58 protein-coding genes, 3 tRNA genes and 1 pseudogene are annotated in these 45,579 nt (G+C 55.8%); 48 read left to right on the plus strand and 14 right to left on the minus strand.

Annotated elements, in window-relative coordinates:
• The 37 genes and pseudogenes from tuf to VNL73_08060 form a co-directional block, all read left to right on the plus strand.
• Positions 1-142: elongation factor Tu (gene tuf, locus VNL73_07880; GenBank protein ID HXF49327.1), on the plus strand; the 142-nt coding region annotated here is incomplete at its 5' end.
• A 75-nt stretch (positions 143-217) separates the two neighbouring features.
• Complete coding sequence (rpsJ, locus tag VNL73_07885) at positions 218-535, plus strand: 30S ribosomal protein S10 (protein ID HXF49328.1); 318 nt, start codon at positions 218-220, stop codon at positions 533-535.
• On the plus strand, positions 532-1,188 hold the full coding sequence (gene rplC, locus VNL73_07890) for a 50S ribosomal protein L3 (GenBank protein HXF49329.1): 657 nt from the start codon (positions 532-534) through the stop codon (positions 1,186-1,188). The genes rpsJ and rplC overlap by 4 nt, the downstream gene beginning before the upstream one ends.
• A gap of 3 nt (positions 1,189-1,191) precedes the next feature.
• Positions 1,192-1,815, plus strand: a complete 624-nt coding sequence (gene rplD / locus VNL73_07895) for a 50S ribosomal protein L4 (protein ID HXF49330.1) — start codon at positions 1,192-1,194, stop codon at positions 1,813-1,815.
• Positions 1,812-2,108 carry a 50S ribosomal protein L23 gene (gene rplW, locus VNL73_07900; protein ID HXF49331.1) on the plus strand — a complete coding sequence of 99 codons (297 nt, stop codon included), beginning with the start codon at positions 1,812-1,814 and terminating at the stop codon, positions 2,106-2,108. The genes rplD and rplW overlap by 4 nt, the downstream gene beginning before the upstream one ends.
• Positions 2,109-2,132: 24 nt before the next feature.
• Positions 2,133-2,960: a 50S ribosomal protein L2 gene (gene rplB, locus VNL73_07905; GenBank protein ID HXF49332.1), complete on the plus strand. Its 828-nt coding sequence runs from the start codon at positions 2,133-2,135 to the stop codon at positions 2,958-2,960.
• Between the two features lie 3 nt (positions 2,961-2,963).
• Positions 2,964-3,230 (plus strand): annotated as a pseudogene (gene rpsS, locus VNL73_07910) (30S ribosomal protein S19).
• A 128-nt stretch (positions 3,231-3,358) separates the two neighbouring features.
• Positions 3,359-3,865 (plus strand): 50S ribosomal protein L22, encoded by a 507-nt coding sequence (rplV, locus tag VNL73_07915; protein HXF49333.1) that lies wholly within the window; start codon positions 3,359-3,361, stop codon positions 3,863-3,865.
• The gene (rpsC, locus tag VNL73_07920; GenBank protein HXF49334.1) at positions 3,865-4,743 is read left to right on the plus strand and encodes a 30S ribosomal protein S3; all 879 of its coding nucleotides are present in this window, start codon (positions 3,865-3,867) and stop codon (positions 4,741-4,743) included. The genes rplV and rpsC overlap by 1 nt, the downstream gene beginning before the upstream one ends.
• Positions 4,743-5,168, plus strand: a complete 426-nt coding sequence (gene rplP / locus VNL73_07925; GenBank protein ID HXF49335.1) for a 50S ribosomal protein L16 — start codon at positions 4,743-4,745, stop codon at positions 5,166-5,168. Before rpsC ends, rplP begins: the two co-directional genes overlap by 1 nt.
• Positions 5,169-5,420, plus strand: a complete 252-nt coding sequence (gene rpmC / locus VNL73_07930; GenBank protein ID HXF49336.1) for a 50S ribosomal protein L29 — start codon at positions 5,169-5,171, stop codon at positions 5,418-5,420.
• A 2-nt stretch (positions 5,421-5,422) separates the two neighbouring features.
• The gene (gene rpsQ / locus VNL73_07935) at positions 5,423-5,695 is read left to right on the plus strand and encodes a 30S ribosomal protein S17 (GenBank protein HXF49337.1); all 273 of its coding nucleotides are present in this window, start codon (positions 5,423-5,425) and stop codon (positions 5,693-5,695) included.
• Complete coding sequence (gene rplN, locus VNL73_07940; protein HXF49338.1) at positions 5,692-6,060, plus strand: 50S ribosomal protein L14; 369 nt, start codon at positions 5,692-5,694, stop codon at positions 6,058-6,060. Before rpsQ ends, rplN begins: the two co-directional genes overlap by 4 nt.
• On the plus strand, positions 6,060-6,383 hold the full coding sequence (rplX, locus tag VNL73_07945; GenBank protein HXF49339.1) for a 50S ribosomal protein L24: 324 nt from the start codon (positions 6,060-6,062) through the stop codon (positions 6,381-6,383). Before rplN ends, rplX begins: the two co-directional genes overlap by 1 nt.
• A 54-nt stretch (positions 6,384-6,437) precedes the next feature.
• Positions 6,438-7,184 carry a 50S ribosomal protein L5 gene (rplE, locus tag VNL73_07950; protein HXF49340.1) on the plus strand — a complete coding sequence of 249 codons (747 nt, stop codon included), beginning with the start codon at positions 6,438-6,440 and terminating at the stop codon, positions 7,182-7,184.
• Positions 7,185-7,208: 24 nt separating this feature from the next.
• Positions 7,209-7,394 (plus strand): type Z 30S ribosomal protein S14, encoded by a 186-nt coding sequence (locus tag VNL73_07955; protein HXF49341.1) that lies wholly within the window; start codon positions 7,209-7,211, stop codon positions 7,392-7,394.
• A gap of 4 nt (positions 7,395-7,398) precedes the next feature.
• Positions 7,399-7,791: a 30S ribosomal protein S8 gene (rpsH, locus tag VNL73_07960; protein ID HXF49342.1), complete on the plus strand. Its 393-nt coding sequence runs from the start codon at positions 7,399-7,401 to the stop codon at positions 7,789-7,791.
• A gap of 1 nt (position 7,792) precedes the next feature.
• A complete protein-coding gene (gene rplF, locus VNL73_07965; protein ID HXF49343.1) occupies positions 7,793-8,329 on the plus strand; it encodes a 50S ribosomal protein L6 in 537 nt (178 codons plus the stop codon).
• Positions 8,330-8,338: 9 nt separating this feature from the next.
• The gene (rplR, locus tag VNL73_07970; protein HXF49344.1) at positions 8,339-8,716 is read left to right on the plus strand and encodes a 50S ribosomal protein L18; all 378 of its coding nucleotides are present in this window, start codon (positions 8,339-8,341) and stop codon (positions 8,714-8,716) included.
• Positions 8,713-9,231, plus strand: coding sequence for a 30S ribosomal protein S5 (gene rpsE, locus VNL73_07975; protein ID HXF49345.1), 519 nt, complete (start codon positions 8,713-8,715; stop codon positions 9,229-9,231). The genes rplR and rpsE overlap by 4 nt, the downstream gene beginning before the upstream one ends.
• Positions 9,224-9,406 (plus strand): 50S ribosomal protein L30, encoded by a 183-nt coding sequence (rpmD, locus tag VNL73_07980; GenBank protein ID HXF49346.1) that lies wholly within the window; start codon positions 9,224-9,226, stop codon positions 9,404-9,406. Before rpsE ends, rpmD begins: the two co-directional genes overlap by 8 nt.
• A gap of 2 nt (positions 9,407-9,408) precedes the next feature.
• Entirely contained in the window at positions 9,409-9,855 is a 447-nt protein-coding gene (gene rplO, locus VNL73_07985) for a 50S ribosomal protein L15 (GenBank protein HXF49347.1), read from the plus strand.
• The gene (secY, locus tag VNL73_07990) at positions 9,848-11,167 is read left to right on the plus strand and encodes a preprotein translocase subunit SecY (protein ID HXF49348.1); all 1,320 of its coding nucleotides are present in this window, start codon (positions 9,848-9,850) and stop codon (positions 11,165-11,167) included. Before rplO ends, secY begins: the two co-directional genes overlap by 8 nt.
• Positions 11,167-11,832 carry an adenylate kinase gene (locus VNL73_07995; GenBank protein HXF49349.1) on the plus strand — a complete coding sequence of 222 codons (666 nt, stop codon included), beginning with the start codon at positions 11,167-11,169 and terminating at the stop codon, positions 11,830-11,832. Before secY ends, VNL73_07995 begins: the two co-directional genes overlap by 1 nt.
• Entirely contained in the window at positions 11,825-12,571 is a 747-nt protein-coding gene (map, locus tag VNL73_08000; protein ID HXF49350.1) for a type I methionyl aminopeptidase, read from the plus strand. Before VNL73_07995 ends, map begins: the two co-directional genes overlap by 8 nt.
• Before the next feature lies 1 nt (position 12,572).
• Entirely contained in the window at positions 12,573-12,791 is a 219-nt protein-coding gene (gene infA / locus VNL73_08005; GenBank protein HXF49351.1) for a translation initiation factor IF-1, read from the plus strand.
• A gap of 7 nt (positions 12,792-12,798) precedes the next feature.
• Positions 12,799-12,912 carry a 50S ribosomal protein L36 gene (gene rpmJ, locus VNL73_08010; protein ID HXF49352.1) on the plus strand — a complete coding sequence of 38 codons (114 nt, stop codon included), beginning with the start codon at positions 12,799-12,801 and terminating at the stop codon, positions 12,910-12,912.
• Complete coding sequence (gene rpsM / locus VNL73_08015; GenBank protein HXF49353.1) at positions 12,913-13,299, plus strand: 30S ribosomal protein S13; 387 nt, start codon at positions 12,913-12,915, stop codon at positions 13,297-13,299. It abuts the gene before it with no gap.
• Between the two features lie 68 nt (positions 13,300-13,367).
• Positions 13,368-13,760: a 30S ribosomal protein S11 gene (gene rpsK, locus VNL73_08020; GenBank protein ID HXF49354.1), complete on the plus strand. Its 393-nt coding sequence runs from the start codon at positions 13,368-13,370 to the stop codon at positions 13,758-13,760.
• 24 nt (positions 13,761-13,784) lie between these two features.
• Positions 13,785-14,423: a 30S ribosomal protein S4 gene (gene rpsD / locus VNL73_08025; protein HXF49355.1), complete on the plus strand. Its 639-nt coding sequence runs from the start codon at positions 13,785-13,787 to the stop codon at positions 14,421-14,423.
• Positions 14,424-14,443: 20 nt separating this feature from the next.
• Positions 14,444-15,421 carry a DNA-directed RNA polymerase subunit alpha gene (locus VNL73_08030; GenBank protein ID HXF49356.1) on the plus strand — a complete coding sequence of 326 codons (978 nt, stop codon included), beginning with the start codon at positions 14,444-14,446 and terminating at the stop codon, positions 15,419-15,421.
• Complete coding sequence (gene rplQ / locus VNL73_08035; GenBank protein ID HXF49357.1) at positions 15,418-15,939, plus strand: 50S ribosomal protein L17; 522 nt, start codon at positions 15,418-15,420, stop codon at positions 15,937-15,939. Before VNL73_08030 ends, rplQ begins: the two co-directional genes overlap by 4 nt.
• Positions 15,940-15,958: 19 nt before the next feature.
• Entirely contained in the window at positions 15,959-16,384 is a 426-nt protein-coding gene (locus VNL73_08040; protein ID HXF49358.1) for a hypothetical protein, read from the plus strand.
• Entirely contained in the window at positions 16,384-17,556 is a 1,173-nt protein-coding gene (locus VNL73_08045; GenBank protein HXF49359.1) for a phosphopentomutase, read from the plus strand. Before VNL73_08040 ends, VNL73_08045 begins: the two co-directional genes overlap by 1 nt.
• Positions 17,531-17,932: a cytidine deaminase gene (cdd, locus tag VNL73_08050; GenBank protein ID HXF49360.1), complete on the plus strand. Its 402-nt coding sequence runs from the start codon at positions 17,531-17,533 to the stop codon at positions 17,930-17,932. The genes VNL73_08045 and cdd overlap by 26 nt, the downstream gene beginning before the upstream one ends.
• Positions 17,933-18,757 (plus strand): deoxyribose-phosphate aldolase, encoded by an 825-nt coding sequence (gene deoC, locus VNL73_08055; GenBank protein ID HXF49361.1) that lies wholly within the window; start codon positions 17,933-17,935, stop codon positions 18,755-18,757. It begins immediately after the preceding gene.
• Positions 18,757-20,058, plus strand: a complete 1,302-nt coding sequence (locus VNL73_08060; GenBank protein HXF49362.1) for a thymidine phosphorylase — start codon at positions 18,757-18,759, stop codon at positions 20,056-20,058. The genes deoC and VNL73_08060 overlap by 1 nt, the downstream gene beginning before the upstream one ends.
• 4 nt (positions 20,059-20,062) lie before the next feature.
• On the opposite strand, the gene VNL73_08065 is transcribed toward VNL73_08060, so the two are convergent.
• A complete protein-coding gene (locus VNL73_08065) occupies positions 20,063-21,001 on the minus strand; it encodes a hypothetical protein (GenBank protein HXF49363.1) in 939 nt (312 codons plus the stop codon).
• Positions 21,002-21,239: 238 nt separating this feature from the next.
• On the opposite strand from VNL73_08065, the gene VNL73_08070 reads away from it, so the two are divergent.
• The 4 genes from VNL73_08070 to VNL73_08085 are packed head-to-tail and all read left to right on the plus strand — an operon-like array spanning position 21,240 to position 27,561.
• Positions 21,240-22,517, plus strand: a complete 1,278-nt coding sequence (locus tag VNL73_08070) for a TolC family protein (GenBank protein ID HXF49364.1) — start codon at positions 21,240-21,242, stop codon at positions 22,515-22,517.
• Between the two features lie 15 nt (positions 22,518-22,532).
• A complete protein-coding gene (locus tag VNL73_08075; GenBank protein ID HXF49365.1) occupies positions 22,533-22,982 on the plus strand; it encodes a heavy metal-binding domain-containing protein in 450 nt (149 codons plus the stop codon).
• A 9-nt stretch (positions 22,983-22,991) separates the two neighbouring features.
• A complete protein-coding gene (locus tag VNL73_08080) occupies positions 22,992-24,377 on the plus strand; it encodes an efflux RND transporter periplasmic adaptor subunit (protein ID HXF49366.1) in 1,386 nt (461 codons plus the stop codon).
• Between the two features lie 37 nt (positions 24,378-24,414).
• Entirely contained in the window at positions 24,415-27,561 is a 3,147-nt protein-coding gene (locus tag VNL73_08085; protein HXF49367.1) for a CusA/CzcA family heavy metal efflux RND transporter, read from the plus strand.
• A 68-nt stretch (positions 27,562-27,629) separates the two neighbouring features.
• Here VNL73_08085 and VNL73_08090 read toward each other — a convergent pair.
• Positions 27,630-27,701 (minus strand) — tRNA-Arg (locus VNL73_08090).
• A gap of 95 nt (positions 27,702-27,796) precedes the next feature.
• Between VNL73_08090 and VNL73_08095 the strand changes: the two genes are divergently transcribed.
• The 5 genes from VNL73_08095 (at position 27,797) to VNL73_08115 (ending at position 31,816) form a co-directional block, all read left to right on the plus strand.
• Positions 27,797-27,887 (plus strand) — tRNA-Ser (locus tag VNL73_08095).
• A gap of 48 nt (positions 27,888-27,935) precedes the next feature.
• The gene (locus tag VNL73_08100) at positions 27,936-28,208 is read left to right on the plus strand and encodes a GIY-YIG nuclease family protein (GenBank protein ID HXF49368.1); all 273 of its coding nucleotides are present in this window, start codon (positions 27,936-27,938) and stop codon (positions 28,206-28,208) included.
• 85 nt (positions 28,209-28,293) lie between these two features.
• Positions 28,294-29,160 (plus strand): hypothetical protein, encoded by an 867-nt coding sequence (locus VNL73_08105; protein HXF49369.1) that lies wholly within the window; start codon positions 28,294-28,296, stop codon positions 29,158-29,160.
• 162 nt (positions 29,161-29,322) lie between these two features.
• On the plus strand, positions 29,323-31,566 hold the full coding sequence (locus VNL73_08110; GenBank protein HXF49370.1) for a protein kinase: 2,244 nt from the start codon (positions 29,323-29,325) through the stop codon (positions 31,564-31,566).
• A 19-nt stretch (positions 31,567-31,585) separates the two neighbouring features.
• Positions 31,586-31,816: a CDGSH iron-sulfur domain-containing protein gene (locus VNL73_08115; GenBank protein ID HXF49371.1), complete on the plus strand. Its 231-nt coding sequence runs from the start codon at positions 31,586-31,588 to the stop codon at positions 31,814-31,816.
• Positions 31,817-31,880: 64 nt separating this feature from the next.
• Here VNL73_08115 and VNL73_08120 read toward each other — a convergent pair whose 3' ends face one another.
• Positions 31,881-32,654: a hypothetical protein gene (locus tag VNL73_08120; protein HXF49372.1), complete on the minus strand. Its 774-nt coding sequence runs from the start codon at positions 32,652-32,654 to the stop codon at positions 31,881-31,883.
• Positions 32,655-32,673: 19 nt separating this feature from the next.
• Positions 32,674-33,936, minus strand: coding sequence for a hypothetical protein (locus VNL73_08125; protein HXF49373.1), 1,263 nt, complete (start codon positions 33,934-33,936; stop codon positions 32,674-32,676).
• 202 nt (positions 33,937-34,138) lie between these two features.
• Between VNL73_08125 and typA the strand changes: the two genes are divergently transcribed.
• Positions 34,139-35,971: a translational GTPase TypA gene (gene typA, locus VNL73_08130; GenBank protein HXF49374.1), complete on the plus strand. Its 1,833-nt coding sequence runs from the start codon at positions 34,139-34,141 to the stop codon at positions 35,969-35,971.
• Here typA and VNL73_08135 read toward each other — a convergent pair.
• Positions 35,968-36,426, minus strand: coding sequence for a hypothetical protein (locus VNL73_08135; protein HXF49375.1), 459 nt, complete (start codon positions 36,424-36,426; stop codon positions 35,968-35,970). The two genes, typA and VNL73_08135, sit on opposite strands and share 4 nt — an antisense overlap.
• Positions 36,427-36,613: 187 nt before the next feature.
• Here VNL73_08135 and VNL73_08140 point away from each other — a divergent pair, with 187 nt between their 5' ends.
• A complete protein-coding gene (locus VNL73_08140) occupies positions 36,614-37,663 on the plus strand; it encodes a hypothetical protein (protein HXF49376.1) in 1,050 nt (349 codons plus the stop codon).
• Between the two features lie 75 nt (positions 37,664-37,738).
• Here the strand turns inward: VNL73_08140 and VNL73_08145 are convergent, their stop codons facing one another.
• The 9 genes from VNL73_08145 to aspS all read right to left on the minus strand — a co-directional run bounded on the left by VNL73_08145 (position 37,739) and on the right by aspS (position 45,008).
• Positions 37,739-38,416: a hypothetical protein gene (locus VNL73_08145; GenBank protein HXF49377.1), complete on the minus strand. Its 678-nt coding sequence runs from the start codon at positions 38,414-38,416 to the stop codon at positions 37,739-37,741.
• 48 nt (positions 38,417-38,464) lie between these two features.
• Positions 38,465-38,902, minus strand: a complete 438-nt coding sequence (locus tag VNL73_08150; GenBank protein ID HXF49378.1) for a hypothetical protein — start codon at positions 38,900-38,902, stop codon at positions 38,465-38,467.
• A complete protein-coding gene (locus tag VNL73_08155; protein HXF49379.1) occupies positions 38,899-39,183 on the minus strand; it encodes a helix-hairpin-helix domain-containing protein in 285 nt (94 codons plus the stop codon). Before VNL73_08155 ends, VNL73_08150 begins: the two co-directional genes overlap by 4 nt.
• A gap of 4 nt (positions 39,184-39,187) precedes the next feature.
• The gene (locus tag VNL73_08160; GenBank protein HXF49380.1) at positions 39,188-40,066 is read right to left on the minus strand and encodes a CPBP family intramembrane glutamic endopeptidase; all 879 of its coding nucleotides are present in this window, start codon (positions 40,064-40,066) and stop codon (positions 39,188-39,190) included.
• 238 nt (positions 40,067-40,304) lie between these two features.
• Positions 40,305-40,397 (minus strand) — tRNA-Ser (locus tag VNL73_08165).
• Positions 40,398-40,458: 61 nt separating this feature from the next.
• Positions 40,459-41,733 (minus strand): hemolysin family protein, encoded by a 1,275-nt coding sequence (locus VNL73_08170; GenBank protein ID HXF49381.1) that lies wholly within the window; start codon positions 41,731-41,733, stop codon positions 40,459-40,461.
• Entirely contained in the window at positions 41,727-42,203 is a 477-nt protein-coding gene (gene ybeY, locus VNL73_08175) for an rRNA maturation RNase YbeY (GenBank protein ID HXF49382.1), read from the minus strand. Before ybeY ends, VNL73_08170 begins: the two co-directional genes overlap by 7 nt.
• Positions 42,175-43,137: a PhoH family protein gene (locus tag VNL73_08180; GenBank protein ID HXF49383.1), complete on the minus strand. Its 963-nt coding sequence runs from the start codon at positions 43,135-43,137 to the stop codon at positions 42,175-42,177. Before VNL73_08180 ends, ybeY begins: the two co-directional genes overlap by 29 nt.
• The gene (gene aspS, locus VNL73_08185) at positions 43,137-45,008 is read right to left on the minus strand and encodes an aspartate--tRNA ligase (protein HXF49384.1); all 1,872 of its coding nucleotides are present in this window, start codon (positions 45,006-45,008) and stop codon (positions 43,137-43,139) included. Before aspS ends, VNL73_08180 begins: the two co-directional genes overlap by 1 nt.
• Positions 45,009-45,579 lie beyond the last annotated feature (571 nt).

The following is a 45,579-nucleotide window of genomic DNA, read 5'->3' on the forward strand; positions in this document are numbered from 1 at the left end:
TGAGATGGTGATGCCGGGGGACAACATCCAGATGGAGGTGGAGCTGATCCAGCCGATTGCGATGGAGAAGGAGCTGCGGTTTGCCATCCGGGAGGGGGGCCGCACGGTGGGAGCCGGCGTGGTGGCCCAGGTGATTGAATAGGACATAGAGGTTCTTTCCTAAAAAGTCAAACGCAAAAGAGAATAGAAGAAACAGGAGAAAAGACAGGATATTGGTATGGCGTTGCCGCAAGGACAAAAAATACGGATACGGCTGAAAGGGTTCGACCATCACGCTGTGGACAAGTCTGCCAAGGAGATCGCCCGGACGGCCTTGCGCACGGGGGCGCGGCTGGTGGGGCCCTTTCCCCTCCCAACCAAGCGGACGCTCTACACCGTTTTGCGCTCCCCGCACGTGGACAAAAAGTCCCGCGAGCAGTTTGAAACCCGCCTTCACAAACGCTTAATCGACATCTTCGACTCCACCGCCCAGACGGTGGATGCTTTGATCAAGCTGGAGCTGCCGGCCGGCGTGGACGTGGAAATCAAAGTATGAAGCAGTTTTTGGGGAAAAAGGTCGGGATGACCCGGATTTTCACCGAGGAGGGGACGGCGGTGCCGGTCACCGTAATCGAAGCCGGCCCCTGCAAAGTTACGCAGGTCAAAACCAAAGAAAAGGACGGCTACCGCGCGCTGCAGGTGGCCTTCGGGGAAAAACGGAAAAATTTGATCAAGAAACCGCTTTCGGGACACTTGAAAAAATCGGGGATGGAGACAACCCGCTGGCTTTCGGAATTGAAGCTGGAAGACGGGGAGAATTTTGAAGTGGGGCAGACCTTGGATGTTTCGATTCTGCATCCCGGCGACATCATCAAAGTCAGCGGCACCGCCAAGGGGCTCGGGTTCCAGGGAGCCGTGCGGCGGCACCATTTCGGCGGCGGGCCGAAAACGCACGGGCAGTCGGATCGCACCCGTGCGCCCGGTTCGGTGGGGGCTTCCTCCTTTCCCTCGCGCACTTTTCGCGGGCAGCGGATGGCGGGGCGGATGGGGGGACAGACCGTAACGGTTAAAAATTTGAAAGTGGTGGATGTGGACAAGGAACATAACGCCCTTCTCGTCAAGGGGGCCGTTCCGGGAAAGCCGAACAGTCTGGTGAAAATTGAAATCGTGGAGCCGGCCTCGGCCCGCTTCAAAAAGAAAGCGGAATAGCCCATGGCGGAAGCAAGAGTATACAGCAAAGAAGGGACGGAGGTCTCGAAGCTTGCCTTGAAAGAGGAGCTTTTCGGCCAGAAGCCGAACGAGGCGGTTCTGCACCAGGCGGTGGTCACCTATCTTGCGAACCAAAGGCAGGGAACTTCGATGGTGAAAAGCCGGGCGGAGATGTCCGGCGGCGGCATCAAGCCCTGGCGGCAAAAGGGAACCGGGCGGGCGCGGGCGGGTTCCAACACCTCCCCCGTTTGGGTCGGCGGCGGCCGGGCCTTCGGGCCGGAGCCCAAGGACTGGCGGATGGCGCTCCCCAAAAAAATGCGCCGGGCGGCCTTGAAATCGGCCCTCTCCGCCAAGGCGGCGGAAGAGAAATTTTTGGTGGTGCAGGATTTCGATTTGGAGGCGCCTAAAACCAAAAAAATCGCCGAGCTTTTCGCCAAGTTGGGGGTTGCCCAAAGCAAGGTTTTGTTTTTGTGGGAAGGGAAGAGCAATCTGGAGAAATCAAGCCGGAACATCCCCAACGTGGTGACCAAACGGGCGCTTATGGTCAGCCCCTACGACTTGGTCTGGGCGGACTGGGTGGTGGCGACGGAGGCCGGCTATAAGAGCATCGCGGAGAATTTTGCATGAGAGACCCCAAGGAAGTCCTCGTTTCCCGGCTCATTTCCGAAAAAGGGGTCTTGATGAAGGAGCGGGACAACAAGTACCTGTTCCGGGTGGCGCTGGATGCCAACAAGCATGAAGTGAAGCGGGCCGTGGAACAGCTTTTCAAAGTCCACGTCACGGAAGTCGCCACGATGGTGATGCGGGGGAAGACCAAGCGGTTCGGCTTCCGACGCGAGGAGGGAAGAAGGCCGAACTGGAAAAAGGCGGTCGTCACCCTGAAGAAGGATGAAAAAATCGAGGCGTTCGAAAGTTTGTGATGATTAGCCGGAGCATGAGATAAAATGGGTGTAAAGAGCTATAAGCCGACCACGCCGGGGATCCGGTTCAAGACGGCCTACACCTTTGAGGAATTGACCAAGGGGCGGCCGGAAAAATCGCTTCTGGAGTCTTTGCGCAAATCGGGCGGCCGGAACAACAGCGGCCGGGTGACTTCTCGCTACTTGGGGGGCGGACACCGTCAGGCGTACCGGAAAGTGGATTTTCTCCGCCGGGATAAAGCCGGCATTCCGGCGCGGGTATCGGCCATCGAGTATGACCCGAACCGCACCTGCCGGATTGCGCTTTTGCATTACGCCGACGGGGAGAAGCGTTATATTTTGGCCCCCGATGGATTGAATGTAGGCGGAACGGTGGCCTCCGGCGACGGCGCGGATATCGCCACCGGCAACGCGCTGCCCCTTTCCCGTCTCCCGCTCGGCACGGTCGTCCACAACGTGGAACTGAAAGCCGGCAAAGGGGGACAGCTGGCGCGGGCGGCGGGAGCGATGGTGCAATTGGTCGCCAAGGAGGGGGATTTCGCCCACCTGCGGCTTCCTTCCGGTGAAATCCGGCTCGTCCGGCTGGACAATTACGCCACCGTGGGGCAGGTCGGCGTTCTGGATCACGAAAACATTTCGCTCGGCAAAGCGGGGAGGAGCCGCTGGCTGGGGCGGCGACCCCACGTGCGCGGCGTGGCCAGAAACCCGGTCGACCACCCGATGGGCGGCGGGGAGGGAAAATCCTCCGGCGGGCGGCATCCCTGCAGTCCATGGGGGCAGCTCGCCAAAGGATACAAAACGAGGAAAAAGAAAAACCCCTCGGACAAATACATTTTGAGAAGGCGCAAGTAAAAAATGACCCGTTCGCTTAAAAAGGGCCCCTTTGTGGAGCCGAAGCTTTTTGAAAAGGTGAAAAAGCTGGCGGAGACCAATGTCAAGACCGTCATCAAAACCTGGGCGCGGCGCTCCACCATCCCGCCGGAGTTCGTCGGTTTCACCTTCGCCGTGCACAACGGCAACAAGTTCATCCCGGTGTACATCACCGAGAACATGGTCGGCCACAAACTGGGGGAATTCGCCCCCACGCGGACCTTCCGCGGACATTCCGGCAAGCTTTCCAAAGCGGCGGCGGAAGCGGCCGCGACGGCCGCGGCGCCGGCCCCGGGAGGAAAAGGCGGACCGCGGGGCGGCCCGGGCGCACCGGCTCCCGCCGCACCGGCCGGCGGTGAAACCAAGAAGGGTGGCGCGTAGTGGAAGCGGTTTCGCGCGCCCGGTTTGTACGGATGTCGGCCCGCAAAGTCCGCCGTGTGGCGGAATTGGTGCGGGGGAAAAACGTGAACGAGGCGATTGAGATTTTGAATTTCGTCCCCAAGGCGGCGGCGGTCCCCTTGCAGAAAACGATCAAGTCGGCCGCCTCCAATGTCCTGGCGGAAGAGGGAACCGCGAAGATTCACCCGGAGGATTTGCGCATCAAGACCTTGTTTGTGGACGGCGGCCCCATCTGGAAGCGCTTCCGGGCGGTTGGCATGGGGCGGGCGTACCGCATCCGCAAGCGAACCTGCCATATCACGGTCGTGGTTGAAGGGGAGCCGAAAGCCGAAGCGTTGAAGTCCGCGGTGACAAAAACCAAGGCGGCGCCGGCCAAAGAAGAACCCAAAAAAGCGCCGAAAGCAAAAGCGGCTGAAAAACCGGCGGTTGAGGAAAAAAGAAAAGTGGAAAAGAAAGCCAAAAAAACAACCCGAAAGGCGAAGGAATAATGGGGCAGAAAACCCATCCAATCGGATTCCGTCTGGGGGTCATCCGCTCCTGGAGTTCCAAGTGGTTCACCCGAAAGGGGGCCGCCGGGCTTTTGCAGGAAGACAGTTTGATCCGGCGCTACACCCACCGCCGGCTGGAAAACGCCGGCATCGCCGAAATCGAGATTCTGCGCTACCCGACCAAGGTCACGGTGAACATCCACACCTCCCGCCCCGGCATCGTCATCGGCCGGAAAGGGGCGGAAGTGGACAAGCTTAAAGAGGAACTGGCGCTTTTGACCAAAAAAGAAATCACCATCAACATTGTCGAGGTTAAGCGGCCGGAGCTTTCCGCCCGGCTGACCGGCGAGTCGATTGCCCGGCAGTTGGAGGGGCGCGTCTCCTACCGACGGGCGATGAAAAAAGCGATCGCCCTCACGATGAAGATGGGAGGGGAGGGAATCAAAATCATCTGCGGCGGGCGTCTTGCGGGCGCGGAGATTGCCCGCACCGAAAAATACATGGAAGGGCGGGTTCCCCTGCACACCCTGCGGGCGGACATCGATTTCGCCAACTCCACCGCGCACACCACCTACGGAACCATCGGCGTCAAATGCTGGATTTGCCGCGGGGAGGTTCTGGACTGGCAGGGAGCCGAAGAGCATCGGCCGACCATGCGGGCTGAAGAAGACCGGGGGCGGGGCCGGGATCGTCGTGACGACCGGGATCGGGGCGGGCGCCCTGACAGACGAGGCGGAGGAGGAGGCCGGGGCCGGGATGGCGGACGCCGGGACGGCCGGCCGCACGGACCGAGAGAACGAACGGCCGGGGCAACTCCTGCCAGGCCGGCCATAGAAAGCCCCAAGGGGCCTTCGAATTCTGAAGGAGAAAAGTCGTAATGCTTCTCCCCAAACGGGTAAAATACCGGAAGCAGCAGCGGGGCCGCCGGCGCGGCAAGTCGTACCGCGGGGCCACCGTCGCCTTCGGCGAGTACGGTCTAAAGGCATTGCAGGCGGCCTGGATTACCAACAAACAGATTGAAGCCGCGCGAGTAGCTTTGACCCGCTACATCAAACGAGGCGGCAAAGTTTGGATTCGGATTTTTCCGGACAAACCGGTGACGATGAAACCGGCGGAAACAAGAATGGGAAAAGGAAAAGGAAATCCCGAATACTGGGTCGCCGTGGTGAAGCCCGGACGGGTGCTTTTTGAACTGGAAGGGGTTCCGCTCGATCTGGCCAAGGAGGCGTTGATGCTGGCCGGGCGAAAACTGCCGATCAAAAGCCGGTTCGTTTCGCGGGCGGAAACCGGGGCGGGAGTGTAGATGGAAAAGCTGGAGCGGCTGCGGGAGCTTTCCCGCGAGGAGCTGGAGCAGAAAATCGCCGACCACAAGGAGGAGGTTTTCAATTTGCGGCTTTCGCGCAACACCAAGGAGCTGGACAATCCGATCCGGCTTCGGATGCTTCGACGGGAGATGGCCCGCATCAAAACGATTTTGAACGAGGACAAATTGGGTGTCCGCAAACTGGCGGAGGCCCGCTCGATCACCGAAAAAACGGGCGAAAAGAAAAATTGAATATGAAGGGAAAAGTCGAAAAAGCGGAACGGGCCGAGCGGAAAACCCGCGCCGGTGTGGTGCTTTCCGCCCGGATGCAGAAAACCGTTGTGGTGGGGGTGGACCGCACCTTCCGCCACCCGGAGTATGAAAAAGTGGTTCGGCGGAAAACCAAGCTGTATGCCCGCGATCCGCTGGGAGCCAAGGAAGGGGACCGTGTCCTGGTCATGGAAACCCGTCCCCTTTCGCGGCTGGTTCGCTGGCGGGTGGTGGAGATTCTGGAGCGCTCGAAATGATTCAGGAATATTCCCGGCTGACCATCGCCGACAACTCCGGCGCCCGGATGGTGCGCTGCTTCCGCATTCTGGGGCATTCCGGGCAGCGCTACGCCCGGGTGGGGGACATCATCGTCGGCACGGTGAAGGAGGCGATTGCCGGCGCCCCGGTCAAAAAATCGGACGTGGTGAAGGCCGTGGTGGTGCGCACGCGGCGGGAAATCAAGCGGAAGGACGGCTCCTACATCCGCTTTTCGGACAACGCGGCGGTTTTAATCGACGAGCAGAAGGAGCCGCGCGGCACCCGCATCTTCGGGCCGGTGGCCCGGGAGCTTAGGGACAAGCAGTTCACCAAGATTATATCGCTCGCACCGGAGGTTCTGTAATGCGGGTGAAAAAAGGAGACATCGTAAAAGTTTTGACCGGCGTGGACCGGGGAAAAACGGGGAAGGTCTTGAAGGTTTTTCCGGAGAAGGATCGGGTGGTGGTGGAGGGGACGACCTTGATCAAGCGGCATTCCCGCCCCAGTCAGAGGAACCCCAAAGGAGGAATCATCCAGCGGGAGCGCTCCATGCACATTTCCAACGTCCGGCTGGTCTGTCCGAAATGTTCCCAGCCGACGGCCGTCGGCACGCGGGTTTCGGAGTCGGCGGAAATCGGAAAATCGGACCGGGTCAGGATTTGCAAAAAATGCGGAGAAATGATATAGCCGGATTCGTCGAACGGATTTTTGGATGATTGGAAAAGCATAGAGAAAAGTAAAATGGCGGAAGAGAAGGAAAAGAAAAAACAGCAGCCCCAGCAGCAGGCCAAGGCGCCGAAGGGGAAACCGGCCAAGGAGCAGAAAGAAGCGCGGGCCGAAGCGCCGAAAGAAAAGGCCCCCCCGCGGGAGCGGGTAATCCCCCGAATTTTGGTGCGTTACCGGGAACGGGCGATTCCGGCCCTTTCCGCCCGCTTCGGCTACACCAATCCGATGGCGGCGCCCAAACTTTCCAAAATCGTTTTGAACGTGGGGCTGGGGGAGGCGTTGGCCAACCCGAAAGCGTTGGACACCGCCACGGCGGAGCTTTCCGCCATCACCGGCCGGAAGCCGGCCGTGCGGCGGGCCAAAAAATCGATTTCCAACTTCAAACTGCGGGCCGGCGTCCCCATCGGCCTTACCGTCACTTTGCGCGGGGATGCGATGTACGAGTTTTTCGACCGGCTGGTGAACGTGGCGGTTCCCCGCATCCGGGATTTCCGCGGGCTGCCGCCGGACGGCTTCGACGGCCGGGGGAACTACACGCTCGGCCTGAAAGAGCAAATTATCTTCCCGGAAATCGACTACGACAAAATCGAAAAAATCCGGGGGATGAACGTGACGTTGGCCACCACGGCCGCCTCGGACGAAGAGGGATTTGAGCTGCTCAAGGAATTGGGGGTTCCGTTCGCCGCCCCCGGCGGGCAGCCCAAGACAGTCAGTTACGGCGCGCCGCCGGCCAAACCGGCGGGAGCCAAAAAGGCAAGCTAAGAAAGTAGGAGAGGAAACGAGTCGATGGCCCGCACCTGCATGATTGAAAAATCGAAGAAAGCGCCGAAGTTCGCCGTGCGCCAGCACAACCGCTGCTGGCGCTGCGGGCGGGCGCGCGCGTTTATCCGCAAATTCGGCATCTGCCGCATCTGTTTCCGCCAGATGGCCCTGGCCGGGGAGATTCCCGGCGTGGTGAAAGCAAGCTGGTGATTTTATGATGACCGACCCGATCGCCGACATGCTCACCCGGCTGCGCAACGCCAACAAGGCGCGGCTGCCGCGGGTGGAGTTTCCCTATTCCCGGCTGAAGGAAAACGTCTTGAAGGTGCTTTACGACAACGGCTACATCCGCGGCTACGCCCGGCTCGGGGAGAAAAAACCGGTTTTGCGGGCCGCCTTGCGTTTCGGAAAAAACGGTGTGCCGATGATTACCGGGCTCAAGCGGGTTTCCAAGCCGGGCCGCCGGATTTACGCCGACCGGGAACGGCTTTCCACCTTCAACCGGCGGCTGGGAATGACGGTTGTTTCCACATCCAAAGGGGTTTTGGCCCATTCCGACGCCCTGAAAGGGGGCGTCGGGGGCGAGGTCATGCTGCAGGTCTGGTGAGATGTCGCGCATAGGAAAATTGCCGGTGCCGCTGCCGGCCGGAGTCACGGTGAACATCGCCAGGGGGGTAGTGACGGTCAAGGGCCCCAAGGGGAGCCTGACCCGCGAGTTCCGTCCCGAAGTCAAGGTGGAGCAATCGGATGGCAAGCTGGTCGTGACGCGCAACGGGGAGTCCCGGCTGCACAAAAGTTTGCACGGGCTTTCGCGGGCGCTTCTGGCCAACATGGTTACCGGCGTCACCAAGGAATTTTCCAAGGTTTTGATCATTGTCGGGGTCGGCTACCGGGCGGAAGTTTCCGGCAAGCTGGTCAGTTTTTCGCTCGGCTACTCCCATCCGATTCTCATCCGCCCCCCGGACGGGGTGAAGGTTACCGTGGAAAACCAGACCCGCGTGACCGTTTCCGGCGTGGACCGGGAATTGGTCGGGGAGATGGCGGCCAAAATCCGCGGTTTGCGCCCGCCAGAACCGTACAAGGGGAAGGGGATTCAGTACGAGGGTGAAAAGCTCCGCCGCAAGGCCGGCAAAACGGCGGCGTAGGATAAAATTATGGCAGAAGGATCCAGGACCAGACAGAAGAAATCGGAGCGGCGGAAGAAGCGGGTGCGGGCCAAAATCTACGGCACTCCCGAGCGGCCGCGCTTGTCGGTTTTCCGCAGTTTGAAACAGATGTATGCGCAATTGGTGGATGATCTGAACCGGAAGACCCTGGCCTCTCTTTCCACCCTTTCCGCCCCCGTAAAGGAGCAGTCGCCGGGCGGCAAACGGACCAAGGGGGACCGGGCCAAATTGCTGGGCAAAGCGCTGGCGGAATTGGCCCGCTCGAAAGGAATCGAAAAAGTGGTTTTTGACCGCAACCGGTACCGCTACCACGGCCGCGTGAAGGCGTTGGCGGACGGGGCGCGCGAAGGAGGATTGAAGTTTTGAAGACAAGACGGGACCGGGAAGATCAGTTTGAGCAGGCCCCGCTGGAGTTTGAAGAGCGGGTCATCCACGTGAACCGGGTAGCCAAGGTGGTCAAGGGGGGCCGGCGTTTTTCCTTCACCGCCCTGGTCGCCGTCGGCGACCGGAAGGGGCAGGTTGGCGTGGGGCTCGGCAAGGCCGGCGAAGTGGCGGACGCCATCCGCAAAGGGCACGAGGCCGCCCGCAAGGAGATGTTCAAAGTTCCCATCACGGAAGGAACCCTGCCGCACCAAGTCATCGGCGCCTTCGGCTCGGCACGCGTGCTTTTGCGTCCCGCCTCCCCCGGAACCGGGGTGATCGCCGGCGGGCCGGTGCGGGCGGTTCTGGAAGTGGCCGGTGTACAGGATATTTTGACCAAGTCGCTCGGCTCGGCCAACCCGCACAATGTGGTGAAGGCGACCCTGGACGGCTTGAAGGTGATGCGCCATTTCGTGGAAAAATCGAAAATGAAAGCCACCGAGGAGGCCGCCGGTGCCTAAGCTGAAAATTACTTTGGCGCGGGGGCTGGCGGGGGAAAAAGAGGCGCACCGCAAAGTGGCATATGCCCTGGGGCTTAAAAAAACCAACCAAACGGTGCTGCGCGAGGACTCCCCGCAAATCCAAGGGATGGTGTTTGCCGTGCGGCATCTTTTGAAAGTGGAACGGGTCGGGTAAAAATGAAGCTTTCCGAACTCAGGCCGCCCCGCGGGGCGAGGAAAAACCGCAAGCGCGTGGGGCGGGGCCCCGGCTCCGGCCACGGCAAGACCGCAACCCGCGGGCACAAAGGACAGCTCGCGCGTTCAGGCGGGCGCTCCAAGCCGTACGGCGAGGGGGGGCAGATGCCGATTTACCGGCGGGTTCCCAAGCGGGGTTTCAAATCGCTCGATAAGAAAGTTTACCAGATTGTCAATCTGTCCGACCTCTCCCGCCTGGAAAAGACCGACGGCGTCGGCCCGGAAACCCTGTTTGAAGCCGGACTTCTGGCCCGCGCCGACCGGCCGGTGAAAATTTTGGGGGATGGCGAGGCCCCGGCCAACCTTGTCATCAAGGCCCACGCCTTTTCCCGTTCCGCCAAGGAGAAAATCGAAGCCCGCGGCGGAAAGGCGGAAGTTTTGAATGCTTAGCGCCGTCGGCTCGATTTTCAAAATCAAGGAGCTGCGCGACCGGTTGCTTTTCACGGTCGCGCTTTTGGTCGTATACCGCATCGGCGGGCACATCCCGGCCCCCGGCATCGACGCACAGGCCCTCTCCCAGTTTTTCGCCACCGGCGGGGGGGGCGGGCTTTTTGGGCTCTACGATTTGTTCGTCGGGGGGGCCTTCGTCAAGATGTCGATTTTTGCCTTGGGGATCATGCCCTACATTTCCGCTTCCATCATTATGCAGCTTTTGACCGCCGTCGTGCCTTATTTTCAGCGGCTGCAAAAAGAGGGGGAGGAGGGGCGCAAGAAAATCGTGCAGTACAGCCGTTACGGCACCGTGCTTCTGGCGCTGGCCCAGTCGGCGGGGACGGCGCAGTATTTGGCGGCCCAGTCCGCCGGCGGGTTGCCGATCGTTCCCAATCCGGGCGTCGGCTTCACCCTTTTGACCATGCTCACTTTCACGGCGGGGACCATCTTCATCATGTGGCTGGGGGAGCAGATCACCGACAAGGGGATCGGCAACGGGATTTCGCTCATCATTTTCATCGGCATCGTCGCCCGTTTCTTCCCGGGCCTCATCCAGGAAGTCGAGGAGCTTTTCGCCGGACGCAGGAATCTTTTTTCCGAACTGCTTTTAATCGTGATCATGGTCGGCATGATCGCCGCCGTGGTGGCGGTCACCCGCGCCCAGCGCCGGATTCCGGTGCAGTACGCCAAGCGGGTGGTGGGGCGGAAGATTTACGGCGGGCAGTCCACCCATATTCCCCTTTCAGTCAACACCGCGGGGATCATTCCCATCATTTTTGCCCAGTCAATCATGTTCGCCCCGACGACTTTGGCCACGTTCATCCCGATCGAAGGGGTGGTGGATGCCGTCAATACAATTTTTGCGCCGGGCGGTTTCACCTACTCCCTCATCTACGGCCTTTTGATCGTTTTCTTCGCCTACTTTTACACGGCGATCGTTTTCAACCCGATTGATTTGGCGGACAACATGCGCAAGGGGGGCGGCTTCATCCCCGGCATCCGCCCCGGCAAAAAGACCTCCGAATACATCGATCGGGTTTTGACCCGCATCACGCTACCCGGGGCGATATTTTTCGCCCTCATCGCCATCATACCGGAAATTTTAATCCGCCAGTTCGGCATCACCTTCTACTTCGGCGGCACCTCCGTTCTTATCGTTGTCGGCGTCGCCCTGGACACCCTCCAGCAAATTGAGTCCCATCTTTTGATGCGACACTATGAAGGGTTTATGAAGAAGGGGCGGATTCGCGGCAGGAGCATGGTCGGCTGATGCAGGCCGTGCTTCTGGGGCCGCCCGGCTCCGGCAAGGGGACGCAGGCCGCAATGCTCTCCGAACGCTTGGGTTTCCGCCATTTGGCCACCGGCGACATACTGCGGGAAGAAGTCAGAAACAAAACCAAACTGGGAATCGAGGCCAAGGCCTATATGGACAAAGGGGAATTGGTGCCGGACAAGCTGATTCTGGAGATGGTTTCCTCCCACTTGGAACCGGGGAAGGGATATTTGTGGGACGGTTTTCCCCGCACGGAGGCGCAGGCGGTCGGGCTGGACGCCCTTTTGGCGGTGCGGAACTTGTCCGTTGATTTGGCCGTTTTGTTGGAGGTGCCGGACGAGGTGATCATCCGCCGGATTTCCGGCCGGCTTTTCTGCCCCGGCTGCGGCGCCAACTACCACCGGGAGTCCCTGCCGCCGAAAAAGGCGGAGGTTTGCGATTCCTGCGGCGGCAAGCTCGAGACCCGGGCCGATGACCGCCCGGAAGTGGTGGCCAGGCGGTTGAAGGTGTACAGGGAACAAACCGCTCCCGTGACCGGTTATTACGAAGCGCAAAACAAACTCGTCCGCCTGAACGGAAACCAGCCGCCGGACAAAGTTACCGCCGAACTGGCGGCGATTTTGCAAAAGGCCCAACGCTTTTCATCCAAAATTGATGGTTGAATTGAAATCGAAACGGGAAATAGAAAAAATGCGGGAGGCCGGCCGGATCGTGGCGGAGACCCTCGAGTTGCTCAAAAAAGAAGTGAAACCGGGGGTGAGAACGAAGGAGCTGGACCGGCTGGCAGAGGCGTTCATCCGTTCCCGCGGGGCTGAGCCGGCCTTCAAGGGATACAGAGGGTATCCCGCCTCCATTTGCGTTTCCATCGACGACGAAGTGGTGCACGGCATCCCGGGGGAGCGCGCGATCCGGGAGGGACAGGTCGTTTCGCTGGATGTGGGCTGCGTGAAAGAGGGGTACTATGCGGATGGGGCCTTTTCCCTGGCGGTCGGCAAAGTGCCGGAGAAAGTGATCCGCCTCTTGCAAATCGCCGAGGAATCGTTATATTGTGCAATTGATTTTTTTCGGGTGGGAAACCGCCTCGGAGACGTGTCTTCCGCGGTTGAGCGGAAGGTGGAGGAGAATAATTTTTCGGTCGTGCGGGATCTGGTCGGCCACGGCATTGGCCGGCAGATGCACGAGGAACCGGTCGTGCCGAACTTCGGACAGCCCGGCACGGGAATGGAAATCAAACCGGGGCTGGTCGTGGCCATCGAACCGATGGTGAATTTAGGCGACTGGCCGGTGGAAACCAAAAAAGACGGCTGGACCATCGTCACCAAAGATGGGGAAGTCTCCGTTCATTTTGAACACACCGTGGCAGCCACCGAAGAGGGTCCTCTGGTTTTGACGAAGTTATAGGATGGCGAAAGAGGAGACCATTCAAGTTGAAGGCAAGGTCATCGAACCCTTGCCGAACGCCATGTTTAGAGTGGAACTGGACAACGGACATCAGGTGCTGGCCCATATTTCCGGAAAGATGCGGATGAACTACATCCGCATTCTCCCGGGGGACAAGGTAACCGTGGAGCTTTCCCCCTACGATTTGACCCGTGGGCGGATTGTCTACCGCTACAAGTGAGCAAAAAATGAAAGTGCGTTCGTCGATTAAAGTGCGTTGTGATGCCTGCAAAATCATCCGCCGGAAAGGGCATCTTTTGGTGATTTGCAAAAACCCGCGTCACAAGCAGAGGCAGGGATAGATGGCCCGCATCGCCGGCGTCGATTTGCCCAAGGATAAACGGGTGGAAATCGGGTTGCGCTATCTGTTCGGCATCGGCCCGACCACCGCGCGGCAGATTTTGAAAAAAACGGGGGTCAACCCGGACACCCGGGTCAACGCCCTCTCGGAAGAGGAGATTGCCAAGCTTCGCGCGGTCATCGAGTCCGAATACAAGGTGGAAGGGGCCTTGCGGGCGGAAATTTCGCAGAACATCAAACGGCTGGTGGACATCGGTTCCTACCGCGGATTGCGCCACCGCCGGGGTCTTCCCGTGCGCGGACAACGAACCAAGACCAATGCCCGCACCCGCAAAGGGCCGCGCAAAACGGTCGGCGGAATGAAAAAACCGCCTCCGGGACCCACGTAAAACGGGGATCAGGGATTAGTAGATTAGGGATTAGTAAAGACAACGACAAGGACAATAGTGGAGTTTAGATGGCGGAAGAGGTAAAAAAGAAACCAAAGAAAAGGCAGCGCCGGATCGAGGGGATTTGCGTGGCCCACGTGAAGGCGACCTTCAACAACACGATCGTCACCATCACCGACCCCTCCGGGGCGGTTTTGTGCGCCTCGTCGGCCGGGAAGAACGGCTTCAAGGGGTCCAAAAAATCGACCCCCTTCGCCGCCCAGGTGGCGGCGGAAGCGGCCGCCCGTGAAGCGCTCGAAGTGGGTGTGAAGAAGGTGGAAGTTTGGGTGAAGGGCCCGGGCGCGGGCCGGGAAGCGGCGATCCGCTCGCTGGCCGCGACCGGTCTGGAAGTCCTGGCCATCAAGGACGTGAGCCCGCTGCCCCACAACGGCTGCCGGCCGCCGAAACGGAGAAGGGTGTAATTTGAACCGAATGAGGGAATTCCAATGGCGCGTTATGTAGGACCTTCCTGCCGCTTCTGCCGCCGGGAAGGGGAGAAACTTTTCTTGAAGGGAACCCGCTGTTTTTCGGACAAGTGCGCCTTTGAGCGGCGCGGCTATTCCCCCGGCGAGCACGGCGCCTCCAAGGGGGGCGGCCGACGCAAGAGTTCGGAATACGGCCAGCAGCTGCGCGAGAAGCAGAAAGTGCGCCGGCTGTACGGCCTTTTGGAAACCCAGTTTCACAATATGTTCGAGCGGGCCGACCGGATGAAGGGGATCACCGGCGAAAATCTTTTGATGCTTCTGGAATGCCGGCTGGACAATGTGGTGTACCGGCTGGGCTTCGCCCCTTCGCGCAAGGCGGCGCGCCAACTGGTGCGCCACCGCCATTTCACCGTCGGCGGAAAGGTGGTGGATATTCCCTCCTATCAGGTGAAACCGAGAGACGTTATCCGGGTGCGGGAGGAAAGCCGCAATCTGGACATTATCCACCAGGCCCTGAAGGAACAGGGGCGGGAGCTGGCGCTTCCCTATCTGCGGCTGGACAAAGCCCGGTTGGAAGGGGAGCTTCTGGATAACCCGAAACGCTCCGAGATTCCGACTTTGTGCTCGGAACAAATGATCGTCGAGCTGTATTCAAAATAAAGAAAGAGGAGAAGCCTTTGATGAAGTGGAAAAGCATACAGATGCCCCGGGGCGTGGAGGCCGCCGAGGCCTCCAAGACGTACGGCCGTTTCGTTCTGGAGCCGTTGGAGCGGGGATTCGGCATCACGCTCGGGAATGCGCTGCGGCGGGTTTTGCTCTCCTCCATTCAGGGATCGGCGATCACCGCCGTACGCTTTGAAGGGGTTTTGCACGAATTCTCCACGATTCCGGGCGTATACCAGGACGTGACGGAAATCTGTTTGAACTTGAAGAAAGTCCGGCTTAAACTGGCGGGCGAAGCGCCCAAAATGATGCATTTGAAAGCGGCTAAAAAAGGGAAACTCACCGCCGCCAACATTGAAACCGGCGGGGACGTCGAAATTTTGAACCCCGACCAGTTCATCTGTGAACTGACCGAGGAGACCAAGTTTTCCGCCGAGCTGGAAGTCGGCTTCGGCCGCGGCTACCTCCCGGCCGAGCAGAACAAGCGCCCCGGTGCGCCGGTCGGCACGATTTTTTTGGATTCCCTTTTCTCCCCCGTGTACAAGGTCAATTACCAGATTGAAAACACCCGGCTGGGACAGCGGGTGGATTACGAGCGTTTGATTATGGAAATCTGGACGGATGGCGGCGTGACGGCGGAGGAGGCCTTGAGCCACGCCGGGCAGATTTTGAACGACCACCTTTCGGTTCTGATAAAAACCGACCGTCCCGTCCAAATGGCGGAGGAAAGCGAGCTGGACGAGGAGACCGCGCGGATGCGCAATCTTTTGAAAACCCGCGTGGAAGAGCTGGAACTTTCGGTCCGTTCGGCCAACTGCCTGCGGGCGGCCGGCATCGAGACGTTGGGGGATTTGGTGCGCCGTTCCGAGCCGGAGATGCTGGAGTTCCGCAATTTCGGCCGCAAGTCCTTGACCGAACTGCACGAGGTTTTGGGGGATTTGGGGCTTTCCTTCGGGATGGATATCTCCCGTTATTTTCCGGAGGGGAATAATTGAAGCACGGCAGAAATTTGCCAAAGCTGGGGCGCAAATCAGCCCACCGGGACGCCATGCTTTCGAACATGGCCGCCAGCTTGATTTTGCATCACCGGATCGTCACCACCAAGCAGAAGGCGCGGGCTTTGGCCCCCTTTGTGGACCGGCTGATTCAAACCGCCAAGAACGGGAAGAAATCCCTTTCCGCCCGGCGTCTGGTAGCGCGGCAGTTGTACTCCCCGGAGGCGGTCCAGAAACTTTTTGACGACACCGCCCCCAAAATGTCCGACCGGGAGGGGGGCTACACCCGGATTTACCGTCTCGGGCGCCGGGCTGGCGACGGGGCGGAGACGGCCGTGGTTACCATCGGAATGGCGACGATAAAGGTCGACAAAAAAGAGAAAAAAGAAGCCAAGAAGCATAAAGGGGAGCGTCCCGCCGGTTACGACCGGACCAAGGACGAAGAAATCTTTTTGGAAAAAGCGGCGGCCAAGTCCAAAACCGCCGAAGAGCCGGCCGAAGAAGCCAAGACCTCATAGCACCGAAATTTTCCTTTAAATGAACCAGCTTCCCGAAAGCGGAGCGCCCAAGCCCAAAAAAGCGCTGCCGAAGGGTTGTTTAATTGCCTTGATTATTGGCGGCATCCTGCTCGTTTTGCTTGTTGCCGCGGTCGCGCTTTTCTACGTGTACCGCGGGGAGATTTTGAACTGGGGCATCCTGCAGTCCACGACGCAGATGGAGCGGGTTTTAATCCAGCGGGCCGGGCCCGGTTATGATTCCACCCGTATTCAGTCCCTCTTTGACGAATACCGCCGGGCCGGGAAGGAGGGGCGGATCTCTTTGGACAGCATGCGCAACTTAAGCTTCTATTTGAGTTGGGTGGCGGACACCTCCAAACCGCTCGACACGGCCGACGTCTCCCAGATTTTGGCCAACTTCAAAGCTGCTATTCTTTCCGCCCCCGACCCGCGCCTTGAAAAGTAATGCGGGTAGTCACGATTGTTCTGGACTCCTGCGGGGTCGGAGAACTCCCGGACGCTAAAGAATACGGCGATGAGGGTTCCAACACGCTCGGGAATTTATCCAAAGCGGTTGGAGGATTGCGTCTCCCCAATTTGGAACGTCTGGGGCTTGGCAAGATAATTCCGATTGCGGGTGTTCGCGGCGACGTTGCTGCGCTGGGTGCCTACGGAAAGATGAGCGCTGTATCGGCAGGGAAGGATTCCACCAACGGGCACTGGGAGCTGATGGGCGTCGCCGTTTCCCAACCCTTACCGCTTTTTCCTGATGGTTTTCCAGCGGAGATAATGCGAGAGTTCGAACGGGTCTCCGGCCGCGGCTGGCTGGGAAACAAAGCCGCTTCTGGCACCGAAATCATCGAGGAGTTGGGGGAAGAGCACGTTGCCACCGGAAAGCCCATCGTTTACACCTCGGCCGATTCCGTTTTTCAAATCGCCGCCCATGAAAAAGTTGTTCTCTTGGATGAACTGTATCGCATCTGCGCTGAAATGCGTAAGATTTTGACCGGGGCGTGGGGCGTCGGGCGGGTGATTGCCCGCCCGTTCGTTGGAGATTCCCGCGAAAACTTCAAACGCACGGCCAACCGGAAGGATTTCTCGCTCCCTTGTCCCGAAGAAAACGTTCTGGACTTGCTCCACTCCTCCGGTATTCCCACGGTTGGGATCGGTAAAATCGGTGACCTCTTTGCCGAGCGGGGACTTTTCAAAATCGCCCACACCAAAAGCAACCGGGACGGGATGGAAAAGCTGTACGAAGAGCTCGCCGTGACGCGCAACGGCTTCATTTTCATCAACCTGGTGGATTTCGACACCCTCTGGGGGCACCGCAACGACGCCGCCGGATTCGCCGGCGGACTGGAGGAATTCGACCGGTTGCTTTCCGGTTTGGATCAGCGCTTCCGCAAAGAGGACGTCGTCTTCATCACCGCCGACCACGGCTGCGACCCGACCACCCCCTCCACCGATCACTCGCGGGAGTACGTTCCGCTTTTAATCTATGGCGCAAACGTCAAACCAAACATACATTTGGGGACGCGCCCTTCGATGGCCGATTTGGGCGCGACGATAGCGGAGCTTTTTGGATTGAAATGGAAAGGAAGGGGAGAAAGCGTTGCCCAAAAAATCCTGGCCCAATGAGAAGCTGATTGCCGCCGCAAAAAAAGCCCAGCAAAACTCCTACTCGCCGTACTCCAAATTTGCCGTCGGCTGCGCCATTCTGGGCGAAGACCGTGCGGTTTATTCCGGAACGAACGTTGAAAACGGTTCCTACGGGCTTGCCATCTGCGCCGAGCGCGCGGCGGTCTTTGCCGCCGTATCCGCCGGCTGCCGAAAGTTTGTCGCGGCCGCCGTCGCCGCAAACTCCGAGGGTTTTCCCCAGCCCTGCGGCGCCTGTTTGCAGGTTTTGTCCGAATTCTCCCTAAAACTCCCCATTGTTCTGGTCAACCGGGAGGGGCTCTTGAAGGAAACTTCCCTCGAAAAGCTTCTACCTTTACCCTTTCGCCCGGGAAGTTAAGTGGCGGATCTCGAGGTTCTGGAGCCCGGGCGGCTTTCCCGGCTGGTGGGGCATTGCGACGAAGAGTGGCAATCCGTTCTGCAAACTTTAAAAAAAGAGGAGATTTGGCGGCAAAAACGGAGCGTCCGCCAAAAAGCCAAATCGCCGGAAAGCTACGTTCGCGTGGTGGAGGAATTGACCAAAGAAACGGCGGCGGAAAAACTGGAATCGACCAATTTGGATTTCAAAGCAACCGGCGCGGAGATAGAAAAGCTTTGCCACGAAGCGGTGGAAAATAAAATCGGCGCGGTATGCGTTTCCCCCCTTTGGACTTCCTTTGCCGCCGCCCTGGTCGGCACCAAGGCCCGCGTCGTTTCCACCCTCGATTTTCCTCTGGGTCAAAACAAGCTTTCCGTCAAAATCAAGCAGGCCTTGGAGGCCTGCCAGGATGGCGCTTCCGAAGTGGATATGGTTGCCAACCATTCCTATCTTTCCGATGGAAAGTTAGCCGAGTTCTTCTGCGAAATTTTCGAGATAAAAAATGCGCTGTGGGAAGGGGTGGGTCTCAAGGTGATTCTGGAGTTCGCCCTGCTTTCCACCGAGCAGAAAATCCTCGGTGCCTTGGGCGCTTTTTACGCTGGGGCAGATTGGATTAAAACCTCCACGGGCGTTCTGGCCAAAACCGCCGGGGAGGACGTCGAGCTGCTTTTCCGTATCTTCGGTCCGTCGTTTCCCATCAAAGCGGCCGGCGGAATCCGCACCCGAAGGGAGTTGGAAACACTCTACGAGGTGGGAGCAGAGCGCTTCGGCGCCTCAACCGCAGTCGCCATTTTGAAAGAATTCTGATGTTTTTGACCGCCGAAATCATCGCCAAAAAACGGGACGGAAAGCGTCTGTCCGAGGAGGAAATCTCCTTCCTCGTCTCCGAATTCACCGGCGGCTCCATTCCGGACTATCAAATGGCCGCTTTTTTGATGGCCGCCTTCATCCGCGGGCTTGATAGGCGCGAAACCTCGTCGTTGACCAAGGCGATGCTGGAATCCGGCCGCCAATTTGATTTGTCCTCGATATCCGCTCCCAAGGTGGACAAGCACTCCACCGGCGGCGTGGGGGACAAGGTCTCGCTCGTTCTGGCCCCTTGGGTCGCCTCCTGCGGGGTCGCGGTGCCGATGATTTCCGGCCGGGGACTGGGGCACACGGGGGGAACTTTGGACAAGCTTTCCGCCATTCCCGGTTTCCGCACCGATTTTTCCGTGGAGCAGTTCACCGAGATTTTGCAAGCCAATAATTTCTTTATGGCCGGGCAGACCGTGGAAATCGCCCCGGCGGACAAAAAAATCTACGCCCTGCGGGACGTGACCGGCACGGTGCCTTCCATCCCGTTCATCACCGCCTCCATTTTGAGCAAAAAACTGGCGGGCGGGGCGGAGGCGATTCTGTTCGATGTCAAAGTCGGGCGCGGCGCCTTTATGCGCACGCCCAAGGAGGCAAAGGAACTGGCCGCTTGGCTTTGTGCCGTGGCGCGGCAGTTTGGCGTCAAGGCAGAGGCCGTCCTTACCCGGATGGACGAACCGCTCGGCCGCTTTGTCGGGAATGTTCTGGAAGTGAAGGAAGCGCTCGAATTTCTCTCCGGCCGTTTTGAGGCGGATTTGTATCAGGTCACGGAATATTTGGCCGTGCGGATGCTTGGTCTGGCTGGAATCGATGTCAAGGAGGCCCGACGGCTGCTCTCCGCCCGGCTTCTGGACGGCTCTGCCCGCCAGCATTTCCGCGAACTCGTCCGCCGGCAGGGCGGCTTTGTCGGTGCGGTGGAAAACCCCGGTTTATTTGCCCGCGCCGAATACCAAATCCCCGTGCGCGCCCCGCGCGCGGGCTGGATTTGGACTTTGGACGCCCGGGAAGTGGGACTTTTGGCCATCGAACTGGGGGCCGGGCGCAAAACGGTTCACGATAAAATCGACTACACGGTCGGCTTCGAGTTTTTGAAAAAAACCGGCGCGCAGGTGGAAAAGGACGAGAATCTGGCCTTTGTCTATTCCAACAGCACCGTCACTGGCAGGGAAGTGGCCCTGGAACTCTCCCAACTCTACGACATCCGCCGAGAAAAGAAAAAAGCGCCTGGATTGATTTTAAAGAGCCGAATTTAATCCTTTACTTTAAAAACTTCATATCAGCAGTAAGCCCAAACTGTAAATTCAGCTTTGACACCTGCTGGATGCCGTTTACCTTTTGATAAACCGGTATCTGGGCGTAGCTGTAGGCCGAAAGGGTATGGTTGATGTGGAAGCTCAACCCAGGACTGGCGAATATCCAGTTACCGCCAGTGTTGGAGCGAAGCTCGCCGGTTGTGCCCGCATCCGCAAAATCCTGCCACTTTCCATTCACTTGAAGTAAAAACGACAGGCGAGAAAGCATTTGATATTCTGTCCCCAAATGCGCCAAAACCTGATTGCCAAATTTGTAGTCGTCGGCTCCTTTGCCATTTAGTCGATAGCCTATTCCCACATTCAAGGGCAGTTTGCTATGAAGCCCGCCGGACAAACTTGAAACGGTAAACAGCGGGACTTGCAGATTGGCGCCGAAGATTCCATCCCAGGAACCGGTGCCGGGCTGAATGGTCACCTCGGCATGTTCTCCCTCGTCGTTTTCCGCACTGGTCAACCCGGTAGGGGTTTTTATTCCAGCAAAAAAATCGAGCCGGGCGGGGGAAATCACCGAGCCAAAATCGAAGCCATACTGCCCGGTAACGCTCAAATCCCCAAAACCTTCAAAGTTGAAAGTTTCGATCGTGCTGTCTTCAATATGGCTGTGTTCGCGGATAATGTAGGGAAGCTCGACTTTTATCCCGAAGTTGTTGGAAACCCCGTACTGCGTCTGCAAAAGCGTCCGCTGGTTTATCGTTTTCACCTCGTCGTGGGGATTGGGCAAAGCCCCCACATACGATTTTTTTGAGCCGATGTAAATCCGGTTTTGGTTTATATATTCGTGGCTTAAGGTAAGATGCAGCCGCCCGGCATGGACGCTTTTATGCAAATCGAGCGGGCAAATGGACGCCCCGCAACTGGCTTCCAGATTTTCTATAAAAAACACGTACGCTACAGATACGGATCCGAGCAGTAGTAACCGTTTTACCACGTTTCTTATGTAAGAAATGATAATTTCTTTGTCAAATTGTTTCCCCAGCGGTTTGCGGGCGGTGATGACAAGTGCAGGATTTGATTTTTCACTTGTAGCATTTGCTACAACGACCACTTGACATGATAGTCGTAACTTATTGTCAGGCAATAAGAACGCACGTCGGCAAGGGCATTGCTTTAGGGGGTGTGGGATGAAAGGTTTGTTTCTGATGGCCCACTTAACGGTGATTCTCCTCGCGCTTCCTGCAACTGCCCAAGAGGTATTGACTCTGCAGGATTTTCTGGCCAAGGTTGAAAAAAACAACCCCGAAATTCTGGCCGGGCAAAAGCAGGTGGCCTCCAAAGAAGCGATGCGCAAAGCGGCCGGGGCTTGGGAAGACCCGATGGGAATGTTCGGGGTTGAACGGATGCCCACCACCTATCCGGCTCCCGGCTCCTCCAGCATTTTCGTGGAGGATGAATTGTACGCCAAAAATATCGGCATAAGCCAAAAGCTCCCTTTTTTTGGCACGCTGCGGCAGCGGAAAAAAATTGCCGGGCAGGAAAAGAGGGAAGCGGAATTCGGCCTATTGGCAACCCGTTTGGGAAAGCAAGCCGAGGCGAAAAAAGCATACTACGAATGGGCTCGGCTTCAAAAAGACCGCCAGCTTCTGGAGCGGGCCTATCTGGTCTGGGAAAAACTGGTCGCTTTAACCCAAGTCGCCTATGCCAAGGCACAGGGGGAACACCACTCCTACTTGCGGGCGCAGGTGGAACTGGTAAAAGTGGAGGCGGAAAAGCTGGAAAATACCGAAGCGCTCAAGCAGATTGCCGCCCGGCTCGATTTTTTGGCGGGGGAAGTGCTTGCCGCAGAAAACTTGGCCGCCGAGCCGCTGTCACCAAACGCCGAGGGGGGCTTGATTCTGGATTCTGCTCTGTGGCTGGCTGCGAAATACAATCCGGAAATCCAGATGCTTGCGGCTGCCGAAGAGCGGGTGCGCTTTGAAAAGAATCTCGCCGCCAAAGGATATTTTCCCGATTTGGAGTTGAGCTTGTACCGCGACCAGCAGATTGACCACGCCATGCCGAGCCGGTTGATGAATGTCTATGGCGGGAGCGTCTCCTTCCGGCTCCCTTTCTTCTTTTGGACAACCCGTTCGAAGGAGGTGCAGGGGAAAAGTTTGGAAATTCAGCAGACGGCCTCTTTGAAAAAAAACAGAGAAAATCAAATCCGGGCCGAGGTGGAGGCGATTTGGGCCGAAATCGAGCGGTTGGAAAAACTTGTCCGATTGTACAACAATGAGCTTCTGCCCCGCGCCCAGCTTTTGGTGGAGGAAGGGCAGACCGCCTACACAGTCGGGCGGCTCTCCTTTCCCGATTTTTCGGAAGCCCAACTGGAGCAAATCGAACTGGAGCGGAAATATTACAGCTTGCTGGCGCAATACTGGACGGCCCGTGCCGAACTGGAAAAAACAATCGGTTTGAATTAAACGAAAGGAGAAGCAATGAAGAAAGCAACAATTATCCTCATCGTGTTGGCTTTGGGGGCATTTGCACTGGCGGGCTGTGGCAAGAAGAATGAAAGCCCGCCGCAGACGGAATCTTCCGGTACGGAAATGGTGAATGCCGCGGCCTACACCTGCTCCATGCATCCGGAGGTGATTTCCGCCGGGCCGGGCAAATGCAATATCTGCGGAATGAATCTGGAGGAGAAGAACGCCGCCGAGTTGAGCGGCGTAAAATACGCCTATGTCTGTCCGATGAATGACCAGACCGGACTGCCTGCCGCGCCCGGAAAATGCGACAAATGCGGGATGGACTTGGTGAAAACCGGTTTGGCGACGAACTTTGTTTGCCCCATGCATCCGGAGCAGGTCGGTTCCACAGCCGGAAAATGCGCCGTCTGCGGGATGGAGATGAAGGCGGATACGGCCTTTCTGGAAAACAAAAGTTAGGAAGAATGGATGAGGTATTTTCTTAAAATCGCGCCGTTTTTATTCCTGTTCGCTTCCGGTTTCCTTATTGGTTTTAACGGATGCAAAGGGAAGAAGGCACCGCCCGTTGGTGAAGTCCGCACCAAGGAAATCTACACCTGCCCGATGCATCCGGAAATCGTGCGGGATAAGCCGGGGAACTGTCCCATTTGCGGTATGAACTTGGAGAAAAAGACGATTGCCGAAACGCTTTCAGTCGTCTCTCCATCCGCCGGACAGAAGGATGACTACACCTGTTCCATGCACCCGGCCGTTTCTTCCGACAAGCCGGGGGCCTGCCCGGTCTGCGGCATGGTTCTGGAAAAGCGGAGCGGGCTTTTTGCCAGCTCGGCCCAGGCCGCCGAAGAGAAATTCAAGCTCGCCCTCCCGGCGGACAAGCAGGTGCTGGCTAACGTCGCCACGACCAAGGCGGGAGTGCGCCGGCTGGAACGCTCCATTCTAACCGTCGGCACCGTGGAAGCGAGCGAACAAAGGCTCTACCGCGTCCCCAGCCGGGTGCCGGGACGAATCGAGAAGCTTTTTGTCGATTACACGGGGGCTTTCGTCAACAAGGGGGATCCCCTTTTCATCATCTACTCCCCCGAGCTGGTGACCGCCCAAAAGGAGTATTTGCTGCACGTTCCGAAGGGTGGAATGCCGGGAATGGGGGAATCCCCTCTGGACACCGGGTTTCTGGCCGCCGCGCGGGAGCGGCTGTTGCTCTGGGGGCTTACGCCGGACCAGCTGGCCGCGATCGAAAGCGGCGACACCATCTACACCCGGTTGACCATCTACTCCCCCCGGGCCGGGATTGTCGCCGCCAAAAACAAGCTGGCGGGGAGCTATGTGACGGAAGGGGAGATCGTGTATGACATCGCCGACTTGTCGGCGGTCTGGGTTTGGGCGGAGATTTATGAGTACGAAATCGCGGGCGTTACGGTCGGCACACCGGTTTCGGTGAGTACTCCCGCCTATCCGGGAAAGAGGTTTTCAGGCCGCGTCTCGTTTGTTTCGCCGGAGGTGAACAAGGAATCCCGCACCATCCGGGTACGCGCCGAGCTGGAAAATCCCGATTTGCATTTGAAGCCGGGGATGTACGTAGACGTGGACATCAAAGTGCAAACCGGCAAGCCGGTTTTGGCCGTTCCGGCATCCGCCGTTCTGCAGACCGGCAATCGGCAAATCATCTGGGTCAAAGTCGGGCCGACTGTTTTTGAGCCGCGCGCTGTTGCACTCGGCGTCCGGGGCGGGGACTGGTGGGAAGTGCTCTCCGGCGTTCACGAAGGGGAGGAGGTGGTCTCCTCCGGAGGATATTTGCTTGACTCGGAGGCGCAGTTCCGGCTGGGAAAACCGGCCTCCGGGCACGGGGGGCATTAGCAGTTTCAATAATTCAATTGACGATTGAAAAACCTTTATGATTGAAAAAATCATCAATTGGTCGGTGGAAAACCGCTACATTGTTATGCTCGCCGCCGTTGCGATGCTTCTGTGGGGCGTCTGGGCGCTCAACAATACGGCGGTGGATGCCATCCCGGATTTGTCCGACAACCAGGTCATCGTTTTCACCGAATGGCCCGGGCGCTCCCCGCAAATCATCGAGGACCAGATAACCTATCCTTTAACCTCCAATCTTTTGGGCTTGCCGCACGTCAAGGCGGTGCGCGGAACTTCGATGTTCGGCTTTTCCTGGATTTACATCATTTTCGAGGACGACGTCGATTTGTACTGGGCGCGTACACGGGTTTTGGAACGGCTGAACTATCTGGCTGGAACTTTGCCCTCCGGTGTTTCGCCTGTCCTTGGCCCAGACGGCACCGGAGTGGGGCATGTTTTCTGGTACACGGTGGAGGGGAAGAAGCAGGATTTGGCGGAGCTGCGCGCGCTGCAGGATTGGTACATCCGCTACCAGTTGAACGCCGTTCCTGGTGTGGCGGAAGTCGCCTCAATGGGCGGCTTCGTACGTCAGTACGAAGTGGAACTGGACCCACGCAAACTTTTTGCCTACGGTCTTTCGGTCGGCGATGTAATGGAGAAAGTCAAGGCCTCCAATAACGAAGTCGGCGGGAGTTTGCTCAATGAAAACGATGTTGAGTTTCAGATTCGCGGTAGAGGTTATGTGCAGTCGGTCGCCGATTTGGAGAACATCGTTTTGAAAACCGGCCCCGGCGGCGTGCCGGTCTATTTGAAAAATGTTGCCGCCATCCAGTTGGGGGGGGCCGAGCGGCGAGGGGTAATCGAGAAAAACGGCAATGGCGAGGTCGTCGGCGGCATCATTGTGATGCGCTTTGGCGAAAATGCCAAGGCAGTGATAGACCGGGTCAAAGAGAAAATAAAAGAGCTCAAGCGGGGCCTGCCGCCCGGAGTGGAAATCAAGACCGCCTACGACCGCTCCATTCTAATTTCCGAAGCGGTTCGCTCACTCCGCCAGTCGTTGGTGGAGGAGATGGTCATCGTTTGTCTGGTCATCATGCTCTTCTTGTTTCACATGCGCTCGTCGTTGATTGTGATTTTGACCATTCCGCTGGCCGTCTTGGGCTCCTTCATCGCCATGCGCTACTTCGGCATCACCTCCAATCTGATGTCTTTGGGGGGGATTGCCGTTGCCATCGGCGTTCTGGATGACTCCGGCATCGTAATGGTGGAAAACGCCCACCGGCATTTGACCGACAATCCCGGTGTTTCGCGCATAAAGGTCATTTTGAAAGCCGCCAAGCAGGTTGGGCGCCCGATTTTCTTCTCGATGGCTATCATTGTGCTTTCCTTTGTGCCGGTCTTTATGCTGGAAGGGCCGGATAAAAAGCTCTTTTTCCCCTTGGCCTTTACCAAAACGGCGGCGATGGCCGTGGTGGCGGTTTTGGCCATTACCCTCGTTCCGGTTCTGACCATTTTCTTCCTCACAGGAAACATCAAGCCGGAGGAAAAAAACGTTATCACCCGGACATTGGCCCGGCTCTATGTGCCGGTATTGGACCTTTGTCTGCGCAATCCCTGGAAGGTTTTGGGGATTAATCTTTTGGCCCTGGTTTTTACGCTTGTTCTCTTTTTCCGTTTGGGGCGAGAGTGGATGCCTCCATTATACGAGGGCTCACTTTTGTATATGCCGGTCACTCTGCCGAACATCACCGTCACGGAAGCCAAGCGGGTACTGCAAGCCCAAGACGAAATTCTGACGCAATTCCCGGAGGTGGATACCGTCTTGGGGATTTTGGGAAAGGTGGGGCGGGCGGAGACCGCGACCGACCCGGCGCCGGTTTCGATGATTGAGACCATAGTCAACTTGAAGCCGAAAGACGAGTGGCGGCCGGGAATGGACAAGGACAAGTTAATCGCCGAAATGAACGAAAAGACCAAAATCCCCGGCGTGGTGAACGCCTGGACGATGCCGATTATCAACCGCATCAACATGCTGGCGACCGGCGTGCGCACGGAGCTCGGCTTGAAAATAATGGGGGATAATCTCGACACCCTCGAGCGGCTGGCCATCAAAGCGGAGGAAATTCTGCACACCGTCCCCGGCGCCACCGACTTGTTCGCCGAGCGAACCGTCGGGGGTTCCTATCTTGAAATCGTGCCAAACCGGGAAAAGCTGGCCCGCTACGGCCTTTCGGTCAAGGAGGTACAGGATGTCATCGAAGTGGCTTTGGGCGGGATGATTGCCTCCCGCACGGTGGAAGGACGCCGCCGCTTCCCCATTCGGGTGCGCTATGCCCGGGCCTTCCGCGACAATCTGGAAGCCATCAAGCGGACTTTGGTAATGACTTCTTCCGGCGCTCAAATCCCTTTGGAGCAGCTGGCCGATATTCGTCTCGCCTCCGGCCCCCCGATGATAAACTCCGAGGCCTCGCTTTTACGTTCGCTCGTGCTTCTGAACGTCCGTGGCCGGGATGTCGGCGGTTTCGTGGAGGAGGCGGACGCCAAACTGAAACAGAACCTGCGCCTGCCCCCCAGCTACTACTACACTTGGAGCGGGCAGTACGAAAATCAGCTTCGCACAAAAAAACGGCTGCAGTTGGTGATGCCTTTGGTCATCGCCGTGATATTTGTCCTGCTTTATTTCACCTTCCATTCTTTTTTGGAAGCGCTTATGGTCATGCTCTCGGTCCCATTCGCGATGGTTGGGGGGATGTTCATCATCTGGCTTTTGGGATACAACCTCTCGGTCGCCGTCTGGGTGGGGCTCATCGCTCTCTTTGGCGTGGCCGTGGAGACCGGCGTGGTGATGGTGATTTATCTGCACGAGGCGCTGGACAAAAAGCTGGCAGCCGGCTCTGTTACGGCGCAAGGGATTCTGGAAGCCACGCGCGAAGGGGCGATTCTACGGCTGCGTCCCAAGCTGATGACCGTCTGTTCCACCTTTCTCGGCCTTGTCCCGATTATGTGGTCGGGCGACATCGGATCGGACGTGATGAAACCGATTGCCGCCCCTATGATCGGGGGAATGATAACCTCCACCATCCACGTCCTTTTAGTCACCCCCATCATTTTTCGCTTGATGAAGGAACGGGCCTTGAAAACCGGCACGCTCCGGACTTCCGACGTTAAGTATTCCGAAGGTTTGTAGTTTTTATTTAAGGGGGGAAGGGTAGGGTCTAATCTCTAATCACCAATCTCTAATCCCTGTTTTTAAAGCACCCCCGTCCAGAATCGAACTGGAACCGCCAGCTCCGGAGGCTGGTGCGCTATCCTTTACGCTACGGGGGCGTATTCTCATATTAGAAGTTTTTGGAAATTTTGTCAACGCACAGTCAAATTCGGTTTGCCGGAAGTCCAGAGAGGAATTATTATACCCGAACCAAGGAGAGGTGGCCGAGTTGGCTTAAGGCGGTGGTTTGCTAAACCACTGTACGGTCAAAAGCCGTACCCTGGGTTCGAATCCCAGCCTCTCCGCTTGTTCCGAGCGAACCCCGCCATAGCGGGGTAAGTCGAGGAATTGAAATGACAAATAATTTTTGGTTCGTATATATACTCCGCTGTTCGGATGGGTCCTTCTACACCGGGATTACCAATAACGTTGAGGAACGGGTAAAAGAGCATGATACCGGTAACGGAGCAAAGTACACAAGAGGAAGAAGGCCGGTCACCTTGGTATATCGGGAAACGCATCCCAATCAGTCTGCTGCCCGGCGGAGGGAGGAAGAAATAAAGAAATGGAGAAAACGAAAGAAGGAGAAACTTGTGCTGGGTTTCCCTCGACGGCACCCGAAATAAATTTCTGGCGCCGCTCGGGATAAACGAATCCCAGCCTCTCCGTTGAAAACCCCAAGCGAAATCGAAGGGTTAAGATGGTTCGGCTATGAACGAAATAAGAAGGGTTGTTTTAACTTTATCCACGGCGGCATGCCTGCTTGCAACCTCTCTCGCCTTACCCCAAGCCCCCAAAAAAGGGGACAATCTCTATAAATTTGTTAGAGCGGCTGATTCCATTGCCGTTTGGTACAACGCCAAGGTCTCGGATTGGATTGAAGGGAAGGGAATAATTCTCAAACACAATCCCGATATGGAATTGATGGCTACCTTGAAGGAAGAGTTTTATATGGCGCATTCTGTCGCTGGCGAGCCGGGCGAATATCTTATCGATACCGATGGGGATTCCATACTGGACACTCAATCCGAAGTATTATGGTTGCCCTTTTGGGTCGTCAAAAGGAATTCATCGATATCCGCGTCGGACAAATCCATAATTGTTTTGTTTGACCGGATGTATGATATGGGTCTTCAGTCGGACGATGGCGGTCCCTTGGATACGAACCTGGTCCATAAACTTAGGCAGTATCGAACCGATTTCTCGCTTCCGAACAGGCATATTGCTTATTTGTTTGATTCCTACGACCAGATCATTCATTTGTTGAATGAAGAGGGCAAAAAACTCCCCTCGGAATTGTGCATCCGCATCACGGACCATCTTGCGTCCGAATGTCGAAAATTATTTGGTCTGGTGCCGGTTGTGGTTCGTATCTATCAAGGCGAAGCCCTGCTTAATGCGCGAATGATTGATAAAGCGCGAGAACATTTCAGATTTTCATTACAGGAATTTCCCCATTCCGTGCCGCTTCGGGTTTATGATTGTCAATTAGACGCAAATCCCGGCAGGAGGGAGAAGAAGCTGAAAAAACTCAGACAGGACCATCCCAACCATTGGATGGTGCGGGATTTGCGTTAGCGGAGGTTTTCTATGGGTTGATGGGAGAATCCTATTCTGAAAAAAGAGCTTTTAATGACAGCCAAACTCGCTCTTGCGAAGAACAACTTCGCTCATTTGACTTGCTCCTAACCCTTTAGTAAACTTCGCTATGCCATTGATGCCGATTGTCGTGAGATAAATATGATAGGGCAAACCATTTCCCATTTCAAAATTCTGGAAAAAATAGGGGAGGGAGGGATGGGCGTGGTGTACAAGGCCAAGGACGTCCATTTGGACCGCCTCGTGGCGCTCAAATTCCTGCCCCGCGGACTGGCTTCCAATCTCCCTGAACGGGAACGCTTCGTTCACGAGGCAAAAGCCGCCTCGGCTTTGAATCATTCCAACATAACCACGGTGTATGAAATCGGCGAACACGACGGCCAGCTTTTCATCGCAATGGAGCTGGTGGAAGGAAAAACCTTAAAGCAACTGGCTGGCGAGGAAGCTCCTTCCTTGGACCGCATCTTGGACATTAGTATTCAGCTCTGTGAGGCGTTGTCCGCCGCCCATGAAAAAGAGATTGTCCACCGGGATATCAAAGGGGACAACATCATGCTGACCTCCAAAAGCCAGACCAAAATAATGGATTTTGGGTTGGCCAAATTGAAGGGAGCTTCCAAGCTCACCAAAACCGGCTCCACCCTCGGCACGGTGGGATATATGTCCCCTGAACAGGCGCAGGGAAAAGAAGTGGACCGCCGCACGGACATTTTTTCCTTTGGTGTGGTTCTGTACGAATTGATAACCGGAAAACTTCCTTTTAGTGGGGAGCATCAGGCCGCCGTCATTTATTCCATCATAAACGACGACCCGGAACCCCTTTCCCGTTTCCGCAGCGGCGTGCCGGAGAGTCTGCAAAGGATAATCGACAAGGTTCTGGCCAAAAATGTGGAAGAACGCTACCAGAACATCTCCGATTTGCAGGTGGATTTAAGGCGGACGAGACGGGAGTTGGCTTCCGGTATGAAGGAGGGTGTGAAAAGCGACAAGAAGGCGGTCGCCGTCCTCTACTTTGAAAACTTAAGTCCGGACCCGGACAGCGACTACTTTGCGGCGGGAATAACCGAGGACATCATCACCGATATTTCCAAAATCGAAAACATCCGCGTTGCCTCCCGCAACGCCGTTTTGCCCTACAAGGGGAAGCCGGTGGATATTCCCCAATTGGGAAAGAAGATGAACGTGGACGCCATTCTCGAGGGGAGCATCCGCAAAGCCGGCAACCGGCTGCGCATCACCGCCCAATTGATTGACACCAAGGAGGGCTTTCATCTCTGGGCGGAGCGCTATGACCGCGAAGCCACCGAAATATTCGCGCTTCAGGAGGAAATCGCCAAGAGCATTGCCGTTGCTCTCAAGGTGCGGTTATCGCCAAAAGAGGAACAACAGCTTGGCTTAAAGTACAAGGGGAATCTGGATGCCTACGAGTATTACCTGAAGGGCCGAAACCACTACTCCAAATACACTAAGGCGGATATGTTGGCGGCGATGCAAATGTTCAAGAAGGCCCTGGAGATTGACCCGAACTATGCCTTGGCTTATGCCGGTCTGGGGGACAGCTACTACCAGATGCTGGACAAGCACTTCGATACGGATAATTCCTGGCTCGTAAAATCTGAAGAGGCTTCCCGGAGGGCCTTGAGCATCGACCCCTTGTGTGCAGAGGCGTACAAATCCTTGGCAAATGTCCTGGCCTGGCAGAACAAATTTAATAGCGCCAAACGCTGCCTCGAAAGAGCCCTGGAAATTAACCCGAATTTTTTGCCCGCCCATATGAACTTATCAATAGCGTATGCCGCCTTGGGGGACTTTAAAGAGGCGGAAAGACGATTATCTTTGGCCTGGCAAAAAGACCCCTCGCTGCTTTTCAGTTTGTTCAAATTAGCGGCCCTCCACTTAATTGTTGGCAACTTGGAAAAAGCCGAATCTTTTGCCAATCAGCTTTTAAAAACGGCGGAGTCAACTTTCTACCTTGTCGTGGGGCACCAGATTCTTTCAGACGCCTATTTTTTCCGGGGTGATTACCAAAGGGCCTTGCAGCATTTGCAGAAGGCCTTGGAATTAGACGCGAGTGATGCATATGGAAAGGCCGCTTTGGCCGTCATTTATGCCGCACAAGGAAAGCGGGAGGAAGCCTTGGAAAAAGCCAAAGAGGTTCAATCGGAGGAGCTCCTGAACGAATACGTGCTTCAAAAAATGGCCGAGCTGTATGCCCTTTTGGATGAGCGCGAGGAGGTCTATCGATTGGCCAGAAAAAGTGTTGAGATAAGCCCGCGGGATTGGTACGGCTTGGAATACAATCCCATTCTTGAGAAGTTCCGTCGGGAGCCTGAGTTTCAAAAGCTTTTGGAGGAGACAAAAAAACTAATACGAAATTCGGAATGATGAAAAGGAGGTCTTTTTAATGCCGACCAAAATCACCGTAAACAGAAACGGTTCGCTGCGGGTGGAAGGGGATTTTGTAATCGTCGACCCGGAAGGAAGGCCTTATGGCTTGGCTGGCCGGACGGTGGTCTCCCTCTGCCGTTGTGGTCAGTCAAAAAACAAGCCCTTTTGCGACAGCACCCACAAAACCTGCGGCTTTTCCCACGAACCGGCCGCCTTCGAACTGCCACCGCCTGCCGTGAAAATGTAGAGTCGATACAAAAAAGCCCCGCCGGCTTCAAACCGACGGGGCTTTTTATATCGGATTTGGAGAATCAGTCCACCCGGCGGGCGCGAACGCCAAAGTCGACGTTGTCAGCCACCCAGCCGAAAAACTTCTCCTGCTCCTCCAAGGGTTTTTCTGGCAGCATAATCTTGGGGTCTTTCCAGGAGGTCATCACCTCGGCGTCCTGCGTCCAGATTTTAACCCTTGTGCGCCGTACCTGGGTCTGCCAGTTTTTCCCCACCACGGCGTCGGTGTAAAGCACCCGCACGGTGATGTTGCGCGCCAGCCGCTCCAAGGGCTTCAACTCCAAACTCTTGAAGTCGGTTTTCCCCTTCACCTTGGCGTCCGGAATCCCGTCGCTGGTCATCACGATGGAAATCGGCCGGAGCACGAGATTCTTGTTTTTGACCGTCAGGGCCACCTGCTCGAAAAAGGCGTTGTAATCGGTGAAGTCGTTCGGCTTGTCCTTGGGAAAAATCTCCGTCAGCTTGTCGTGAATCTCGTCCACCGATTTTCCCTCAAACATCTGGATGGGATAAAAGGTCTTCGGCTCGTTCGGTTTGGCGCCGCCGATGGAACTGACAAAAAGCACGGAGGGGCGTTCCAGTCCGCCCAGCCCGTTCAAATGGGCGTAGAGGTAGTGGGACAGAAACTCCATCGCGTCGTCAAAATCCTCCTCGCGGGTTTTCATAAACGAGCCGCTGATATCCACCCCGACGAACATCACCAGCCGGGGTTTGACGGCGGCGTCGTTCGTGCCGCAGCCCAGAGAAAGCGTCAGGAGCAAAAGCAGAACCGGATACAGGAATTTGAGTTTGGACATTGTCGTCATCTCCCAAAAGTTAAACCAGCTCTTTTTGTGGCGTGTACTCGGTTTCCTTTTCCGTCACCTTTTCGGCCGGCTTCCGCCGGTAGCCCCGTTTGGAGAAATTCTCCAATAGTGAGCGGGTGTTGGTAATTGCTTCCATATTGGTGAAGGGAAGCTCGAAGAGATGATTGCCGGCCAAAAAGAGGGTACAGAAGTTGATGCCGGAGGCGACCACTTGCAAGGGGGGCATAATCGCCGCGGCCAAAAGCTCTTCCCCCTTGGTGGCGAACCAGACCGACTCTTCCTTGATTTTGTTCACGAACTCCGGCGAAATGGCGGAAAGGCGGGTTTTGGGCATTTCACTTTTGGCGAAAACCTCGGCCCCCTTGCCTTGGATAATCTGCATCAGAACCGGCGTGCCATGGGAGGCGAAAAGGAACCAGGACAAGCTGCGGATGCCGAACCAGACGAAGGTGGCAATCGCCAAAGTACCGGTCACGCCTAGCTCAAAATTGGCCGAATACTGGGCGAACCAGGGCACCAGCGCGTCCACAAACTCCCGATAAAGGAACATTACTTCAACGAAAAGCACCACCGCCTCGATGGCGCCGATGCCGAGTATGGAAGCGACGTTTTTGCTTTTGACCGAGTTGACCAAGGTTGAAAGCACGGCGTAGCTCCCCATCACCACGAAGAGCAGAAAGACGAAAAGCGGTATGCGGACTAAATAAGGGTGCAGATTTTCACCGGTGATGTTGGAAAAAACGTCCATCACCAAAGGCGTGGTCACGTAGGAAAAGATTACCGCCTCAATCAAGCACCAGAAAACGGTCAAATAGACGGCCACCCAAGCGACCTGCGAGCTGACCAGATTGCGGGTGGCACCGAAAATCAGCCGGAAGGGGGCGAAAACGAGTTCCTGCAGAATCGAAAGCGTGGCAAAAAATAGAATCTTGACCAGCCCCGCCAAGGAAGCCAGAAAGCTCAAGACGAATTTGGCAATTCCGCCCCAAAAGTAGGCGATGGCCTTGCCCACGTCCCACCAGGTGACCAAAAGAAGGGTCAAAAACTCGATTCTTTTCTGGCGCACGACCACGGTCGGCAGGCAGGCGATGGTTCCCCAGCAGCCGAGGATGATGGCACAGACCGGCAGCAAGAGGAAAAGCCGCTTGGTCATCATAAGCCAAGTCGGGTCAGTAGCTCCCCAGGCGAAGTTGATGAACGCCTCTTGAAAGAGTGTGGGGAACAAGATTACCGATAAAACGATATCGACGAAACTGCCGTTTCCGTTTATCATAAATGAACCCTCCTCGCAATACGGGTGCTGCGTCCTGCAATTAACTTTTACCGCTGTTGTCCGCTTACTTTAATTATCGGCAAAGAGCGGGGAAAATTAAGCCGGTTTGAAGCCGTCTAACCCCTTGATTTATCACTGAAATAGCGTATATTTCTTCCACTTCGCGCCTGACGAGGGCGCGTTTTTTTTACCGGATAAAACAATGGAAAGACGAAAAAACATACGGAATATCGCCATCATTGCCCACGTGGACCACGGCAAAACCACCCTCGTGGACGCCATGTTAAAGCAAACCCAGGCGGCCCGCAATCTGGAGCAGATGGGGGAGCGGATTATGGACTCGATGGATCTGGAGCGGGAGCGGGGGATAACCATCCGGGCCAAAAATGCCAGCGTCGTCTATAAAGGGGTTAAAATCAACATCGTGGACACCCCCGGCCACGCCGATTTCGGCGGGGAAGTGGAGCGCACGTTGCGGATGGCAGACGGCGTCCTGCTCTTGGTGGATGCCAAGGAAGGGCCAATGCCCCAGACCAAGTTCGTTCTGCGCAAGGCCTTGGAGCTGGGATTGAAAGCAGTGGTTGTGGTCAACAAAATCGACCGGCAGGATGCCGAGCCGGACAACGCCATCAATAAAACGTTTGATTTGTTCGTCCATCTGAATGCCGACCACGAAATTCTGGATTTCCCCATCGTCTATACCTCCGCCACTGCCGGCACCGCCACTTTGGATTTGAAAAAACCGGGGGTCGATTTAAAGCCGTTATTCGAGACGATCCTGCACAAAATCCCCGCGCCCAAGGTGAATGCCAAGGAACCCTTGCAAATGCTCGTTTTGGCTCTGGCCTACGACACCTACAAAGGGAAAATGGGAATCGGCAAAATCACCTCCGGAAAAATCTCCCCGGGGCAGAAGGTGGCGCAAATACGCACGGATGAAAGCATTGTGCCGGGGGAAGTGAGCGAGATTCTAATCTACAAGGGGTTGAAGCAGGAATCTGCCGAAAAAGCAGAAGCGGGGGAAATCGTGGCCGTCGCCGGCCTGCCGGAAATCGCCATCGGCGAAACGATAGCCGACTTCGAAAACCCCAGGGCATTGCCGCCGGTGGAAGTTGACCAGCCCACCGTGCAGATGACTTTCAGCGTCAACACTTCACCTTTTTGCGGCAAGGAGGGAAATCTGGTCACCTCCCGCCAGATTCGGGAGCGTTTGAACCGGGAACTGGAAACCAACGTCGCTTTGCGCGTGGAAGAAACCGACTCCCCGGATTCGTTTTTGGTCTCCGGCCGCGGGGAGTTGCATTTGGCTATTCTCATCGAGCAGATGAGAAGAGAAGGTTTTGAGCTTCTGGTTTCCCAGCCGATGGTAATTCTGCACGAGGAAAACGGCCAAAAACTGGAGCCGTACGAGCTGGTGACCATCGACGTTCCGATGGAGTATCAAGGGGCGGTGATTGCCGAATGCGGGGCGCGCAAGGGAACTCTGCTTTCGGTCGAAGGGACGCCATCCGGCGACCAGCATCTGGAATACGATATGCCCACCCGCGGCGTCATCGGCCTCAAATCCGCCCTGATGACCAAAACCCGCGGCACAGCGGTTACCAATCACGTCTTCAACAAGTACGAGCCGTTCCAGCCAGAATTGGTCAGAATTAACGTCCATGGCTCCCTCATCTCCTACGAGCCGGGTGTGAGCACCGCCTACGCCCTCGATATGGCGCAGGAGCGGGGGACGCTTTTTATCGGCCCCGGCGTGCCGGTTTATGCCGGGATGGTGGTGGGGCAGAACGCGCGGGATGAGGATATCGAAGTGAACGTCTGCCGGGAAAAGAAGCTCACCAACATGCGCAGCAAGGCCGCGGACGAAGCGATTATGCTTACGCCCCCAATGAAGATGACTTTGGAATTAGCCCTCGAATACATCGGCGCGGATGAGCAGGTGGAAGTGACCCCCAAATCGATCCGCATCCGCAAGCGGATTCTGGACTCCAACGACCGCCGCCGCTTCAAAAAATCAACCGGAAGCGCCGTTTAAAGCCCGAACAAAACCCCCAGCATTACCTTCAAATCCGGGATGTCCCCGATGCCGAAGCGGGCTTCGACGTTGTAGCGTCCGGTTCCCTTCATCGGAATTTTCGCCCCGGCGATCAAGCTCAAACCGATTTCGCTATTGCTGTTGACGAAAACCGCCGTGGGGCCGGCGGCGGCGTAGAACTGAATGCCGGTCTGGGGCAGGGGAAAAAGATACCAGCGCAAATCGACATTGGCGGCGGTCAAATCGGAGTTGTCCCCAAATCCCAAATCGATGCTGGGGGCAATCGTAGCCAGTCCGAGCGAGCCGACTTCCGCCTGCGCGCCAACTACAAACTGATCCGGGTTCCAACTGGCCCCCGCCCGCAGCCCCAAAGCAGCTTTGATGGGGGCCGTTTTGGCCTCAAAGGGGAAAAAGATTCCAAAAGCAAGCAAAACTCCCCAAATGCTTTTCTTCATCGCCGTTCTCCTTTCATCTGCAAGTATGGATACTACCGGAACACCAACCGTCTGTCAAGTTATCGGTCGAAACTCCCTTCACACTTGATATATATCAAGTCCGCCCCAATTCCTGACAAATATCATCTTTTGACACCTTCTATTTATTATTATTGATACCATGAAAACGAAAACTGCTTACTCGAAAATGCTGAAAGCCGGAGCCGGGCTTTTGCTTCTGACTTTAGCGATGACGCGCACTTCCGCCCAAAACGGCCCCGTTGACCCCCTGCGGCTGCCGGAAGAAAAACACTTGAAAAACATCCGCCAGCTCACCTTCGGCGGGGAAAACGCCGAGGCGTATTTTTCCATTGATGATTCCAAGCTGATTTTCCAGTACCATCAGGGGAACGATTCCTGCGACCAGATTTATACGATGAACGCAGACGGCTCGGACAAGCGGCTGGTCTCCACCGGCAAAGGGCGCTGCACCTGCGGCTACTATTTCCCGGATGGCAAAAGGATTCTGTTCTCCTCGACTCACCTAACGGATTCCGCCTGCCCTCCGAAACCGGACTATTCCAAAGGTTACGTCTGGCAGCTGCACCCCACCTACGAGATATACACGGCCAACCCGGACGGCTCAAGCCTCAAGCAATTGACCGATTCGGAGGGATACGATGCTGAAGCCACGATTTCCCGCGACGGCAAAAGAATCGTCTTCACATCCTCACGCGGCGGGGATTTGAACATCTACACGATGAACGCCGACGGTTCGGACTTGAAGCAATTGACGGATGAAATCGGCTATGACGGCGGCCCATTTTTCTCCTACGACGGCAAAAAAATCTGCTTCCGCGCCCATCATCCGGCCGATTCGGCATCGAAGGCGGATTATCTCGCCTTACTAAAGGATGGGCTGATTCGCCCCCGGGCTTTGGAAATTTTTGTGATGGATGCGGATGGTAAAAAAAAGAAGCAAGTGACTTCCAACGGCGCCGCCAATTTTGGCCCTTATTTTTTCCCGGACGGCAAACGGGTGATTTTTTCTTCCAACATGGAAAATCCCAAGGGGCGCAACTTTGATTTGTATATGGTCGGAACGGACGGCAAGGGGCTGGAGCGGATCACCTTCAACGAAACCTTTGACGGCTTTCCGATGTTCACTTCCGACGGAAAAAAGCTGGTTTTCGCCTCCAACCGCAACGCCAAGGTTCAGGGAGAGACCAACATCTTCATCGCCGACTGGGTGGAATAGGAAAAAGACCTTGTATTCGTAAGCCGGATTTCAATTCGGCTTTTCTTGGCGCCTCGATTTCAGCTGGGGGATAACCTAAATTCTATACAAAACCCCCGTGCTGATTTGAAAGAAACGAAGAGCGGATAGGTTGCTCTGAACACCAATATCATCCCCTCTGCGCAGAAAAACGACGTTGTAGCTAAAGGATGTTTCAACTGCCCAGCAATGCAGAAGAGACAATTCGCTTCCCAGTTCAAAATCGACGCCGAGACGTGTATAATTTCGTTCTAGAATTTGAGAAAAGGAGGAGCGAGGATTATATCCCACATTCGCATATGAATAAAAATAAGTTCCAATGCCGAGACCCAAAAAGGGTTTAATATTGAAATTAATGGGAAAGGGGGAATATTGGATGGCCACTGATACGGGTATAACCCTAAACTTGAAGTCCGTTCTGCCGAGAGTATCCCCGTTTTCTGCAATGCTTACGTATTCACCCGACATGTCATCCATTTGTAAATACTCAATTCTGCCCCGAACAGCCACGGTTTTGGAAAGAAAAGGTGGTCGGTACTTAACAATGCTTCCAAAGCCGAAAGCCGGACGGGCGGCTTTCTGGCCGGCAATAATGTAGGGCTCACCGACTTCGGAAAATTTGCCCAAGGGAATACCGTAGGTTCCTTTGAGTCCAACAGAAAATCCGGTTTCGGCCTCAGTTATTTCTTCAATACCCAGGATGCCAAGCAGCAAAAGAAAGCAAATCTTTTTCATCAGTCCTCCCCCGCTCGAAAATGGTTCACAGTGTCTCAAGCATTTGTGTTACACACTTGCCTGCTCCATCGCCTGCCGCCCCTTTTTGACCGCCTTGTGATGATAGAGGTATAACGGCAGGCAGACCAGAACCACAACGAACCAAAGCATGATCATCCGCAGCCCCTCCCGCCGTTCATCGTCCAAGACATTCACTTGGGCCGATTTCCACTTTGCTTCCACCTGTTCCCGGGTCAAAGCCGCCGTGGTGTCTTCCTTTTCAAATTTGGGATAGAAGAGGCCGTTTTTTTCCTGGTACTTGTCTTCGATGTAACGGTCGAACGTAGCGACGCGTTTCCATTCGTATTCCTCAGTCAGTTTTGGAAGCCCAATTTTGACCAGTCCCCAAAGCCCCGAGATGGAAAACCCAACCAGTACCAAAAGCAAAATCACGCTGGCCAATTGGTAATACAAAAGCGCTCCGCGTTTAGGTTTCTCTTCGTTCATCTTACCCTCCTTGGTTGTTTTGAGTCCTTCCAGTTCCACCAAAGCAGCTTGCTTGCATTCGGCTTCTTCGTGGAGGCATAATACACGGCGCAGCGGAAAACGTACAGCATGCACCGGTCGATATGCTGCCCCCGCTTCCGGCATAAATCGAAATACATCTTTTCCGGGTTTTTCTTTTTCAGATCGGATACTTTGTGGAAACCGAGGTCGTAGAGGTCCTGGGCGATGCTTTTGCCTACGCCCGGAATTTCCTGCAGGTTTTTTAACACCGTTTTTTTCATCGACCTATTCTCCGCGTGACAGTTTTCTGGCGGTGTCTATTTGAAAATATCCGGTAACTAATGCAACGACTGCAACAATAAACCAAAGCGTAATAGTAAATAATCCACTATAGAAAAGGAAGGAAATACCTGTTGTCGGAGGCGCAAGGACGAAGAGCGTACTGGCTATGTAACTTGAATGCATGAGTATTGCCACCAACAGGCTTTTTGTATTGTCGTAAACCCAAACCATAAGCACCCGGTAGGCCGTCAGTTGCGCTATCGCAAAGAGGAAGTATAAAGTCAGGAAAAAAAACGGAGGAAGCGCCTCAGCGGAAGTTCCTCCTACCCACCACATTTGAAGCATGTGCCAAATTCCCCAGAAGACGCCTACAATTAAACCCGTAGAAAGAATGCTGAAACGTGTTCTAAGCTGGGGAATGACAAACCCAGTCCAACCCAATTCCTCCATAAACCCGCCCACGAACCCTATCGCAATACCGGAAAGCAAGAGAGAAACCTTGTCGGCTACGGTAACAATTTTAGGAAGAAATACCGAGGAAATTTGCGAGAGCGAAAAGAGAACCACAGCCTCAACAATGGGGGCAATAAGTAATGCCGTCGCATACCAGCGCCCGCCAACCTGCCATTTGAACAACCGGGAAAGTAGTTCGCACAGTCCCGCTTTTTGGGAAATAAAAATAACTGATAGAAGACCCGCAGCAGGAGGGCCCAAGAGCATTGCCGAGATTGCAGGTAGAAACGTCGTGTCGGTTTGCCAACTTGTGCCGGCGAGGAATCCGCGTCCGCCAACCACAAGGAAGCTGCCCCAAGAGACCAAAAACACCAAGACGTAGTAGGTAAGTATGGGATGCCCCTTTATGAATGCTTTAATCATTGTCATGATGCCTTCTTATTTCAGCCACCCGTATTTTGGAGCGATCGTTGCGAGAATTGCCAGCGGTTGATCATCGCCACTACCGCAACGACGACCCACCGCCATCCTTTCCTATTCACCTATGTTGATGAAAATGTGTCGCTGTCCGCCCATGATTGACTCTGCCATAAATTTTTCGTTTTTCAATATTTTTTCTCCAAGACTACGTTCAGCTATGTTCATTTGCTCTCCGATTGGAGTTTTTTGGCGGAGGGTGAAGGATTCGAACCTTCGGGCTCCTTTGCGGGAGCCAACGGTTTTCAAGACCGCCGCATTAAACCAGCTCTGCCAACCCTCCTTGTTCATAAAGGCAAGATTTGCTTTGATGCAAGAAGTGTCAAGCTGAAAGGAATCGACGACTACGCTGATGACTTCGGCTGGGGCAAAACCTTGGTGACCCGCACGAGCTGAATACGCTGGCCGGAGACCTTTTCCACCGTGAATTCCAGCCCGTTGGAGCTAACCTTTTGCCCGACGGTCGGTAGCGTGCCGACCAATGCGTATATCAGACCGCCGACCGTGTCAAATTCCTCTTCCGGCAACCGGGAGGAGATGGCCTCCGCCAGGTTGGCCAGGGAAACCGTTGGCAAAACCAAGTATTCGAGTTCGGAGATTTTTTCGATTTCCTTCTTCTCCGGTGTTTCCGCCTCCTGCCGAATGTCGCCGACGATGGCCTCCAGTATGTCCTCCAGACAAATCATTCCGGCCGTGCCGCCGTACTGATCCACTACGACGGCCAGATGATTTTTCATGTTTTTGAGTTCCAGCAAAAGCTCGTCCAACATCTTGGTTTCCGGCACAAAGTAGGCCGGGCGGGCGATTTTTTCCAAATCCGGTTTTTCACCGAGTGTAAGGGAGGCCAGCAGATCCTTGGCATAGAGAATGCCGGTCACCTCGTCGATGGTTTTGCGGCAGAGCGGAAAGCGGGCGTGGCCGGTTTCCTTGATTTTCTTTTTGATTTCCTCCAGCCCTTCGTCCACCTCCACCCAGGTGATGTTGATGCGCGGCACCATTACTTCCTTCACCTCTGTGGTGTCCAGCCGAAAGATTTTCTGAATCATTTCCTTCTCTTCCCTTTCAACCACCAATTCCCCCATCCCGGCCGATTCCGCCAAGGACTCGATCGCCCGCTCTACCAGCTCCTCTTTTTTCTCCTCCAGCTCCTCCGGTGTGGACTTGAGCCGCGCCTGGTACGGTTTGAGCAGAATCAGAAAAGGGGAGAAGAGCACGCGCAAAAACCAGACCAGCCACAGATAGCGCAAAAGCGGGCTTTTTCCCGGCTCCTCCGGCAAATAACGGGGCAGGGCCTCGCCGAAGAAAACGAAGCCCAAAAAAGTGATGGATAAAAGAATGGCCAAGGTCAAAACCGGCTGGGCCGGTTGGGCCGAGGCGGTTATCCCGAAGGCAAAAACGGTCGCCAAAACCAAGGCGAGCGAACGGGCCAAGGTAAGCACGAACAAAGTCGCCTGCGGGTTTTTCAAAATCGTTTCCAGCCGGGCTTTGCGGAAAGGGGAGAGGGGAGCGGCCGCTTCCTTCAACTCCTCCGAATCCCGGAAAAGCTCCAAACTGGCGCGCGAAATTACGTAGGCAAGCCCCCAAAGGAAAAACCAAAGCAAAGCGGCCCAAATCAGCATTTTCCCCCCCGGCTGGAGGCCGCTCCAAATCCCTTCAGGTATTTTTCTTCCCGGGCAAACATTTCGTTTCTCTCTTCAACGGTTTGGTGGCCGTATCCCAAGAGATGCAAAAATCCGTGCGCGGCAAGACGCAAGATTTCCCCCCCGGCCTTGTTGCCAAAAAGCGGCGCCTGCCGCTTGGCTTGGGGAACGGAAATGTAAATTTCCCCCTCCATTTTTTTGCCGTTCGCTTCGATGGGAAAGGAGAGCACATCTGTAGTTTTGTCCTTTCCCCGATAGCGCCGGTTCAATTGCCTCATCCTCGCATCGCCGATGAAAATCAAATTTGCATTCAAACTTTTTCTCTCGCTTTTGATGATTCGGTTGGATAGCGCGAGGATATTCTTTTTCAAGCCGGCTGAAAGACGGTAACGCCCGCTGAAAATCGAAACGGGCGGGCGCCTACCGCCCTCGCCCTTCATACCGCTCATACGCCTTGATGACGTCCGTCACCAGCCGGTGGCGCACCACGTCCTTTTCAGTCAGATAAACGAAGGTAACGCCTTTAATCCCGTCCAAAATTTTCTGCACCGTGACCAGTCCGGAGGCCTTCTTGTTTTCCAAGTCAATCTGCGTGATGTCGCCGGTAATCACCGCCTTGGAGCCCACCCCCAACCGGGTCAAAAACATTTTCATCTGCGAGCTGGTGGTGTTCTGCCCCTCGTCCAAAATCACAAAGCAGTTATTGAGCGTGCGCCCGCGCATAAACGCCAGCGGGGCGATTTCGATAATGCCGATTTCTATCAGCTTCTGAATTTTCTCCGCCGGCAAAAGCTCGTGCAAAGCGTCATACACCGGCCGCAGATACGGATCCACTTTTGCGCGGATGTCGCCGGGCAAAAACCCCAACGATTCACCGGCCTCCACGGCCGGGCGGACAAGGATGATTCGATTGACTCTTCCACTCTTCAAATCCGCCGTCGCTTTGGCCACCGCTAAAAAGGTCTTTCCCGTCCCCGCCGGGCCGATGGCAAAAACGATATCGTTGGAAGCCATCGCCGCCAGATAATCCTTCTGCCCGACCGTTTTCGGCTGCACGGCCTCCTTGGTCAGCGAGGTGATTACGGCCTGCGCCTCCAGCTCCCCCGCCGGGCCGAGCCCGTTCGATTCAATCCGCGCCAGCGAATAGAGGATGTACTGCTCGGTAATGTCTTGTTTGTTTTTTAACCGGGCAATCAAATCGACGAACAACGCCGCGGCCTTGTCCACCAAATTTGGCTGGCCTTCAATCACCAACGTTTCACCGCGGGTCACCAGCTTGAGCGGCAGCTTCTCCTCGATGAGCCGCAGATAAATGTCCGACGGCCCGAACAAAAGCCGCTGGTCAACTCCATTCAACTCGATTTTTTTGGTCTGCACCGCCATTATTTCTTGCCCTTCGAGTTCTCCTCGTCCAAAAGCCGGATGCCCAATTCTTCCAACTGCCGCGGGTCCACTTCCGCCGGCGAGCCGTCCATCAGGGATTGTCCCGCGGAGGTTTTGGGGAAGGCAATCACGTCCCGGATGTTGTCCGAGCCGACCAGCAAGGCGACAATCCGGTCAAACCCCGGCGCAATGCCGCCGTGGGGCGGCGCGCCGTATTCCAACGCCCGGAGCAGAAACCCGAACATCCGCTCGGCCCGTTCCTTGTTGATGCCCAAAATCGCCAGCACTTTTTCCTGAATGCTGCGCTTGTGGATTCGGATGCCGCCGGAGGCGATTTCCGAACCATTCAAAACCAAATCATACTGGTATCCCCGGATGTGTCCCCAAGGATGGGCCGGGTCGCCAAGTGGGAGGGGGGTTGTGAACCCTTCGTCCAGCTTGGCTAAATCCTCCTCATACGGGCAGGTGACAATGTTGTGCATGGCGTCAAAGCGGTTTTCACCCGCGTTGTATTCAAAAACCGGAAACTCGTACACCCAGAGATGGTTCCACTTGTTTTCAGGAATCACTTTAAACTTTTTGGCCAAGTCGTTGCGCAACCGGCCCAAAACGGTGCAGGCGGTCTCCCAGCGGTCGGCCACGATGAAAGAAATATGGCCTTCCTTAAGTCCAAGCAGAGAAACCAATTCCTTCTTTTCCTCCTCCTTGAAAAACTTGAGGAGGGGGGACTTCAATTCGCCTGCTTCATTAATGAAATTCGCCAACCCCTTGGCTCCATACTGCTTGGCCTGGTCTTCCAACAAATCGAGTTGGCTCCGCGTAAACTCCGGCGGCTTGGGAATCGTCAACGCCTTGATGGCGCCGCCCTTTTTTGCAGTTTCGGAAAAGACCTTGAAGCCCGTTTTGGCGCCGAAGGCAGTCAAATCCACCAGTTCCCAGTCAAAACGGGTGTCCGGTTTGTCCGTCCCATAGCGGTTCATCGCCTCGCGATAAGTCAAACGGGGAAAGGGGAGGGTTATTCCCAACTTCAAGGTATCCTTGAAAACGGCGGCCATCATCCCCTCGATCACCTCCCAGACGTCCTCCTGCGTCACAAAGGCCATCTCCATATCAATCTGGGTGAATTCCGGCTGGCGGTCGGCGCGCAGGTCCTCATCCCGCAAACAGCGGGCAAGCTGAAAATAGCGGTCGAAGCCGGAAATCATCAAAATCTGCTTCAGAAGCTGCGGCGACTGGGGCAGGGCGTAAAATTTCCCCCGGTTGGTCCGCGAAGGCACGATGTAATCCCGGGCCCCTTCCGGCGTGGAGCGCATCAGAAGCGGCGTTTCGATTTCGTAAAACCCGCGGGAATGCAGGTAATTCCGCACGGACAAGGCGGCGATGTGGCGCACCCGGAATTTTTCCTGCATCGTGGGGCGGCGCAAATCCAAAAAGCGATAAAAAAGCCGCACATCCTCGGAAGCGCCGGTCTCGTCTGAAATCTCAAACGGCGGGGTTTTGGATTCGTTCAAAATCTCCACCCCCTCGGCCAGCACCTCGATTTCGCCGGTCGAGAGTTTGGGATTCTCCATCCCCTTCGGCCTTGCTTCAACCTTTCCTTTAACCGACACCACCCATTCGCTTCTTAGGGAATGCGCTTTTGCCATAATCTCGGCGCTGACGACATCCGGCTTAAAGACCACCTGCGTCACCCCATACCGATCGCGCAAATCGATAAAAATCACACCGCCGTGGTCGCGCGCCACGGAGACCCAGCCGTTCAAAATCGCGGTCTGTCCGATATTGTTTTTGGCCAGCTCGCCGCAGGTGTGGGTGCGTTTCAATTCCCGAAAGAGCTTGATTTTTAACTGTTCCGCCGTTGCTGTCTCCATACGCTCCGAGTCGTTAAATGGTTAAATGGCCGTGGGGGGTTAATTAAGGCGCCCCAAGGCGCAAAGATTTACATTATCGCGAGAACTCATTCCCCCTCAACTTAATTATCGGCAAAGGAAAGGTCAAACGCCAACGGGGCAATGTGGGGAAATGGGGATTGCAAAAACGGTGGGAATTTTGTTGTGAATTTGGAAAAATGGGCAAAAAAAGGGGGTGTAATTTTTGAACGCCTGCAAATTCGGGGGGATTTTGCAGGGGAAAATGCAACCTCCCCTTAATCCCCTCCTTCGTAAGGAGGGGACAGGATGGGCAGACACATGGGTCTGCCCCTACGAATTCAGGGAAGGGAGGGGCGGAGCGTACGCCTCCGCCCCTTTTTCCTTTCCTTTGTGTCCTCTTTGGCTACCCGAGGTCGGGGGCTCTGGGTCGGCGGGATTTGGGCGGCATGTGAAGGGGAGGCGCCACCTTCCCTTCAGCTCTATTGGGTTGGCTGCCTTCAAAGAGGCAGCTGCCCTTGTGCTACATTCCGGCTTAGTGCAACCTCCCCTTAATCCCCTCCTTCGTAAGGAG

Source organism: Verrucomicrobiia bacterium (assembly GCA_035574275.1).
Classification (GTDB): Bacteria; Zixibacteria; MSB-5A5; order DSPP01; family DSPP01; genus DSPP01.

Excerpts from the sequence above, each read along its gene's own strand:
- rpsJ (HXF49328.1), top strand. The coding sequence starts at position 218 with ATGGCGTTGCCGCAAGGACAAAAAATACGGATACGGCTGAAAGGGTTC.
- rplC (HXF49329.1), top strand. The coding sequence starts at position 532 with ATGAAGCAGTTTTTGGGGAAAAAGGTCGGGATGACCCGGATTTTCACC.
- rplD (HXF49330.1), top strand. The coding sequence starts at position 1,192 with ATGGCGGAAGCAAGAGTATACAGCAAAGAAGGGACGGAGGTCTCGAAG.
- rplW (HXF49331.1), top strand. The coding sequence starts at position 1,812 with ATGAGAGACCCCAAGGAAGTCCTCGTTTCCCGGCTCATTTCCGAAAAA.
- rplB (HXF49332.1), top strand. The coding sequence starts at position 2,133 with ATGGGTGTAAAGAGCTATAAGCCGACCACGCCGGGGATCCGGTTCAAG.
- rpsC (HXF49334.1), top strand. The coding sequence starts at position 3,865 with ATGGGGCAGAAAACCCATCCAATCGGATTCCGTCTGGGGGTCATCCGC.
- rplP (HXF49335.1), top strand. The coding sequence starts at position 4,743 with ATGCTTCTCCCCAAACGGGTAAAATACCGGAAGCAGCAGCGGGGCCGC.
- rpmC (HXF49336.1), top strand. The coding sequence starts at position 5,169 with ATGGAAAAGCTGGAGCGGCTGCGGGAGCTTTCCCGCGAGGAGCTGGAG.
- rpsQ (HXF49337.1), top strand. The coding sequence starts at position 5,423 with ATGAAGGGAAAAGTCGAAAAAGCGGAACGGGCCGAGCGGAAAACCCGC.
- rplN (HXF49338.1), top strand. The coding sequence starts at position 5,692 with ATGATTCAGGAATATTCCCGGCTGACCATCGCCGACAACTCCGGCGCC.
- rplX (HXF49339.1), top strand. The coding sequence starts at position 6,060 with ATGCGGGTGAAAAAAGGAGACATCGTAAAAGTTTTGACCGGCGTGGAC.
- rplE (HXF49340.1), top strand. The coding sequence starts at position 6,438 with ATGGCGGAAGAGAAGGAAAAGAAAAAACAGCAGCCCCAGCAGCAGGCC.
- VNL73_07955 (HXF49341.1), top strand. The coding sequence starts at position 7,209 with ATGGCCCGCACCTGCATGATTGAAAAATCGAAGAAAGCGCCGAAGTTC.
- rpsH (HXF49342.1), top strand. The coding sequence starts at position 7,399 with ATGATGACCGACCCGATCGCCGACATGCTCACCCGGCTGCGCAACGCC.
- rplF (HXF49343.1), top strand. The coding sequence starts at position 7,793 with ATGTCGCGCATAGGAAAATTGCCGGTGCCGCTGCCGGCCGGAGTCACG.
- rplR (HXF49344.1), top strand. The coding sequence starts at position 8,339 with ATGGCAGAAGGATCCAGGACCAGACAGAAGAAATCGGAGCGGCGGAAG.
- rplO (HXF49347.1), top strand. The coding sequence starts at position 9,409 with ATGAAGCTTTCCGAACTCAGGCCGCCCCGCGGGGCGAGGAAAAACCGC.
- secY (HXF49348.1), top strand. The coding sequence starts at position 9,848 with ATGCTTAGCGCCGTCGGCTCGATTTTCAAAATCAAGGAGCTGCGCGAC.
- VNL73_07995 (HXF49349.1), top strand. The coding sequence starts at position 11,167 with ATGCAGGCCGTGCTTCTGGGGCCGCCCGGCTCCGGCAAGGGGACGCAG.
- map (HXF49350.1), top strand. The coding sequence starts at position 11,825 with ATGGTTGAATTGAAATCGAAACGGGAAATAGAAAAAATGCGGGAGGCC.
- infA (HXF49351.1), top strand. The coding sequence starts at position 12,573 with ATGGCGAAAGAGGAGACCATTCAAGTTGAAGGCAAGGTCATCGAACCC.
- rpmJ (HXF49352.1), top strand. The coding sequence starts at position 12,799 with ATGAAAGTGCGTTCGTCGATTAAAGTGCGTTGTGATGCCTGCAAAATC.
- rpsM (HXF49353.1), top strand. The coding sequence starts at position 12,913 with ATGGCCCGCATCGCCGGCGTCGATTTGCCCAAGGATAAACGGGTGGAA.
- rpsK (HXF49354.1), top strand. The coding sequence starts at position 13,368 with ATGGCGGAAGAGGTAAAAAAGAAACCAAAGAAAAGGCAGCGCCGGATC.
- rpsD (HXF49355.1), top strand. The coding sequence starts at position 13,785 with ATGGCGCGTTATGTAGGACCTTCCTGCCGCTTCTGCCGCCGGGAAGGG.
- VNL73_08030 (HXF49356.1), top strand. The coding sequence starts at position 14,444 with ATGAAGTGGAAAAGCATACAGATGCCCCGGGGCGTGGAGGCCGCCGAG.
- VNL73_08040 (HXF49358.1), top strand. The coding sequence starts at position 15,959 with ATGAACCAGCTTCCCGAAAGCGGAGCGCCCAAGCCCAAAAAAGCGCTG.
- VNL73_08045 (HXF49359.1), top strand. The coding sequence starts at position 16,384 with ATGCGGGTAGTCACGATTGTTCTGGACTCCTGCGGGGTCGGAGAACTC.
- VNL73_08060 (HXF49362.1), top strand. The coding sequence starts at position 18,757 with ATGTTTTTGACCGCCGAAATCATCGCCAAAAAACGGGACGGAAAGCGT.
- VNL73_08070 (HXF49364.1), top strand. The coding sequence starts at position 21,240 with ATGAAAGGTTTGTTTCTGATGGCCCACTTAACGGTGATTCTCCTCGCG.
- VNL73_08075 (HXF49365.1), top strand. The coding sequence starts at position 22,533 with ATGAAGAAAGCAACAATTATCCTCATCGTGTTGGCTTTGGGGGCATTT.
- VNL73_08080 (HXF49366.1), top strand. The coding sequence starts at position 22,992 with ATGAGGTATTTTCTTAAAATCGCGCCGTTTTTATTCCTGTTCGCTTCC.
- VNL73_08085 (HXF49367.1), top strand. The coding sequence starts at position 24,415 with ATGATTGAAAAAATCATCAATTGGTCGGTGGAAAACCGCTACATTGTT.
- VNL73_08100 (HXF49368.1), top strand. The coding sequence starts at position 27,936 with ATGACAAATAATTTTTGGTTCGTATATATACTCCGCTGTTCGGATGGG.
- VNL73_08105 (HXF49369.1), top strand. The coding sequence starts at position 28,294 with ATGAACGAAATAAGAAGGGTTGTTTTAACTTTATCCACGGCGGCATGC.
- VNL73_08110 (HXF49370.1), top strand. The coding sequence starts at position 29,323 with ATGATAGGGCAAACCATTTCCCATTTCAAAATTCTGGAAAAAATAGGG.
- VNL73_08115 (HXF49371.1), top strand. The coding sequence starts at position 31,586 with ATGCCGACCAAAATCACCGTAAACAGAAACGGTTCGCTGCGGGTGGAA.
- VNL73_08120 (HXF49372.1), bottom strand. The coding sequence starts at position 32,654 with ATGTCCAAACTCAAATTCCTGTATCCGGTTCTGCTTTTGCTCCTGACG.
- VNL73_08125 (HXF49373.1), bottom strand. The coding sequence starts at position 33,936 with ATGATAAACGGAAACGGCAGTTTCGTCGATATCGTTTTATCGGTAATC.
- typA (HXF49374.1), top strand. The coding sequence starts at position 34,139 with ATGGAAAGACGAAAAAACATACGGAATATCGCCATCATTGCCCACGTG.
- VNL73_08135 (HXF49375.1), bottom strand. The coding sequence starts at position 36,426 with ATGAAGAAAAGCATTTGGGGAGTTTTGCTTGCTTTTGGAATCTTTTTC.
- VNL73_08140 (HXF49376.1), top strand. The coding sequence starts at position 36,614 with ATGCTGAAAGCCGGAGCCGGGCTTTTGCTTCTGACTTTAGCGATGACG.
- VNL73_08145 (HXF49377.1), bottom strand. The coding sequence starts at position 38,416 with ATGAAAAAGATTTGCTTTCTTTTGCTGCTTGGCATCCTGGGTATTGAA.
- VNL73_08150 (HXF49378.1), bottom strand. The coding sequence starts at position 38,902 with ATGAACGAAGAGAAACCTAAACGCGGAGCGCTTTTGTATTACCAATTG.
- VNL73_08155 (HXF49379.1), bottom strand. The coding sequence starts at position 39,183 with ATGAAAAAAACGGTGTTAAAAAACCTGCAGGAAATTCCGGGCGTAGGC.
- VNL73_08160 (HXF49380.1), bottom strand. The coding sequence starts at position 40,066 with ATGACAATGATTAAAGCATTCATAAAGGGGCATCCCATACTTACCTAC.
- VNL73_08170 (HXF49381.1), bottom strand. The coding sequence starts at position 41,733 with ATGCTGATTTGGGCCGCTTTGCTTTGGTTTTTCCTTTGGGGGCTTGCC.
- ybeY (HXF49382.1), bottom strand. The coding sequence starts at position 42,203 with ATGAGCGGTATGAAGGGCGAGGGCGGTAGGCGCCCGCCCGTTTCGATT.
- VNL73_08180 (HXF49383.1), bottom strand. The coding sequence starts at position 43,137 with ATGGCGGTGCAGACCAAAAAAATCGAGTTGAATGGAGTTGACCAGCGG.
- aspS (HXF49384.1), bottom strand. The coding sequence starts at position 45,008 with ATGGAGACAGCAACGGCGGAACAGTTAAAAATCAAGCTCTTTCGGGAA.